Source organism: Nocardioides salsibiostraticola (assembly GCF_054783655.1).
On record NZ_BAAGQD010000004.1, the window covers coordinates 237962 to 292484 of the forward strand.

The 54523-nt window shown below is 67.1% G+C and carries 59 protein-coding genes (2 of these 59 cut by a window edge); 21 read left to right on the forward strand and 38 right to left on the reverse strand.

The genetic code is table 11. The features are described 5' to 3' along the window. Together ACYVLV_RS03900 and serB are read left to right on the forward strand one after the other, a co-directional pair. Positions 1-205, forward strand: partial view of a hypothetical protein gene (locus ACYVLV_RS03900; RefSeq protein ID WP_460807844.1) — the final stretch only. Its footprint begins 530 nt before the window's first position; the window shows 205 of its 735 coding nt (coding positions 531-735); its start codon lies off the left edge, out of view; the stop codon is at positions 203-205. 32 nt (positions 206-237) lie between these two features. After that, positions 238-1464: a phosphoserine phosphatase SerB gene (serB, locus tag ACYVLV_RS03905; RefSeq protein WP_460807846.1), complete on the forward strand. Its 1227-nt coding sequence runs from the start codon at positions 238-240 to the stop codon at positions 1462-1464. 19 nt (positions 1465-1483) lie between these two features. Here serB and ACYVLV_RS03910 read toward each other — a convergent pair whose 3' ends face one another. The 5 genes from ACYVLV_RS03910 to ACYVLV_RS03930 form a co-directional block, all read right to left on the reverse strand. Then, positions 1484-1999 carry a SixA phosphatase family protein gene (locus ACYVLV_RS03910; protein WP_460807848.1) on the reverse strand — a complete coding sequence of 172 codons (516 nt, stop codon included), beginning with the start codon at positions 1997-1999 and terminating at the stop codon, positions 1484-1486. Between the two features lie 30 nt (positions 2000-2029). After that, complete coding sequence (locus ACYVLV_RS03915; protein ID WP_460807849.1) at positions 2030-3055, reverse strand: alcohol dehydrogenase catalytic domain-containing protein; 1026 nt, start codon at positions 3053-3055, stop codon at positions 2030-2032. 19 nt (positions 3056-3074) lie between these two features. After that, positions 3075-3878, reverse strand: coding sequence for an enoyl-ACP reductase FabI (gene fabI / locus ACYVLV_RS03920; protein ID WP_460807851.1), 804 nt, complete (start codon positions 3876-3878; stop codon positions 3075-3077). A 1-nt stretch (position 3879) separates the two neighbouring features. Next, positions 3880-4617, reverse strand: a complete 738-nt coding sequence (gene fabG, locus ACYVLV_RS03925) for a 3-oxoacyl-ACP reductase FabG (RefSeq protein ID WP_460807853.1) — start codon at positions 4615-4617, stop codon at positions 3880-3882. A 64-nt stretch (positions 4618-4681) separates the two neighbouring features. Continuing rightward, positions 4682-4894, reverse strand: a complete 213-nt coding sequence (locus ACYVLV_RS03930) for a dodecin (protein ID WP_460807855.1) — start codon at positions 4892-4894, stop codon at positions 4682-4684. An 81-nt stretch (positions 4895-4975) separates the two neighbouring features. Between ACYVLV_RS03930 and ACYVLV_RS03935 the strand changes: the two genes are divergently transcribed. Both ACYVLV_RS03935 and ACYVLV_RS03940 read left to right on the forward strand, forming a co-directional pair. After that, entirely contained in the window at positions 4976-5293 is a 318-nt protein-coding gene (locus ACYVLV_RS03935; protein WP_460807857.1) for a DUF3099 domain-containing protein, read from the forward strand. Beyond that, positions 5294-5500 (forward strand): acetone carboxylase, encoded by a 207-nt coding sequence (locus ACYVLV_RS03940; RefSeq protein WP_460807859.1) that lies wholly within the window; start codon positions 5294-5296, stop codon positions 5498-5500. It abuts the gene before it with no gap. A 7-nt stretch (positions 5501-5507) separates the two neighbouring features. Here ACYVLV_RS03940 and moaA read toward each other — a convergent pair whose 3' ends face one another. Further along, positions 5508-6524, reverse strand: a complete 1017-nt coding sequence (moaA, locus tag ACYVLV_RS03945; RefSeq protein WP_460807860.1) for a GTP 3',8-cyclase MoaA — start codon at positions 6522-6524, stop codon at positions 5508-5510. A gap of 74 nt (positions 6525-6598) precedes the next feature. Here moaA and ACYVLV_RS03950 point away from each other — a divergent pair, with 74 nt between their 5' ends. After that, positions 6599-7402, forward strand: coding sequence for an SURF1 family cytochrome oxidase biogenesis protein (locus ACYVLV_RS03950; protein ID WP_460807862.1), 804 nt, complete (start codon positions 6599-6601; stop codon positions 7400-7402). Here ACYVLV_RS03950 and ACYVLV_RS03955 read toward each other — a convergent pair. Genes ACYVLV_RS03955 through ACYVLV_RS03965 form a run of 3 tightly spaced genes read right to left on the reverse strand, consistent with a single transcriptional unit; the run spans position 7369 to position 10719 of the window. Beyond that, on the reverse strand, positions 7369-9267 hold the full coding sequence (locus tag ACYVLV_RS03955; protein ID WP_460807865.1) for an ABC transporter ATP-binding protein: 1899 nt from the start codon (positions 9265-9267) through the stop codon (positions 7369-7371). The genes ACYVLV_RS03950 and ACYVLV_RS03955 overlap by 34 nt on opposite strands. Positions 9268-9288: 21 nt before the next feature. Beyond that, positions 9289-10092 (reverse strand): enoyl-CoA hydratase/isomerase family protein, encoded by an 804-nt coding sequence (locus ACYVLV_RS03960; protein ID WP_460807867.1) that lies wholly within the window; start codon positions 10090-10092, stop codon positions 9289-9291. A gap of 9 nt (positions 10093-10101) precedes the next feature. Then, positions 10102-10719, reverse strand: a complete 618-nt coding sequence (locus ACYVLV_RS03965; protein WP_460807869.1) for a TetR/AcrR family transcriptional regulator — start codon at positions 10717-10719, stop codon at positions 10102-10104. A gap of 70 nt (positions 10720-10789) precedes the next feature. Between ACYVLV_RS03965 and ACYVLV_RS03970 the strand changes: the two genes are divergently transcribed. Continuing rightward, positions 10790-11062, forward strand: coding sequence for a transporter suffix domain-containing protein (locus tag ACYVLV_RS03970; protein WP_460807870.1), 273 nt, complete (start codon positions 10790-10792; stop codon positions 11060-11062). Here ACYVLV_RS03970 and ACYVLV_RS03975 read toward each other — a convergent pair. Continuing rightward, positions 11035-12633, reverse strand: coding sequence for an ABC-F family ATP-binding cassette domain-containing protein (locus ACYVLV_RS03975; RefSeq protein ID WP_460807871.1), 1599 nt, complete (start codon positions 12631-12633; stop codon positions 11035-11037). The two genes, ACYVLV_RS03970 and ACYVLV_RS03975, sit on opposite strands and share 28 nt — an antisense overlap. A 105-nt stretch (positions 12634-12738) precedes the next feature. Here ACYVLV_RS03975 and ypfJ point away from each other — a divergent pair, with 105 nt between their 5' ends. Together ypfJ and ACYVLV_RS03985 are read left to right on the forward strand one after the other, a co-directional pair. Beyond that, positions 12739-13680, forward strand: a complete 942-nt coding sequence (ypfJ, locus tag ACYVLV_RS03980) for a KPN_02809 family neutral zinc metallopeptidase (RefSeq protein WP_460807873.1) — start codon at positions 12739-12741, stop codon at positions 13678-13680. Between the two features lie 8 nt (positions 13681-13688). Next, the gene (locus tag ACYVLV_RS03985; RefSeq protein WP_460807874.1) at positions 13689-15062 is read left to right on the forward strand and encodes a pyridoxal phosphate-dependent decarboxylase family protein; all 1374 of its coding nucleotides are present in this window, start codon (positions 13689-13691) and stop codon (positions 15060-15062) included. A 13-nt stretch (positions 15063-15075) separates the two neighbouring features. On the opposite strand, the gene ACYVLV_RS03990 is transcribed toward ACYVLV_RS03985, so the two are convergent. Both ACYVLV_RS03990 and ACYVLV_RS03995 read right to left on the reverse strand, forming a co-directional pair. Next, on the reverse strand, positions 15076-17634 hold the full coding sequence (locus ACYVLV_RS03990; RefSeq protein ID WP_460807875.1) for an ABC transporter permease: 2559 nt from the start codon (positions 17632-17634) through the stop codon (positions 15076-15078). A 4-nt stretch (positions 17635-17638) separates the two neighbouring features. Then, positions 17639-18415: an ABC transporter ATP-binding protein gene (locus ACYVLV_RS03995; RefSeq protein WP_460807876.1), complete on the reverse strand. Its 777-nt coding sequence runs from the start codon at positions 18413-18415 to the stop codon at positions 17639-17641. Between the two features lie 327 nt (positions 18416-18742). Here ACYVLV_RS03995 and ACYVLV_RS04000 point away from each other — a divergent pair, with 327 nt between their 5' ends. Together ACYVLV_RS04000 and ACYVLV_RS04005 are read left to right on the forward strand one after the other, a co-directional pair. Beyond that, entirely contained in the window at positions 18743-20023 is a 1281-nt protein-coding gene (locus tag ACYVLV_RS04000; RefSeq protein WP_460807877.1) for an HNH endonuclease signature motif containing protein, read from the forward strand. Positions 20024-20360: 337 nt separating this feature from the next. Next, entirely contained in the window at positions 20361-23273 is a 2913-nt protein-coding gene (locus ACYVLV_RS04005) for a hypothetical protein (RefSeq protein ID WP_460807878.1), read from the forward strand. Here ACYVLV_RS04005 and ACYVLV_RS04010 read toward each other — a convergent pair. Beyond that, on the reverse strand, positions 23270-23944 hold the full coding sequence (locus ACYVLV_RS04010) for a winged helix-turn-helix transcriptional regulator (RefSeq protein ID WP_460807879.1): 675 nt from the start codon (positions 23942-23944) through the stop codon (positions 23270-23272). The two genes, ACYVLV_RS04005 and ACYVLV_RS04010, sit on opposite strands and share 4 nt — an antisense overlap. A 168-nt stretch (positions 23945-24112) precedes the next feature. Here ACYVLV_RS04010 and ACYVLV_RS04015 point away from each other — a divergent pair, with 168 nt between their 5' ends. Next, a complete protein-coding gene (locus ACYVLV_RS04015; protein WP_460807880.1) occupies positions 24113-24538 on the forward strand; it encodes an ester cyclase in 426 nt (141 codons plus the stop codon). Next, positions 24538-25005 carry an ester cyclase gene (locus ACYVLV_RS04020; RefSeq protein WP_460807933.1) on the forward strand — a complete coding sequence of 156 codons (468 nt, stop codon included), beginning with the start codon at positions 24538-24540 and terminating at the stop codon, positions 25003-25005. The genes ACYVLV_RS04015 and ACYVLV_RS04020 overlap by 1 nt, the downstream gene beginning before the upstream one ends. Here the strand turns inward: ACYVLV_RS04020 and ACYVLV_RS04025 are convergent. Then, on the reverse strand, positions 24999-26630 hold the full coding sequence (locus tag ACYVLV_RS04025; RefSeq protein ID WP_460807881.1) for a bifunctional 3'-5' exonuclease/DNA polymerase: 1632 nt from the start codon (positions 26628-26630) through the stop codon (positions 24999-25001). The two genes, ACYVLV_RS04020 and ACYVLV_RS04025, sit on opposite strands and share 7 nt — an antisense overlap. Before the next feature lie 21 nt (positions 26631-26651). Next, positions 26652-27374, reverse strand: a complete 723-nt coding sequence (locus ACYVLV_RS04030; RefSeq protein WP_460807882.1) for a FadR/GntR family transcriptional regulator — start codon at positions 27372-27374, stop codon at positions 26652-26654. A 133-nt stretch (positions 27375-27507) separates the two neighbouring features. Between ACYVLV_RS04030 and eat the strand changes: the two genes are divergently transcribed. The 5 genes from eat to ACYVLV_RS04055 are packed head-to-tail and all read left to right on the forward strand — an operon-like array spanning position 27508 to position 33249. Then, a complete protein-coding gene (gene eat, locus ACYVLV_RS04035; protein WP_460807884.1) occupies positions 27508-28944 on the forward strand; it encodes an ethanolamine permease in 1437 nt (478 codons plus the stop codon). A 37-nt stretch (positions 28945-28981) separates the two neighbouring features. Beyond that, positions 28982-30352 (forward strand): glutamine synthetase family protein, encoded by a 1371-nt coding sequence (locus ACYVLV_RS04040; RefSeq protein ID WP_460807885.1) that lies wholly within the window; start codon positions 28982-28984, stop codon positions 30350-30352. Beyond that, entirely contained in the window at positions 30349-31077 is a 729-nt protein-coding gene (locus ACYVLV_RS04045; protein WP_460807886.1) for a gamma-glutamyl-gamma-aminobutyrate hydrolase family protein, read from the forward strand. The genes ACYVLV_RS04040 and ACYVLV_RS04045 overlap by 4 nt, the downstream gene beginning before the upstream one ends. Continuing rightward, entirely contained in the window at positions 31074-32426 is a 1353-nt protein-coding gene (locus tag ACYVLV_RS04050) for an aldehyde dehydrogenase family protein (RefSeq protein WP_460807887.1), read from the forward strand. Before ACYVLV_RS04045 ends, ACYVLV_RS04050 begins: the two co-directional genes overlap by 4 nt. 25 nt (positions 32427-32451) lie before the next feature. Next, the gene (locus ACYVLV_RS04055; RefSeq protein WP_460807888.1) at positions 32452-33249 is read left to right on the forward strand and encodes a 3-oxoacyl-ACP reductase; all 798 of its coding nucleotides are present in this window, start codon (positions 32452-32454) and stop codon (positions 33247-33249) included. Between the two features lie 9 nt (positions 33250-33258). Here ACYVLV_RS04055 and ACYVLV_RS04060 read toward each other — a convergent pair whose 3' ends face one another. From ACYVLV_RS04060 to ACYVLV_RS04110, 11 genes are read right to left on the reverse strand one after another with little or no spacing between them, the layout of a single operon-like run. Then, a complete protein-coding gene (locus ACYVLV_RS04060; RefSeq protein ID WP_460807890.1) occupies positions 33259-34167 on the reverse strand; it encodes a phosphotransferase in 909 nt (302 codons plus the stop codon). Positions 34168-34212: 45 nt separating this feature from the next. Further along, positions 34213-34824: an acVLRF1 family peptidyl-tRNA hydrolase gene (locus tag ACYVLV_RS04065; RefSeq protein ID WP_460807891.1), complete on the reverse strand. Its 612-nt coding sequence runs from the start codon at positions 34822-34824 to the stop codon at positions 34213-34215. 2 nt (positions 34825-34826) lie between these two features. Next, a complete protein-coding gene (locus ACYVLV_RS04070) occupies positions 34827-35315 on the reverse strand; it encodes an ASCH domain-containing protein (protein ID WP_460807892.1) in 489 nt (162 codons plus the stop codon). Between the two features lie 7 nt (positions 35316-35322). Then, positions 35323-35703, reverse strand: a complete 381-nt coding sequence (locus ACYVLV_RS04075) for a metal-sulfur cluster assembly factor (RefSeq protein ID WP_460807893.1) — start codon at positions 35701-35703, stop codon at positions 35323-35325. Continuing rightward, positions 35700-36194: a Fe-S cluster assembly sulfur transfer protein SufU gene (gene sufU / locus ACYVLV_RS04080; protein WP_460807894.1), complete on the reverse strand. Its 495-nt coding sequence runs from the start codon at positions 36192-36194 to the stop codon at positions 35700-35702. The genes ACYVLV_RS04075 and sufU overlap by 4 nt, the downstream gene beginning before the upstream one ends. A gap of 12 nt (positions 36195-36206) precedes the next feature. Beyond that, on the reverse strand, positions 36207-37466 hold the full coding sequence (locus ACYVLV_RS04085; RefSeq protein WP_460807896.1) for a cysteine desulfurase: 1260 nt from the start codon (positions 37464-37466) through the stop codon (positions 36207-36209). A gap of 42 nt (positions 37467-37508) precedes the next feature. After that, positions 37509-38297 carry a Fe-S cluster assembly ATPase SufC gene (sufC, locus tag ACYVLV_RS04090; protein WP_460807898.1) on the reverse strand — a complete coding sequence of 263 codons (789 nt, stop codon included), beginning with the start codon at positions 38295-38297 and terminating at the stop codon, positions 37509-37511. 23 nt (positions 38298-38320) lie between these two features. Further along, positions 38321-38656 carry a non-heme iron oxygenase ferredoxin subunit gene (locus ACYVLV_RS04095; RefSeq protein ID WP_460807900.1) on the reverse strand — a complete coding sequence of 112 codons (336 nt, stop codon included), beginning with the start codon at positions 38654-38656 and terminating at the stop codon, positions 38321-38323. Then, on the reverse strand, positions 38656-39849 hold the full coding sequence (sufD, locus tag ACYVLV_RS04100; protein WP_460807901.1) for a Fe-S cluster assembly protein SufD: 1194 nt from the start codon (positions 39847-39849) through the stop codon (positions 38656-38658). Before sufD ends, ACYVLV_RS04095 begins: the two co-directional genes overlap by 1 nt. Before the next feature lie 48 nt (positions 39850-39897). Continuing rightward, complete coding sequence (gene sufB / locus ACYVLV_RS04105; RefSeq protein WP_460807902.1) at positions 39898-41316, reverse strand: Fe-S cluster assembly protein SufB; 1419 nt, start codon at positions 41314-41316, stop codon at positions 39898-39900. Beyond that, complete coding sequence (locus ACYVLV_RS04110; protein ID WP_460807903.1) at positions 41313-42029, reverse strand: helix-turn-helix transcriptional regulator; 717 nt, start codon at positions 42027-42029, stop codon at positions 41313-41315. Before ACYVLV_RS04110 ends, sufB begins: the two co-directional genes overlap by 4 nt. Before the next feature lie 93 nt (positions 42030-42122). On the opposite strand from ACYVLV_RS04110, the gene ACYVLV_RS04115 reads away from it, so the two are divergent. Continuing rightward, the gene (locus tag ACYVLV_RS04115; RefSeq protein WP_460807905.1) at positions 42123-43403 is read left to right on the forward strand and encodes a hypothetical protein; all 1281 of its coding nucleotides are present in this window, start codon (positions 42123-42125) and stop codon (positions 43401-43403) included. Here the strand turns inward: ACYVLV_RS04115 and ACYVLV_RS04120 are convergent. From ACYVLV_RS04120 to ACYVLV_RS04130, 3 genes are read right to left on the reverse strand one after another with little or no spacing between them, the layout of a single operon-like run. Beyond that, on the reverse strand, positions 43393-43815 hold the full coding sequence (locus ACYVLV_RS04120; RefSeq protein ID WP_460807907.1) for a hypothetical protein: 423 nt from the start codon (positions 43813-43815) through the stop codon (positions 43393-43395). The two genes, ACYVLV_RS04115 and ACYVLV_RS04120, sit on opposite strands and share 11 nt — an antisense overlap. Next, positions 43808-44179 carry a hypothetical protein gene (locus ACYVLV_RS04125; protein ID WP_460807908.1) on the reverse strand — a complete coding sequence of 124 codons (372 nt, stop codon included), beginning with the start codon at positions 44177-44179 and terminating at the stop codon, positions 43808-43810. The genes ACYVLV_RS04120 and ACYVLV_RS04125 overlap by 8 nt, the downstream gene beginning before the upstream one ends. Before the next feature lie 34 nt (positions 44180-44213). Then, the gene (locus ACYVLV_RS04130; RefSeq protein ID WP_460807909.1) at positions 44214-44924 is read right to left on the reverse strand and encodes a hypothetical protein; all 711 of its coding nucleotides are present in this window, start codon (positions 44922-44924) and stop codon (positions 44214-44216) included. 194 nt (positions 44925-45118) lie between these two features. Between ACYVLV_RS04130 and ACYVLV_RS04135 the strand changes: the two genes are divergently transcribed. Further along, positions 45119-46306 carry a globin domain-containing protein gene (locus ACYVLV_RS04135; RefSeq protein ID WP_460807911.1) on the forward strand — a complete coding sequence of 396 codons (1188 nt, stop codon included), beginning with the start codon at positions 45119-45121 and terminating at the stop codon, positions 46304-46306. 13 nt (positions 46307-46319) lie between these two features. On the opposite strand, the gene ACYVLV_RS04140 is transcribed toward ACYVLV_RS04135, so the two are convergent. From ACYVLV_RS04140 to ACYVLV_RS04155, 4 genes are read right to left on the reverse strand one after another with little or no spacing between them, the layout of a single operon-like run. Next, on the reverse strand, positions 46320-47033 hold the full coding sequence (locus ACYVLV_RS04140; RefSeq protein WP_460807912.1) for a hypothetical protein: 714 nt from the start codon (positions 47031-47033) through the stop codon (positions 46320-46322). After that, complete coding sequence (locus ACYVLV_RS04145) at positions 47033-48154, reverse strand: hypothetical protein (protein WP_460807913.1); 1122 nt, start codon at positions 48152-48154, stop codon at positions 47033-47035. The genes ACYVLV_RS04140 and ACYVLV_RS04145 overlap by 1 nt, the downstream gene beginning before the upstream one ends. Beyond that, complete coding sequence (locus tag ACYVLV_RS04150; RefSeq protein WP_460807914.1) at positions 48151-48438, reverse strand: hypothetical protein; 288 nt, start codon at positions 48436-48438, stop codon at positions 48151-48153. Before ACYVLV_RS04150 ends, ACYVLV_RS04145 begins: the two co-directional genes overlap by 4 nt. Continuing rightward, on the reverse strand, positions 48435-48740 hold the full coding sequence (locus ACYVLV_RS04155; protein ID WP_460807915.1) for an SAV_915 family protein: 306 nt from the start codon (positions 48738-48740) through the stop codon (positions 48435-48437). The genes ACYVLV_RS04150 and ACYVLV_RS04155 overlap by 4 nt, the downstream gene beginning before the upstream one ends. Here ACYVLV_RS04155 and ACYVLV_RS04160 point away from each other — a divergent pair. Beyond that, positions 48739-49143, forward strand: a complete 405-nt coding sequence (locus ACYVLV_RS04160) for an SRPBCC family protein (protein ID WP_460807917.1) — start codon at positions 48739-48741, stop codon at positions 49141-49143. The two genes, ACYVLV_RS04155 and ACYVLV_RS04160, sit on opposite strands and share 2 nt — an antisense overlap. A gap of 18 nt (positions 49144-49161) precedes the next feature. Here the strand turns inward: ACYVLV_RS04160 and ACYVLV_RS04165 are convergent, their stop codons facing one another. Both ACYVLV_RS04165 and ACYVLV_RS04170 read right to left on the reverse strand, forming a co-directional pair. Then, positions 49162-50241, reverse strand: a complete 1080-nt coding sequence (locus ACYVLV_RS04165) for a saccharopine dehydrogenase (RefSeq protein ID WP_460807919.1) — start codon at positions 50239-50241, stop codon at positions 49162-49164. A 134-nt stretch (positions 50242-50375) separates the two neighbouring features. Next, positions 50376-50654, reverse strand: a complete 279-nt coding sequence (locus ACYVLV_RS04170) for a hypothetical protein (RefSeq protein ID WP_460807921.1) — start codon at positions 50652-50654, stop codon at positions 50376-50378. Positions 50655-50847: 193 nt separating this feature from the next. Between ACYVLV_RS04170 and ACYVLV_RS04175 the strand changes: the two genes are divergently transcribed. Further along, on the forward strand, positions 50848-51684 hold the full coding sequence (locus ACYVLV_RS04175) for a hypothetical protein (RefSeq protein WP_460807923.1): 837 nt from the start codon (positions 50848-50850) through the stop codon (positions 51682-51684). A 150-nt stretch (positions 51685-51834) separates the two neighbouring features. On the opposite strand, the gene ACYVLV_RS04180 is transcribed toward ACYVLV_RS04175, so the two are convergent. The 3 genes in view from ACYVLV_RS04180 to ACYVLV_RS04190 are tightly spaced (each overlapping or abutting the next) and all read right to left on the reverse strand, a layout consistent with a single transcriptional unit that may run on beyond the window. Then, complete coding sequence (locus ACYVLV_RS04180; protein ID WP_460807924.1) at positions 51835-53706, reverse strand: AAA family ATPase; 1872 nt, start codon at positions 53704-53706, stop codon at positions 51835-51837. After that, a complete protein-coding gene (locus ACYVLV_RS04185; protein ID WP_460807925.1) occupies positions 53703-54182 on the reverse strand; it encodes an ABC-three component system middle component 2 in 480 nt (159 codons plus the stop codon). The genes ACYVLV_RS04180 and ACYVLV_RS04185 overlap by 4 nt, the downstream gene beginning before the upstream one ends. Beyond that, positions 54166-54523, reverse strand: the 3' end of a protein-coding gene (locus ACYVLV_RS04190) for an ABC-three component system protein (protein ID WP_460807926.1). It continues 758 nt past the right edge of the window; only the last 358 of its 1116 coding nucleotides appear in the window; its start codon lies off the right edge, out of view — the gene reads right to left on this strand; it ends in the stop codon at positions 54166-54168. The genes ACYVLV_RS04185 and ACYVLV_RS04190 overlap by 17 nt, the downstream gene beginning before the upstream one ends.

Sequence of the window (54523 nt, forward strand, 5' to 3'; positions counted from 1 at the left end):
GCAGGGGGTTCCTGCTCGGTGTGTGGAACTCGCCGCCAGGGCCTGGCAGGCCATGGAGATCTGTGACCTCGCGTTGGACGACGACGGGGGTGCGGTGACCGCCGCCGAGGCCTCCTCCCGTCGCGAGGCGTTGGTGCCCTTGGACCGTGCCGGACGGCGCGCCCTGACGGCCGCCTGCTCGCCCGAGGTGTGGCCCGAGGAGTAGGAGTGGGCCCAGATCCCGATAACCTCGCTCCGATGACCGTTCACGACCCGTCCGGCACCTCGGACACGCTGCTCATCACGCTGACGGGCAAGGACCGCCCCGGCGTGACCTCCTCGGTGTTCGCGACCCTCGCCGAGGCGGGCGTCCAGGTCATCGACATCGAACAGATCCTGCTGCGTCGGAGGCTGATCCTCGGTGTCCTGGTCAGCAAGCCGCGTAGCGCCAAGCGACTGCGGGACGCGATCCAGGCCACCGCGGATGCCTTGGACATGCAGGTCGAGGTGGAGAAGGGATCCGGTGACAACCGCTCCCGGGGCGCGGGCCGCTCCCACGTGACGGTCATCGGATCGCCGCTGAAGGCCTCGGCGATGGCCGCGCTCACCGGACGCATCGCCGACTGCGGCGGCAACATCGACCGGATCGAGCGGATGGCCCGCTACCCCGTCACCGCCATCGACCTGCATGTCTCGGGCGCCGACCCGGACCGCCTGCGCGGGTTGCTGGCCACCGAGGCGGCCTCCCAGGGAGTCGACGTCGCGGTCCAACCCGCGAACCTGCTGCGTCGCGGGATGCGGCTGATCGTCCTGGATGTCGACTCGACCCTGATCCAGGGTGAGGTGATCGAGATGCTCGCCGCCCACGCCGGCTTCGAGGAGGAGGTCGCCCGCGTCACCGAACAAGCCATGGCAGGGGAGATCGACTTCGAGGGGTCCCTGCGGGCGCGGGTCCGGCTCTTGGCCGGGCTGGACGAATCCGTCCTCGACGAGGTCTACGACCAGATCGTCGTCACCCCCGGTGTCCGCACGATGGTGCGCACCCTGCGCCGCCTCGGCTACCGCTTCGCCGTCGTGTCGGGTGGCTTCAGCCAGATCACGCAACGCCTCGCCGACGACCTCGGCATCCACTACTCCCGAGCCAACGAGCTCGAGATCATCGACGGCAAGATCACCGGCCAGATCGTGGGGGACGTCGTGGACCGGGCCGGGAAGGCCACGGCACTGCGCGAGTTCGCAGAAAAAGTGGGGGTCGGGGTGGAATCGGTCATCGCCATCGGCGACGGTGCCAACGACCTCGACATGCTCAACGCGGCGGGCCTCGGTATCGCCTACAACGCCCGGCCCGTGGTGCGCGCCGCCGCGGACACCTCGGTCAATGTGCCCTACCTCGACACCATCATGTATCTGCTCGGCATCTCCCGGGAGGAGATCGAGGCCGCCGATGCGGCCGCCGGGATCGTCACTCCCTCTCCCCTGATTTGAGGGCTGGTCTGAGGGCTGGTCAGTCCGCCCGACCCACGTGGAAGTCGAGCAGTCGGGCCCTCCCGGTGTCCAGATCGGCCCAGGCACCGTCGTACCCGAAGACCGCCAGGGCGCAGGTGGGGAATCCGGTGACCATGTTCGCGGCCAGGGACGGGTCGCATTCCCCGTCGTCGAGCAGGTTCGCGAGGTAGGACATCGTCGGGTTGTGCCCGATCAGCGCCACGGTGTGCGCGGCGTCGTCCTGGAGCCGGAGCACGTCGAGCGCGGTGTCGGGCCCGGCGGTGTAGAGACCTTCGTCGGCCGTCGGCGCGAGGTTCCAACCGGCTGCGGAGGACAGGGCGTGCCAGGTCTCCCGGGTACGCCGAGCGGCTGAGATGAGTCCCACAGCGGGGTCGACGTTCTGATCGCGAAGCCAGGCACCGGCCGAAGCGGCGTCGCGTTGTCCACTGGAGGTCAGCGTCCGCTCGAAGTCCGATTCGCCGCTCTGGGCGGCTTTGGCGTGACGAACGATCACCAGGTGATGGGCGAAAGACATGACCCGATTCTAGGGGAAGTCCGGCGACGACTAGCGCATCACCAGACGCGCCTTGAGGCACTCGGCGCTCCGGCTCGCCACCGCCTCATAGGCGGCGGCCGCGTCCGCCAGGTCGAAGGTGTGGGTGAAGATGCCCTCGATGTCCAGTTCCCCGGACTGCAGCAGAGGGACCAGATCGGCCCAGGTCTGGTGCACCGGAGCGGTGGTCATCCGCAGGGTGATGCTGCGGAAGACCCCCATCAGGACGTTCAGTGGGTAGGGCTCCAGGTCGTGGATCCCCACGACCGAGACGGTGCCGCCGGCGCGCACCGAGGCGAAGGCGGCCTCGAGGGTCTGATCGTTGGCGACCGCATCGATCACCGCGTCCGCACCGCGGCCCCCGGTGGCTGAGAGGACCTCTGCCGCCACGTCGGACCCCAGCGCGGTGGCTCCGCTGGCCACGGCCTGGTCCACCCGGCCCTCCACGGGGTCGTAGACCAACACCCGCGACACCCCCAGCGCCAGGGCGCACCGCAGCGCGCACTGGCCCACGGCGCCGAGCCCGAGGATGACCAGGGTGCCGTCCGTTGGCAGATCCGCCCGGGTCACCGCGGCCCACCCTGTCCCCAGGTTGTCGGTCAGGAGCAGGGCCGCCTCGTCGCTGATGCCCTCGGGAATCCGGAGCAACTGGAAGTCCGCGGCCGGCACCGCCAGCAGTTCGCTCTGGGCGCCGCCCAGTTCACCGGAGCCGAAGACCTTGGCGCCCTGATGACAGGAGATCGGGTCCCCAGTCGCGCAGCCTGCGCACTGACCGCACCCGGCGACCGACGCCACCAGCACGCGGTCGCCGACCGCGAAGCGTTCGACCTCGGAGCCCACCTCGGTCACGGTTCCGATCGCCTCATGCCCCACCGCAATGGGGTAGAACGGCAGGTCACCGTCGTAGAAGTGCAGATCGGATCCGCAGATCGCCGAGGACTCGACCGCGACGATCGCTCCCCGAGTGTCGGGAAGAGTGGGATCGTCCACGGTGTCGATCCGGATCTGGCCTGTTCCTTCGACGATGACGGTTCGCATGTGCGGAAACTAGCGGACCTCAGGCTCCCATCGCGTGGAATCCGCCGTCGACGTGCACGATCTCCCCGGTGGTGGAGGGGAAGAAGTCCGAGAGCAGGGCGCACACGGCCCGCGCTGTGGGCTCCTGATCGGTGTTGTCCCACCCGAGGGGGGCTCGGGTTTCCCACATCGCCTCGAGATCTCCGAAGCCCGGGATCGCTTTGGCGGCCAGGGTGCGCAGCGGGCCGGCGGAGACCAGGTTGACCCGGATCCCGTCCGGACCCAGGTCGCGAGCGAGGTAGCGGGAGGTCGACTCGAGCGCCGCCTTGGAGACCCCCATCCAGTCGTAGGCCGGCCAGGCGACCGTCGCGTCGAAGGTCAGCCCCACCACGGAACCGCCCGAGGTCATCAGGGGACGGCACGCCTGCGCCAACGACTTCAGCGAGTACGCCGAGACCTGGAGCGCCTGCGCCACGTCCTCCCAGGGCCCCTCGAGGAACTTGCCACCCAGCAGGGTTTCCGGGTTGCCGTAGGCGATCGAGTGCACGACACCGTCCAGGGTGTCGGTGTGCTCGCGCACCTGGTCGGCCAGGCCGGCCAGGTGGTCGGGGTCGGTGACGTCCAACTCCAGGACTGGCGGGGTGGTGGGCAGCCGCTTCGCGATGCGTCGGGTGATCCCCAGGGCGCGGCCGAAGTTGGAGATCAGCACCGTGGCGCCCTGCTCCTGGGCCACTCGGGCGGTGGAGAAACCGATGGAGCTGTCCATGGTGACCCCGGCGACCAGGATCGTCTTGCCGGCCAGGATGCCGTTCGGGTTCGTCTGGTTGGTCGAGTTCTCGGTCATCTCAGTGCCCCATTCCCAGTCCACCGTCGACCGGGATGACGGCCCCGGTGACGTAAGCGGCTCCATCGCTGGCCAGCCAGGTGACCGCGGAGGCGATCTCGGTCGCCTGCGCCTGCCGTCGTAGGGGCACCTGATCGACGATCTGTTTCATCTGTTCCTCCGAAAGAGCTGCGGTCATGTCGGTTTCGACGTACCCCGGCGCGACGACGTTGGTGGTGATCGAACGGGAGCCGAGTTCGCGGGCCAGGGACCGTGCCATCCCGACCAGACCCGACTTGGAAGCGGCGTAGTTCACCTGTCCGGGCGAGCCGAGGAGGCCGACGACCGAGGAGATGAAGATGATCCGACCTCGGCGTTGGCGCAGCATGCCCTTCGCGGCGTGTTTGGCGATCCGGAACGTGCCGGTGAGGTTGGTTTCGATGACCGAGGACCAATCCTCCTCCGACATCCGCAGGATCAGGGTGTCGGCGGTGATCCCGGCGTTCGCGACGACCACCTCGGGTGCCCCGTGTTGGGCGGTGATCTCGGCGAACGCGGCCTCGACCGAGGCGGCGTCGGTGACATCGCACCTGATGTCGAGGGTTCCCTCGGGGGCTCCCCCGTTCCGGGTCGTCACCGCGACCTGGTCGCCGAGGTCGCGGAACGCCTCGGCGATGGCACGGCCGATGCCGCGGTTGCCGCCGGTGACGAGCACCGAACGAGGGGATGAAGCGGGCGGGGTGGAGGTGGGTTCAGTCACGTCAAACGACGCTAGCGATTACTTCTCAGTAGAGCGATCCCCCGACACCCCCGCCGGGCGATTTTCAGTCGTCTTCCATCCGGAAACCGACCTTCATGCCCACCTGGAAGTGCTCCACGGACCCGTCCTTGACCTGACCGCGGACCTGCGTGACCTCGAACCAGTCCAGGTGGCGCAGCGTGCGGCCGGCCCGCTCGATGCCGTTGCGGACGGCGTCGTCGATGCCCACGGGGGAAGTCCCGACGATCTCGGTGACGCGGTAGGTGCGGTTGGACATGGTGCCTCCTGGGTGGCGTGGGGCCTCGGGACGTGAGCGATCCCACTCGAACCGCTCATGCTAGCGACGTACCATTGAGACATGCCTCGGGACCCGAAACGAACAGACCAGGTCGTCCGGATCACGACGGCAGCGGAGAACAAGGCGGCCGATATCAGGCTGCGTCAGCGGCGCTACCTGATGTCGATGAGCCTGCGGACGATCTGCTTCGTCGGGGCGGTCATTGTGCGCGAAGGTGTCTTCATGTGGATCCTGATCACCGCCGCGATCTTCCTGCCCTACATCGCGGTGGTCATGGCCAACGCCGTCAGCACCAAGTCAGACGGTTTCGCGCTCGTCCCCGGGCAGCCGAACCGCCCCCAACTCTCGGGCCCGTCGGGCTCCGTGCGGGAGATCTGAGTGGACCCGGACACCTGCTCGGCCAAGGGATGCCCCCAGGCCGCCGAATGGCAGTTGCTGTGGAACAACCCGAAACTCCACACCCCGGATCGCCGCAAGGTCTGGTTGGCGTGCGAGGAGCACCGAGGAAGTCTGTCGGACTTCCTGGGGGCGAGGAAGTTCCTCAAGGACGTCGTCGCCCACCCCGGTGAGCCTGCCGCCCCCTAGCTGCGAACTAGCCGCCGATGGCCGACATCGGTCGGTCCGGCTGCAGGAACGTCTCGTCGTCGATGCCGTGGCCGGCGGCCTTGCCCTTCATGGCGATGACCCATCGCTCGGCCAACTCGGCGTCGGTGGCTCCCGCACGCATCGCGTCGCGCAGATCGGACTCGCTGCGGGCGAACAGACAGTTGCGGACCTGACCGTCGGCGGTCAGTCGGACCCGGTCGCAGTCCCCGCAGAAGGGTCGGGTCACCGAGGCGATGACGCCCACGGTGCCGGGGCCTCCGTCGACGGTGAATATCTCTGCCGGGGCGCTCCCCCGTGGCTCGCTGGCCGGAGTGAGCGCGAAGTCGGGGGCGAGCTGGGCGAAGATCTCCTCCGCGGTGATCATTCCCTCTCGGGTCCACCCGTGCTGGGCGTCCAGGGGCATCTGCTCGATGAACCGGAGTTCGTACCCCCGGTCCAGGCACCACCGCAGGAGTTCGCCCGCCTGATCGTCGTTGACGCCGCGTAGCAACACAGCGTTGACCTTGATCGGTCCCAACCCGGCGGCCTCCGCGGCGGCCAGGCCGGCCACGACGTCCTCGAGCCGGTCCCGACGGGTGATCTCGTGGAACGTGTCGGAGCGGACCGTGTCGAGGCTGACGTTGATGCGGTCCAGCCCGGCGTCGGCCAGAGCCTGGGCGTTGTGGGCCAAGCCGAGGGCGTTGGTGGTGATGGAGAGTTCCACGCTGGGGTCGACGACCTTCACACGGCGGATGATGTCGACGATCCCGCGCCGCACCAGCGGCTCACCCCCGGTGAAGCGGACCTCTCGGATCCCCAGGTGCTCGACACCGATGGTCACCAGGCGCACGACCTCCTCGTCGGTGAGGACCGACTGGTTGGGCAACCAGTCAAGGCCCTCGGCCGGCATGCAGTAGGAACATCTCAGGTTGCACTTGTCGGTCAGGGAGACGCGCAGGTCAGTGGCGATCCGGCCGTACTTGTCGGCCAGAGCGCGGGAGGGTGTGGCTTCGCCTTGATGCATGCTTCCGAGTCTACGACCCGACGGTCAGGGGACGGGGGAACCGACCATTGACCTGCGTTGGCTAATCTCGACACGTGCATTCCTTCCGATTTCTCCTGAGCCGACGATGGGTCCTTTTCGCCCTGGCTGTGGGGGTTCTCGGCTACGGCACCGTCTGGTTGGGGCAGTGGCAGTTCGACCGGCTCGACGACCGCAAGGCCAGCAACAACGTCGTACGCGTGAACGAGGATGTGGCGCCCGAGCCGGTGGCCAAGGTCCTCGACGTGGACCGCGAGGTCTCGGCGAACGACGAGTGGCGTCGGGTCAGCGCGACCGGCACGTACGCCGTCGAGGACACCGTGGTCATCCGCTACCGCAGCCGCGACGGAGTGCCCGGTGTGGACGCGGTCGTCCCGTTGGTCACCGCCGACGGCACCGCACTGCTCGTCGACCGCGGATTCTGGCCGACGGAGAGCCGCACGGTCGACCCGGTCGCGATCCCGGCACCACCCTCGGGAACGGTGGACGTAACCGGTTGGGTCCGCGCCGACGGCACCGGCGACAGCACCCAGGTCGACGATCAGTCGGCCCGGGCCGTCTCCAGCGTGGCCATCGGCGAGGCGCTCCAACGACCGGTGTACGCCGGGTTCGTGGAGTTGGCCTCCGAGACCCCCGGTCCGGCCGAGAGCCTGACCCCCGTCGAACTCCCCGAACTCGACAACGGTCCGCACTTCTTCTACGGGTTGCAGTGGTGGTTCTTCTCGCTGCTCGCCCTGTTCGGCTTCTTCTACCTCGCCTACGACGAGTGGAAGCGCGGCCCGCGGGGCGAGCGTCCCGACCGCCATGTTCGGTCGAAAGTGAAACCTCAGCGGGCGGGCTCCTCGGCCAACGCATCCTGAGGGCCGTCGTGGAGGAACTGGGTGCGGTAGAGGTCGGCGTACAGGCCTTCGCGCCCGAGTAGTTCGACGTGGGTGCCGCGCTCGACGATCTCGCCGTCCTGCAGGACCAGGATCTGGTCGGCGTTGCGGACCGTCGAAAGGCGGTGGGCGATGACCAGGGAGGTCCGTCCCTCCAGGGCGGCATCCAACGCGCGTTGGACGGCGGCCTCGGATTCGCTGTCGAGGTGCGCAGTCGCCTCGTCGAGGACGACGATCGCGGGCGCCTTGAGCAGGAGTCGGCCGATGGCCAGTCGCTGGCGTTCCCCGCCCGAGAGTCGGTATCCCCGATCGCCCACCACGGTGTCGAGTCCGTCGGGAAGCCCGCGCACGAGGTGGGCGATCTGAGCCGCCTCGAGGGCCGACCAGATCTGCTCGTCGTTGGCCCCGGGGCGGGCGTACTCGAGGTTGGCCCGGATGGTGTCGTGGAACATGTGGGCGTCCTGGGTGACGTACCCGACGACGTCCTCCAGTGACTGCAGGGTCACGTCTCGAACATCATGTCCACCAACGCGCACCGAACCCCTGTTCACGTCGTAGAGCCGCGTCACGAGGTTGGTGATCGTGGTCTTGCCCGCGCCGGACGGTCCGACCAGGGCGATCATCTGACCAGGCTCCGCGACGAAGTCGACGTCGCGCAGCACCTGGGTGTTCTCCCGCGACTCCTTGCGGGCCAGAGCCTCCAGGGAGCCGAGGGACACCTCGTCGGCCCGGGGATAGGTGAAGGCCACGGCCTCGAAGGCCAGACTCCCAGCGGTGGCGGGCAGAGCGACGGCGTCCGGCTTCTCGTCGATGAGCAGTGGCAGGTCGAGCACCTCGAAGACGCGGTCGAAGCTCACCAGCGCGGTCATGATGTCGATGCGCACGTTGGAGAGCCCCTGCAGGGGGCCCAGGAGCCGCAGGAGCAGGGTGGCCAGGGCGACCAGGGTGCCCAACTCGAGGGTGCTGTCGATGACGAGCCGTCCGCCGAAGCCGTAGACCAGGGCCGTGGCCAGGGCGGGCACGACCAGCATGGCGGCGGCGAAGATGCGCGTGATCAGCGTGATGCGGATGCCGAGGTCGCGCACCTTGGCGGCCTTGGTGGCGAAGAGTGCGTCCTCGTCGGCGCGACGGCCGAAGAGCTTGAGGAGCATCGCTCCCCCGACGTTGAATCGCTCGGTCATCACGTTGCCCAGGTCCGCGTTGCCGTCCATCTGTTCGCGGGTCAGGCCGGCCAGGCGGCCTCCCACCCATCGGGAGGAGAGGAACAGGATCGGGAACAGCGCCAGGCACGCCAGGGTGATCTGCCAGCTCAGGTAGAGCATCGCGATTCCGACCACGACGACAGAGATCGAGTTCGACACGGTGCTGGACAGCGTGGAGGTGAAGGCGCGCTGGGCACCGATGACGTCGTTGTTGAGGCGGGAGACCAGGGCCCCGGTCTGGGTGCGGGTGAAGAAGGCCAGGGACTGGCGTTGCACCCGCGCGAAGACCTGGGTGCGCAGATCGAAGATGAGTCCCTCCCCGATCCGGGACGAGAACCAGCCGGCCAGGACGGCGATCACCGCGCTGAGGATCGCCACTCCCGCCATCGCCAGGGCCAGCAGCGTCACCAGCCCGGAGTCGCCGGCGGTGATGCCGTCGTCGATGATCCGCTTGATCAGCAGCGGTTGCACGACCACCATGGCGGCGTCGACCACCGTCAGGGCAAGGAAGATGAAGATGATCTTCCGGTGGGGTCGGGCGAACGCGAGGATCCGGCGGAAGGTCTCGCGAGAGATCCGGTTGTCCACCACGCTGCGGTCGGTGCGAAGGCTTCGGTAGGCGGCGCCTGGGTGCATGCCGGACATGTGACTCCTGCTGGTTGTCTTCTAAGGCGTGGTGTGTGCGGCGAGCTCGCGGAAGCGGCGGGCCTGTGCCTCGCGCTCGAGGCGGCGTTGGGTGTCCAGATCGCGCTCGTCGATGTCGAGGAGCAGAGCCTTGGTCTCCCGCACTGCTCCGACCATCGGAGCGATCAGGGCGGAGACGAGGTCGGCCACGGTGTCGTCGAGCTCTGGTGCGGGCACCGAGGTGAGCGCCAACCCGATGGCCAACGCCTCTTCGGCCCCCACCATGCGGGCGGTCGCACAGATCTCCAGTGCTCGCGAATAGCCAACGCTGTCGACCAGCGGCTTTGTTCCCGTCAGGTCCGGGACGAGCCCGAGGGCGGACTCCTTCATGCAGAACTGCACGTCGTCGGCCACCACCCGCAAGTCGCAACTGAGCGCCAACTGGAAGCCGGCGCCGATGGCGTACCCCTGGACGGCGGCGATCGAGATGAACTGCGGGTTGCGCAACCAGGTGAATCCCTGCTGGTAGGCGTCGATCGTCTCGCTGATGCTCGCGTCGTCCATGGAGAGCAGTTCGGCGACCGTCTCCACGCCGTCCCCGGCGTCGGGAGCCAACATGGCCCGGTCGAGACCGGCGGAGAACGTGGCTCCGCTCCCCCGCAGCACCACGACGCGTACGTCGCCGGGCAGCCCTGCGCCGATCCTGGCCAGCATGCGCCACATGGCGGGGGTCTGGCTGTTGCGTGAAGTGGGTCGGTCCAGGGTGATCGTGGCGACGGGTCCGTCCACGTCGTAGAGCAGTCCGACCTCGGCCAAGGCTTCGGGGGTCAGTCCATCGGGAGTCATGCCCCGAGTCTAGGAGTCGGCTCCGACAGCCAGACGGGCGAGCGCCGATTCCAGCAACTGCTGTTGGCGGGCCGCGGGATAGCGCCTCGGTTCGAGGGTTGCTTGCATCAACACCCCGTCGACCAGGCAGAGCAGGAGATCGAGCTCGGCGTCGGTGTCGAGGTCCTGCCGCAGCTCCCCTGCCAGTGCAGCCTCGTCCAGCACCGCCCGGATCAGGGCCCGCCAGGACCGGTACCCGTCCCGCTGCACGGTGCGCAGCTCGGGTCGAGCCGAGGCCGCCGCCCAGAAGGCCATCCAGACCCGGGCTTCCTCGCGGCGTACGCCGTCCAGGGGCAACGCTTCGAGCAGCATGACCCGGAGGCGGTCGATGACCGACGTGTTGACGTTCTCGAAGCCGCGGGACAGTTGAGCCATCCGGGATTCGACGGCGGCGTAGGCGTCCTGGACCGCGGCAGCGATCAGCGCGTCCTTGTCCCGGAAGTAGTGGGTGACCACGGTGGTCGAGCTCCCGGCCTCGGCGGCCACCTTGCGGATGGTGGTGCCCTCGAGACCCTCGCGGGCGATCACCGAGCGGGCGGCAGAGGCGACCTCGGCTCGGCGCTCGGTGGTGTCGACGATGCGGGGCATGGTGCTACCTTAGTGCAACACGTGTTTTACAACGAGTGTTGCATCTCGACAGAGACGATGAGGGGTGACCATGAGGTTCCGGCTGGGCGTTCTGGCGATGGGGGCGTCCTTCCTCCCCTACCTGGCCCTCGCGGTGGTGCCCTTCCTGGGCATCAGCCTCGCGGGGGTCGCGGGCGTGATCGCGATCGCCCTGATCGCCGCGGAGGTGTTCTTCTGGAGCGGCCTCGTGCTGGCCGGGGTGGATGCACGCTCCGCGATCCGGGCCCACGGTTGGGCGAGCGCTCCGCGGATCCTGTGGCGGATGCTGCTGGCCGGTCAGGCCAGCGAGACCAGGTCGGCGTAGGTGTCGTTCCACAGGTCCTCGTCGCCGTCGGGGAGCAACAGCACCCGGTCGGGCTCGAGCGCGAGGACCGCGCCCTCGTCGTGGGTGACCAGGATGATCGCGCCCTCGTAGGTGCGGATCGCCGCCAGCACCTCTTCACGCGAGGCGGGGTCCAGGTTGTTGGTCGGTTCGTCGAGAAGCAGCACGTTGGCGCTGGAGACGACCAGGCTGGCCAGGGCCAGCCGCGTCTTCTCCCCACCGGAGAGGACCTTGGCCGACTTGTGGGCGTCGTCCCCGGAGAAGAGGAAGGATCCGAGCACGCTGCGCGCCTCGGTGTCGGTCAGTTGCGGCGCCGCGGACTGCATGTTCTCCAGCACCGTGCGACCGGTGTCGAGGGTTTCGTGCTCCTGGGCGTAGTAGCCGACCTTCAGTCCGTGCCCGGGGACGACTTCGCCGGTGTCCGGCTGGTCCACCCCGGCCAGGATCCGCAGCATGGTGGTCTTGCCGGCACCGTTGAACCCCAGGATGACCACCCGGGAGCCCTTGTCGATGGCCAGGTTGACGTCGGTGAAGACCTCGAGGGAGCCGTAGGACTTGGACAGTTCCTCAGCGGTGAGCGGGGTCTTGCCGCAGGGGGCGGGGGCGGGGAACTTGATCCGGGCGACCTTGTCGACCGCACGCTCACCCTCGAGGCCGGCCATCATCTTCTCGGCCCGCTTCAGCATCGACTGCGCAGCCTGGGCCTTGCTGGCCTTGGCGCGCATCCGGTTGGCCTGGTCGGTGAGGGTCTTGGCCTTGGTCTCGGTGTTGGCGCGTTCGCGCTTGCGGCGCTTCTCGTCGGTCTCACGCTGGGTGAGGTAGTTCTTCCACCCCATGTTGTAGATGTCGATCTCGCAGCGGTTCGCGTCCAGGTGGAGGACCTTGTTGACGGTCTCCGAGAGCAGGTCGTTGTCGTGACTGATCACGATGAACCCGCCGGTGTGGGCCTTGAGGAAGCTCCGCAGCCAGGTGATCGAGTCGGCGTCGAGGTGGTTGGTGGGCTCGTCGAGGATCATGATCTCAGCGCCACTGAAGAGGATGCGTGCGAGCTCGACGCGACGGCGTTGGCCACCGGACAGCGTCTTGAGGGGTTGGCCCAGGATGCGCTCGGCGATGCCCAGGCTGGCCGCGATGGTGGCTGCCTCTGACTCCGCGGCGTACCCGCCACCGGAGTGCAGGTCGGCGTCGGCGCGGGTGTAGCGCTTCATGGCGCGTTCGCGGACCCTCGCGTCGTCGCTGCCCATCTCTTCCTCGGCCTCGCGCAGCCGTCGTACGGCGTCGTCGAGTCCGCGAGCGGACAGAATCCGGTCGCGAGCGAGGACCTCGGGATCTCCTGTGCGGGGGTCCTGAGGGAGGTAGCCCACGTCTTCCGCACCAGTGATCGAGCCGGACGCGGGCAAGGCCTCGCCGGCCAGGATCTTGGTGAGGGTGGTCTTGCCTGCTCCGTTTCGACCCACGAGGCCGATCTTGTCGCCAGCGGCGACACGAAACGAGACATCCTCCATCAGCAGCCGCGCACCGGCTCGAACCTCGAGTTGGTGGGCAGTGATCATGACTGTGTCTAGTGTAGGCACGCTCGCGAGGCCGATTCGCCACTTGCGAGTGAGGTACGCCACGGCGGACACTTCTCAGCCCACCTCACGAGGGGAATGTAGGCGATGGTTCGTTTCAACCCGAAGGCCAAACTCAACACCGGACGGGTCACCGACGCCGGGCGTGGAGCGGGTCGCGGCCAGAGCACGGGCGGACGAAGCCGCGGGGGTCTACCGATCCCCGGAGGCAGCAAGGGCGGCATCGGCACCATCGTGGTGGTTCTGATCGTCTTCGCGATCTCCCAGTTCGCCGGGGTGGATATTCCCGGCACCGGCGGTTCGCCCTCTTCCGGGTTGGACGCGACCCGGCTCAACGACACGGGCCGCTACAGCTCGTGCCAGACCGGAGCCGATGCGAACAAGAGCGCCGACTGTGCCCGCGTCGCGGTGGAGAACTCGCTGGCGGACTTCTGGAGCGACGAACTCGGGTCGGACTTCCGGGTCGCCGACCGGCTGGTGACCTTCACCGGGTCGGTGTCCACCGCCTGTGGTGCGGCCACCTCCGAGGTGGGGCCTTTCTACTGCCCCGGCGACGAGCGCATCTATCTCGACTCCGGGTTCTTCGACGAGGTGCTGGAGAAGCAGCTCGGCGGCCCCGACGGCGGGTTCGTGGAGGCCTACGTCCTCGCCCACGAGTACGGCCACCACATCTCGAACATCACCGGCCAGTTCGGCAAGGTCCGCACCCAGCAGGGTCCGCAGTCGGACGCCGTCCGCCTCGAACTCCAGGCTGACTGCTACGCCGGGATGTGGGCCAGGGCCGCGACCCGCACCGAGGACGAGGACGGGAACGTGTTGTACACCGAGCTCAACCAGGAGGACATCGACCTGGCTCTTCAAGCCGCTGCCTCGGTGGGTGACGACCGCATCCAGCAGAAGACGACCGGCCAGGTGCGAGAAGAGACGTTCAGCCACGGCTCGGCCGACCAACGGCAGAAGTGGTTCAGCGTCGGGTTCGACCAGGGCTCCTTCGATGCCTGCGACACCTTCGCGGCGAGCAAGGTCTGACCGGACCGATGAGCGAGGAACCCGAAGAGGCATTGAACCGGGCGCTCGCTCATGCGCAGGCATGGCGCGCCGAGGTCGGCCAACGACACGTCGGCCCCATGGCCGGGGTCGAGGAGATGCTGGGCGCCTTCGGCGGACCGTTGCCCGAGGAGGGTCTCGACCCCGCAGCGGTCATCGACCAACTCGGGGAGGGTGCCGAACCGGGCCTGATGGCGATCCAGTCCGGGCGGTTCTACGGCTGGGTCATGGGCGGAACCCTGCCCGCGGCCCTGGGCGCCGACTGGCTGGTCAGCGCCTGGGACCAGAACGCAGGGATGCGCCACGCCACGCCCGCCGTCGCCGCGCTCGAGGAGATCGCGGCCGGCTGGTTGCTCGACCTGCTGGGCCTGCCAGCTCGGGCCGACGTGGGGTTCACCACCGGTGCGACGATGGCCAACTTCACGGGATTGGCCGCCGGGCGTGGCGCCGTACTGGCTCAGGCCGGGTGGGACGTGCACGCCGACGGGCTCACCGGAGCACCTCGGGTGCATGTGTTGGTGGGAGCGGAGCGTCACGACACCGTCGACATCGCGTTGCGCTATCTGGGTCTCGGATCACCCACGGTGGTCGCAGCCGACGAGCAGGGTCGGATCCGGACCGACGCCCTCGCGGAAATGCTGGGCGCCATCCCGGCGGGGGCGCCGATCATCGTGTGCCTCCAGGCCGGCAACCTGCACTCCGGGGCGTTCGACCCGTTCCGATCGGCCATCGAGATGGCCCACGCCCGCGGGGCCTGGGTGCACGTCGACGGCGCCTTCGGGTTGTGGGCGGCCGCCTCCCCGAGGTTGTCACCCCTGGTCGACGGGGTCGCGGATGCTGATTCCTGGGCCACCGATGCGCACAAGACCCTGAACGTCACCTACGACTGCGGGATCGCTGTGGTCCGCGACCCACAGGCCGTTCGCGTGGCGATGGGCGTCCACGCCAGCTACCTCACTCCTGAGGACTCCGGGCCCGGGAACCCGTTCGAGAAGGTTCCCGAACTGTCTCGTCGGGCCCGGGGCGTCCCGGTCTGGGCCGCGCTGCGCTCCCTGGGCCGATCCGGAGCCGCCCAGCAGGTCGACCGTCTCGCCGACAACGCCCGCCAGATCGCGGACGGCCTCGCTGGGATCTCGGGGGTGGAGGTGCTCAACGACGTGGTCTACACCCAGGTCTGTCTAGGGGTCGAGGGCGACGTCACCGACCTGCTCGACCGCCTCGTGGGGACCGGCGAGGTGTGGATGTCCGGCTCACGCTGGCGCGACCGGGCCGTCGTACGGATCTCGGTGTCGAACGCGGCCACCACGGACGACGACGTAGGCCGCACCATCGAGGCGGTTCGGGTGGCCGTGGAGCAGGGCTGACGCCCGCCGTCGGCTACTCGGTGGCGATCGCGTCCAGGACCTTCATCCGCGATGCTCTGACCGCCGGCACGATCGCGGCCAGGACGCCGAATACGACGGCGATCAGCAGGAACACCAACAGGCTGCCGAGGGGCATGCCGAGCTCGCTGAGGTCGTCCCGCAGGGAGCGCTGCAACAGGACTCCGATGATCACGCCCAGGACGAGCCCGAGCACCGCACCCATCAGCGAGATCGTCACCGACTCGAGGGTCACCATCAGGCGCAGGCGGCGCCGTGACAGCCCGATGGCCCGCAGCAGCCCGATCTCCCGGGTCCGCTCCAGGACGCTGAGGCTCAGGGTGTTGACGATGCCGATGACGGCGATGATCACCGAGAGCGCCAGCAGCCCGTAGACGATGTAGAGCAACTGATTGATCTGGCTGGTGATCGCCTCGGCGAAGTCCTGCTTGTCCTGTACGGCCACGATCGGCAGGTCCTCGACCACCCGATCGAGCTCCGCCTTCACCGCCGAGACGTCGGCCCCGTCGGTGACGTTGACGCTCAGCGCGTTGTCGATGCGCGTGATGCCGGCCTCCTCCAGGAGCGAGAGGTCGACATTGATGGGTCCGGCGACCTGGCTCTCGGCGAAGATGCCGGTGACCGTCACCGGGAGGGTCTGGTCGCCCGGGAAGCTCAGGTCGAGGGTCGAGCCCACGTCGAGGTCGTACGCCGTCGCGGTGGTGTCGTCGACCAGCACGTTGCCGGAGTCGAGTCGGTCGGTGCCCTCGAGCATCGACAGCGTGTAGACGTCACCGAACGCGGAGTCGGTGGCCATGACGAACGAGGGGTCCTGGTCGTCGGCCACCACCGCAGAGAACGCCTGCTGTCGCGAGACGACCGCGACGCCGTCGAGGGCGGCCATCTGGTCGCCGATGGCGACCGGGAAGCTGCCGAACACCGGTGACTGCACCAGGAAATCGGCCTCGAACTGCTCATCGACCAGTTTGTTGGAAGACGCGCTCAGGGAGGCGGCCAGGACCCCGACGGCGGAGACCAGGGCGAGCCCGATCATCAATGCGGAGGCGGTGGCGCCGGTGCGACGTGGGTTGCGGATGGCGTTGTCACCGGCCAGGCGACCGGTCGTACCGAAGAGGCCGGTGAACACGCTGCGGCTGGCGAGCAGAACGGGTCGCCCCAGCACCGCGGCCAGGGCGGCGACGGTGAGGACCCAGATGACCGAGCCAGCGCCGATGTACGCCGCGTCGTTGCCGGGTGCGCCCGTGACGCCGGCGGCTGCCAGACCGGCGCCGATGACCAGCGCGACGCTGCCGATCGCGGTTCGCCGTCGCAGGCTCCCCTCCCCCGCGTCGGTGTCGTCGCGCATCGCGGCGACGGGGGCGACCTTGGATGCCCGACGGGCGGGCAGATAGGCGGAGACCAGGGTGACCAGGATGCCGACGCCGTACGCCAGGGCAATGGTGGTCGGCGTGAGGTTGAGGACCGAGGCGTTGATGTCGAGCCCGACGCTGCCGAAGACCGCGGCGAGTCCTCGCGCCAGACCCAGGCCGATGAACAGCCCGAGAGTGGATCCCAGGACGGCCATCAGCGCGGCTTCGATCAGGACCGAGCGGCGTACCTGTTTGCGGCTCGCTCCCAGAGCCCGAAGGAGGGCGAGTTCGCGCACCCGTTGGGCCACGAGGATCGAGAAGGTGTTGGCGATGATGAAGCCGCCGACGATCACCGCGACCACGGCGAAGGTGCCGAGGAAGATGTTGATGAAGCCGAGGAACTCACCGATCGCGGCCTGGGACTCGTCAGCGACGGTGTCTCCCTCGACGCCCTCGAACCCGGCAGGCAGCACGGTGTCGGCTGCGGCGACGAGTGCTTCCTGGGTGACGCCGTCGGCTGCGGTGAGACTGACCGAGGTGAAGACATCGGCCCCACCGAGGAACACTTCCTGGGCGCCGCTGGTGCTGAAGACGACGAGTGTGGCCCCGGCGGTTCCCCCGCCGTTGAAGCCGGCGATCCCGACCAGCGTCAGTTGCCGGGTGATCACATCGGTCCCCGTCACGCGCGGGGGGATGACGGTGACCTGGTCGCCCACGGCGTACCCGGCGCTCTCCGCGGCCGCGGCATCCAACGCGACCTCGCCCGGCCCCTCGGGCCACTGGCCCGCGTCGAGGGTGAGAGCCGGCTCGCCCAGCAGGTTGGGGGTGTCGGTGTAGTTGAAGGAGAGGGTCGGCGCTCCCCCGGTGCCGACCAACTCGCCCTCGGGGTCGAGCAGGTAGAGCCCGAAGCCGTCGACGTTGCCGTCGGCTTGAGCCACCTCCGGCAGCGCCGCGAGCTTCTCGACGTCCGCGGGGGTGAGGGCCTGGTTGTTGCCGGCGCCTGTGGAGTCGAAGGAGTTCGTGTCGGCGGGACGCGCGATGCCGTCGGGCGTGGAGCCGGAGATGATCCCGTCGAAGGTCTTCGACAGCCCGCTGCTGAAGGTCAGGACGCCGGCGAGGAATCCGACGCCGAGGATGATCGCGAGTGCGCTCATGAACAGGCGCACCTTGCGCGCCATCAGGTTGCGCAACGTCAGACGGAACACCGGCTCATCCCGCCTTGGGTGGGACGGCTGCGCCCTGGAGGCGCCCCATCCGTTCGAGGATCGAGTCGCGGTCCGGGTTGCGCAGTTCGTCGACGATCACGCCGTCGGCGAGGAACAGCACGCGATCGGTGTACGACGCGGCCACCGGGTCGTGAGTGACCATCACGATGGTCTGGTCGAACTCATCGACGCTGCGGCGCAGGAAGCCCAGCACCTCCGCGGAGCTGGTGGAGTCGAGGTTGCCCGTGGGTTCATCCGCGAACACGATGGCCGGACGACTGACCAGCGCCCGCGCGCAGGCGACGCGCTGCTGCTGCCCACCAGACATCTCGCTCGGCCGGTGGCCAAGCCGCGGGCGCAGACCGACGGCGTCGATGACCGCGTCGAACCACTCCTGGTCGGGCTTGCGGCCGGCGAGGTCGAGGGGCAACAGGATGTTCTCCTGCGCCGTCAGGGTCGGGATCAGGTTGAAGGCCTGGAACACGAAGCCGACCCGCTCACGTCGAAGCGTGGTCAGCGCCTTGTCCTTCAGGCCCGATAAGGCGGTGCCGTCGACGATCGCCTCCCCGGAGGTGGGCGCATCGAGGGCAGCCAGACAGTGCATCAGCGTCGACTTGCCCGACCCCGACGGACCCATGATCGCGGTGAACTCCCCCTGATAGAGGTCCACGCTCACCCCGTCCAGAGCCCGCACCTGAGCCTCGTCGGCGCCGTACGCCTTCACGAGGTTCTGGGCACTCGCAGCGACGGGACGGGGCTCCGTGGGGGTGGTCTCACTCATGAGTCGAGTCTGGCAGGACTGAAGCACCCCCGCCATCGGGAATCACCCTGAGGCCGATCCAGGGGTGGTTGAGGTGCGAGGAGCGCCAGGAGCCTCACGCTGGTTGAGGTGCGAGGAGCGCCAGGGGCCTCACGCTGGTTGAGGTGCGAGGAGCGCCAGCGACGAGCCTCGAAACCCCCGCAGCCGATCCGCCCAAATCACCCAGAAGCACCCCAGAACCATCCCCGCCCACCCCCGCCAATACCGTTACCTACCCGTTACCAAACGGCCTGTGGAGAACCCCGATTTCGGGGCAGGAGTGTCGGTGCTCAGTGCTGGAATAGACACATGGCCAAAGACGAAAGCACCGAGAATCGGGGACATCCGATCAGTGCTTTCGCACGCCAGATCGAGGCCGGTCTCGAGGACCTGGTCGAGACCCAGACGTGGTCCATGGAAGACACCGACGTCGCCGACACCACCCTCCTTCTCGCCCGACTCGAGGCACAGGTCGCCGAACTCAGCCGCCGGGTCCTGGCCGAGGCCGACCGACGTGACGTCGCCGGCGACACCGGCGGGACCAGTACGGCGAACTGGTTGGCCCACACCACGAAACTCACCCGGACAGAGGCGAACCGTCGGGTCAAGCAAGCGAAAGCCCTCGACACCCACGAACAGACCCGCTGTGCGTTGGCGACCGGTGACCTTCACGTCGAACAAGCAGAAGTCATCGCCCGCGCCGTCGAGTCCTTGCCCACCGACAAGTGCCAACCCCAGACCGTGGCTGAGGTCGAGAAGGTCCTGATCGACAACGCATCCGAGTTCGACGCAAAGACGTTGAAGATCCTCGGCTGGCGGGTCTGGGAGGTCCTGGACCCCGAAGGTGCCGAAGCCTTTGAGGCAGAACAGCTCGCGAAGGAAGAAGACTCAGCCCGCGACAAGACAAAGCTCACCATGCACGACGACGGCACCGGAGCAGTACGGGGCAGGTTCGTGATCCCCTCCGCCCAAGGAGCAATGTTCCGCAAACTCCTCCTCGCGTTCGCTGCCCCGAAACACCAAGCCTCGAAGGACAAGGCCGAGGAGACCGACGACGTCGAGGAACTGACCGAACGGATCGCGACCCCGAAGCGGATGGGTGAAGCGTTCTGCGAGCTCATCGAATCCTTCCGCACCGAAGACGCACCCCGCTCCGGTGGCGTCTCGGCCACCGCGGTCATCCACCTCGATTACGACACCCTGATCGGTGGCCTGAAGCCAGCCCATCTCGACACCGGAGAACCCGTCAGCCCCGGACAGGCCCGACGCATCGCCTGTGAAGCGGGGATTCTTCCCGTCGTCCTCAACGGCACCTCCCAGGTCCTCGACCTGGGCCGCACCCGCCGCTACCACTCGAAGAGCCAACGGATCGCGGCCAGCATCGAACACCCCACCTGCCAGGCAGCGAACTGTGATTGGCCGAGCGGAATGTGCCACATGCATCACCTCGACCCCTGGCATCGGGGAGGCGGCACAGACCTCAGCAAAACAGCGGTCCTGGGCCCGCGACATCACACCCTGATCCACCACCACGACTACGCCCACGAAATCAGAGCCGACGGCACCATCACCTTCCACCGCCGCACCTGAGCGCGCCCGCGGGCCTGACACGTACGGGCCATTCCTGAATAGCTCAATTGGGTCAGGCGTGCCTGCAACTGGCGTCGTAATCTCGGAGGTCATCGATGAGAGGTCGCAGGGATGGCGCGAACCGTTCAGCCCAAGGACGGGGTTGCCTCCAAGGTCGCGAAATTTCCGCGCTGGCGTTCTGGTTCTGGGCGGCAGCCGTGATCGACGAGGTCGCTCTTATCTTCCACCTCGACACCGAACCCAAGCGTGCCTTCCTCCTGTCGTTCGCGGCGTTCGCGCTGCCCCTGCTCGATTCGATAAGTATTAGACGCAATCCCACGCCCCCGAGACGGACGACGTGACCGACTCAGGGAGCCACGAGTTCTGGCGATACCTCCTTCGAGCCCGGCGCGGGGTCACGTGGGGAAACTTTGCCTGGTTCTCCCCGAAGACCCTGTTGCTCAGCATCAACGATCAGGTGGCGAAGCGCATCGAGTCGCCGGATGGCACAGGCTCGATCGTCGACCGACGCCGGATCCGCTGGCTAGCCACCCAAGCCGCCCACCAGGTCGCTTCGCCCGATCATCCGCTCCGAGCCCCGGACTCGACGGGTGTCCTCGTACTCGGTGACCCCGGAGAGATGGATGCCTCCCAATACGTGCTCGTGCGAGACCTGGCCCGTCACCAGCGCACTCTGCGGGACAGCGGTGTCGACGTCGCGTTGTTGATGAGTGACGTCATCTACCCGGCGGGCGACATCAACGCGTGGGCAGACGCGGTGTATCTCCCCTACCTGGGCCAGCCTGGGGCTGCGTGGGGCAACGCTCTCAACGCCTGGGCTCGCCAGGCGAGCGCCGACGGCTTCTCCGCCCCACTCAAGGACTGGCATCTGCTCGCGATGCCCGGCAACCATGACTGGTATGACGGTCTCAACGGCTTCATGTTCCACGCATGCGGAGCCGAGGCACTGCCCGAGGTCGGGTACGACACGCAAAGCCTCACCTTCAGGGAACGCGTGGCCCAGTCATTGTGGCGCAAGCCTGCGCCTCCCCAACGCGAACTCCTCGACCGGATTCGACGGCGACACGCGCAAGAACCTCTCGGCATTCCTCACCTCCCCGGCCCCTACTACGCGGTGGATCTGGGGTGCTCCCGGGACGAAGATCACCAACATGACGATGAATGCCCGGCACTCCTGCGCCTGGTCATGGTCGACAACGGCGTCACAGGGTCGATAGACGTCGAACAGGCCGCGTGGCTGCGCCGCATGGTCTCTCCCGACGTATCGCTCCCCAAGATCGTGGTGACCGGGATTCCGATCGCGGTCAACAACAAGCTCAACTGGCTTCGAGTCGCCGACCCGGACCTCGATCTGGTTCACCCGACAGAGATCGTGGACAACGAGGTGTTGTCCATTCTGAAGGGCAACCCGAGCGTGGTCGCCACGTTGGCCGGCGACATCCACAACTATCAGCGCATCGATTTCACCGCCTCGACTGAAGCCAAAGGCCTGGCCGATGAAGGCGGCCCTCCGCTACAGATCGTGTCCGGTGGTGCCGGTGCCTTCCTTTCTGCCGCGCATCCCGTCAAATTCACGGAGGACCAACTCGTCCTCACTCACGAGGGCCATCGGAAGGTGTCGTCGGACGGCGCCAGAACGACTATCGCGGCGCGTGGGCATGTGCGGTTCCCGACCCGCGAGGGGTCGCTGAGCCACTACTCCTCACGGACGCGTTCCTACCTGTGGGTCCTGCTTTTCCTTCTGGTCGTCGACGTGGTGAGCCTGGTCATGGCTACCCGAAGGGTCGTCGACCTACGCGATCCGCCCTCCGAAATCAGTGAGCGCGCGCGTTCCCTCCCTGACTACGGCTGGCTGGTCGACGGCCCCTGGCTGATGCTCCTCGGTGTCGTTCTCCTGATCGTCGTGGTCGGTCTGTTGCTCGGCCGGATCCGGAAGGCTCGGCTCCCGCCTGTGATCAGCGGAGTACCAGCGCCACCGCCGGGAAGTATCTTCGTGCGCTTCGGTGACTGGATGCGCCGAACGGTCCTAGCAATCGGGGTCGTGGCCGTGGTTGCAGGGTCAGTGGCAATCGTCGCCATCAAGGATTCGGCTTCCTTCCTCAGCGCCGTTGTGGGTCTCGTGGTGATCTTGGGCCTGCTGATGGCGCAGTTCATCCCGTACCTAGTGCAATCTTTCCCCAGACTGGGCAGGTCGTGGGTCGTGCTGGCCGGCGCCGGGCTGGTCGCCTACCGGGTCGCGACCGTCGACCCGATCGGTCGCCGTCTGTTCGACCTTTTGGCTACGTCGGTCGTGATCGCCGTCGTCGTCATCATGGGCGTGCTCGTGCACAAGAAGTCCACGGCCTGGTTGACCCGGCGTAGTTTCCTATCACCCGGGAACCGCCTCGGCCTCGTGCTCATGCAACTCGTCCCATGGGGGGTTGTCGCTTTGGGCCTTTTGCTGGCGTTCGAGGGCTATCCGACCTTCCTGCTCGAAACGGTCGGCTTCGAGAACGCGGCACTGGCGGCGCAGGTCGGACGCGTCCTCTACTGGACGACTCTCGCCTTCCTCTGCACCGTCCTGGTGGGCGCCTCGACCTTGCTGCCTCTGGCCAAGGCAAGGTCAGCGATCCCTTGGCTGATGTGGGCAACTCTCGTTCTATTCACTGTGAGTGCGGGGGTGTTTTCTTGGTTACTCGTGGTCGCGAAGGCACCCGATGCCGGGGACTCGTGGCACGTCGCACTCGTCGTCCTCGCCGTCGCGGTTGCACCAGCGCTCGGGATCGTGGTGTGGCTCAGCCCGTACCTGCGAAAGCTCCCAAAACCCGATGCAGAGGAGTTGCGCTCCTACTTGGGCCGTCGTGACGGTGGCGACAGACCTGGGGCCCGCAGTAGATCCACCGTGGCCGCCGCACTGGTTGGCGCCATCCCCGGGCTGGAGTCCATGGCCGAAGCCTCGACCCCGCCCTTCGCCAAGAACGTACTGGTCGTGCAGCACGAACACGACGGAATCCACTTTCGCGCCTACGGGCTCAACAACGAGTCACCGTCGACGGCCGAGGAGCAGGCCCCGCTGCCCACGGAGCCACCACCCGACAGCGACGGGGACGGGCCGACCCACGGGTTCTTCCTTCTCGACCATGTCAAGGTCGACCCCCAGAACCGCCAGGTCGAAGTGCTGCAGACGTGGTCCGCACTGCAACACCACATCCCTCCTGAACAGCGACGTGCCGCCGACCACCAGATCGACACTGCCACCGAGACTGACTAGGGCCGAGGCACCGACGCAAACGGGGTGAGCTTCAACCACGTCGGCAGCGCCCGACAGGCGGGCGCTTCACCGTGGAGTTGCAGATCCTCGGACTGGATCGCCGCAGCCCAGGTGAGGTCTCCGCGCCAGACCAGCGTGAGCGTCCGTAGGCCCGTCCTCACCCCAACACGTACGTCGAACCCCGGGTCGGCGTTGCAGACGTCGATCCCCTCGTCGGTGACGACGATCCACCAACGGTTGGCCTCCCCAGAGATGTCGGTGAACTCGAAGTAGAGCACCGTGCGTCCTGAAGGAAGCGCCTCCACCGCGATATTGCGGTGGATGTCCCACATCAGCAGGTGCGGATCCAGGTCCTCGTCGCCCAACTCCGCTATCCAGCGGATCCCCCAGGCTCCCAGTGCTTCCACGATGGGCTGCAGCTCTCGGCCAGCTGCGCTGAGTTCGTAGCTCACCCGATTGCCTTCTTCGGTCCGCTCGACCACCCCCGCGCGCACCAGGCTGCGTAGTCGCTTGGCGAGCAACGCTGGAGACATGCGTGGAAGTCCACGGCGTAGATCGTTGAAGTGCGTGCTCCCACTCATCAACTCGCGAACAACCAGCAGCGTCCACCGCTCATCCAGCGTCTCCATCGCCTTCGCAACGGGACAGAACTGTCCGTAGCTAGCGGGCATCGCCGCCGCCTTCCTGGGAAGCACTACGACCGCCCGATCCTCGGGACGTCGATTCACACTACTCCCGGATTCGCGGCCCCGCGCTAGTACAGATCGGGACCTATGCCCCGCCCCCGGCCGACGCAACTATCGGAGGACCAACCCAACCCGACCGGACAGAGGCAGACCATGACCACCGACCACGCCACCACCATTGCGAACGCAGTGGACATGCTCAACCACGGGGACGTTCAGGGCTACGCGACGACCCTGTACTCGCCGGAGTGCAGGTTCCACGGCTTCCCCGACGCCTTCCCTCCCACCCGAGATGGGATCGTCGCCTTCTTCACGGCGCTGACCAACGCCATCCCCGACGCCACGATCACCGCCAGTGACCTGCTCAGCGACGGCGATCGGGTGGCCCTGCGCTACGTGCTCACCGGCACCCACCAGGGCACCCTGTTCGGTATGCCGGGCACCGGCCAGTCGATCGAGGTCGAAGGTATGACCGTGGTCCAGTTCGCCGATGGGCTGGTCGTCGAGCGGTGGAACCGTCTGGACGACACGACGCTGTTGCACCAGCTGGGCGCTCTTCCTGTTGCGAGCTCCGCGTGATGTCCGGCGTCGAGCAGATCGCGCCCGAAGCAACGGTTCTCGCCGAGGCGAACAAGGCGCTGGTCCGTCGCCTGTTCCGCGACATCGATGCGCTCAGTCCCACCCTGCACCGCGACTACTTCTCCGCGGACTACGTCGACCACACGCCCCTACCGATCCCCGGCCTGGCCTCCGGGATCGACGGCGCCAAGCAGGTGTACGCCGTCAACCAGGCCGCCTTCTCGGACCCCTGGCACGACATCGAGGGGCAGATCGCTGAGGGTGACCTCGTGGTCACATGGTTGACCGCAGGCGGTCGACACACCGGTGAACTGCTCGGTGTGCCGGCCACCGACAAAGACGTGACCATGCGCGGCGTCACGATCTTCGAGGTCGTCGATCAGTTGATCGTCAGCCGCTGGGGTGTCAGCGATCTGCTGAACCTCTTCGTTCAGCTGGGCGCTGTGCCACCGCCAGGAGGTCAGTGAGTCCCCGCGTCGGCGTACGACCGCACGATCGAGACATTGAGCGGGAAGTCGATGGTGAGGTCGCGGAACAGCAGGCCCGATGCCGTCGTCGCGGCTTTGCGGGCCTGCTCCGCCACGGCGTCCGCCATGGCCACCGGGGTGTGTACGACGACCTCGTCGTGGAGGAAGAACACCAGGTGCGGACGGTCGACCAGAGAGCCGGTCTCACCCAGCCGCCACAGTCGGTTGCGCAGGTCGGCGATCCAGCACAGCGCCCACTCGGCCCCGGTGCCCTGGACGACGAAGTAGCGGGTGAATCGGCCGTAGGCCCGGCGCACACCGGCTTGAGCGTCGGGGTCCGTCACCGGCTCCTCGGGGTCGCGGTCCCACAGCTCACCTGGACTGGGCGATCCACGCCCCAGCAGCGTGCGCACCACCTGGCCCCGTTCCCCTGCCCGGGCCGCGTCCTCGACCAGCCCGAAGGCGGCCGGATAGCGACGAGTCAGGCCGGCGACCATACGTCCGCTCTCGCCGCGGGTGGCGCCGTACATCGCCCCCAGGAGGCCGAGCTTGGCGTCGTTCCGACTGGCCACGGCGCCGTCGTCCACCATCCCTTGATAGAGGTCGGCCCCGCGCGCTGACTTGGCCAGGGCTCGGTCACCGCTCATCCCGGCGAGCACACGAGGCTCGAGCTGCGCCACGTCGGCCACCATGAAGGTCCAGCCGTCATCCGCCACCGCCGCCGGCCGGATCTGAGCCGGGAAGGACAGGGCTCCCCCGCCGTTCGATGACCACCGCCCGGTGACGGACCCAGCGGGTTGGTACGACGGCCGGAACCGTCCGCCGCTGACCCACTGGTCGGTCCAGGCCCACCCGTTGGTCGAGAACAGGTGCGCCAGTTGCTTGTAGCGCAGCAGCGGGGTGATGCCCGGGTGCTCGAGCGCTCGCAGTGAGGCGGCCCGCGTGTCGGTGACGTCGAGTCCGGCTCGACGCAGCGCGGCCAGGAGGTCAGGCCGTGAGTCGGGGTTGAGATGCGGGGCGTCGAACAACTCGCGCACCTGCGCCACCATCGCCTCGAGGCCTGCGGGCCGACCACCACGGGCGGGCCGTGGGCCGAGCAGGTCGTTGAGGAGCCGCTCGTGGATCTCCTCGCGCCAGGGCATCCCGGCGTGCGTCATCTCAGCCGCGACCAAGGCACCGGCCGACTCCGCCGCGAGCAACAGCCCGATCCGGACCGTCTCGGTCGAGGCCGCCACCGCGGCCATCTGTCGGGCGTCCTCGAGATCGGCCCGCAGATGCTCGGCGGTGTCGTCGAAGGACAACATCGCTTGATCGGTCTGCACGGCGGGCCCGAGCCGATCCCAGTACTCAGACTGCTCCCCCACCAGGAACGCCGGATCCACCGCAGGTGCTCGGCACAGCACCTGGTGACCCAGCCGCAGGTCGTGACAGCGCCCGATCCGGATCCCCGCGGCGAGCAACCTCGGATACCACCGTGCGGTGTCGTCCCAGACCCAGCGCGGTGCCTCCATCTCCCTGGAGCTGACGAACGCCGCCAGGTCGGCCACTGCGACCTCGTGCGCCAGGCCAGCCTCCGAGATCAACACCCCTTCACCCGGCAGGCGGGAGAGCGAGATCCGGGTCATGGCTACACCCTGACAGAGGAACTACCCGAGGAAACCTCGCAAGAGCCAGGCGGTGCCTTCGAGGTGTTGGGCCATCGCCGCCTGCGCCGCGGGACCGTCGCCGTCGCAGATCGCCGTCACGACCAGGTCGTGCTGGACGTGGGAATGCTCGAGGTTGGTGGGCAGGAGAGGGATGCATTCGAGCAACTCATTGACTCGGGCCCGGACGTCCGCGACGACCACGGCCAGGCTCGGCGAGCCACTCAACTCGACCACGCGCAGGTGAAGTTGGGCATCCAGGGGCCGGTACTGCGCAGGATCCACATCATTCAGAGCGGCTAGAGCTGAAGTGAGTCGCCCGCAGTCGGCTCGGCTGGCTCGCTCAGCAGCCAATCGGGCCGCAGCCGGCTCGACGACCGCGCGCAAGGTGAGCACGTCCTCCACCACCGATCTCTCCGGCAGCGGCTGCCTTGCCGCAGGCGAGGAGACCCAATCGGCGATGTAGGTGCCGCCGTACCGTCCCCTGCGCACCGAGACGTATCCCGCCGACTGCAGCTCCCCCAAGACCTCGCGCAAGGTGGCTCGCGAGATTCCCAACTGTTCCGCCAGCACGCGCTCGGCCGGCAGCTTTGCTCCAGGACCAAACTCTCCCAGGCGAATCGCCCGGAGCAGATGCTCCATGGTTTCTTCAAACACATTGCCCGAGCGCACCCTCGCGAGCACCGGAGGAGTGCCCAGCGACGAATCGTTCAGGGACTGCGTCATATCGCCACGGTATCCCTGAGTCGATACACGACCCATGAGGCCCTCGAACATCCCTTGACGTGAGAACCCTCACAGCGCAAGATGTCGACACGCATTCAATGGTTCATAATCAGTCCATTGTCCAGGAGGCATCATGGCCAAGTCCAGGATCGACTACCAAGCAGTCAACGACGACTATTTGAGCCGACGAAGCCTGAAGTCCGGGGCTGCCGGGTGGATTCTCTTGGCCGGGCTGGGAGTCAGTTACGTGATCTCCGGCGACTTCGCCGGATGGAACTTCGGTCTCGCCGAAGGTGGCTGGGGCGGTCTGCTGATCGCCACCGTGCTGATGGGCGTGATGTACACGTGCATGGTCTTCGGTCTCGCCGAGCTCTCCTCGACCCTGCCGACCTCTGGTGCGGGATACGGCTTCGCCCGTCGAGCTCTGGGCCCCCTGGGCGGCTTCGCCACCGGCGTCGCTGTCCTGATCGAGTACGCCGTCGCACCGGCCGCGATTGCGGTATTCATCGGTGGCTACATCGAAGCCCTCGGACTCTTCGGACTCACCAACTCCTGGTACATCTACCTGGCCGCCTACGTCGTCTTCATCGCGGTGCACATCTGGGGCGTCGGCGAGGCGCTCAAGTTGATGTTCGCGATCACCACGGTGGCTGTCGTGGCGCTCGTCGCAACCGTCGTCGGTCTGATCCCCAAGTTCTCCACCGACAACCTGTTCGACATCAAGGTCGATACCGGCGCGGCGATGTCGAGCTCCTTCCTCCCCTACGGCATCAGCGGCGCAGTCGCCGCCCTCGTCTACGGGATCTGGTTCTTCCTGGCTGTGGAGGGGGTGCCGCTCGCGGCCGAAGAAACGAGCGATCCCAAGAAGGACATGCCGCGCGGGATCATCGTGGCGATGATGATGCTGCTGGCCTTCGCGGCCCTGATGTTGGTCCTGGTCCCGGGGGCATCGGGTTCCGCGGCGATCCAGGATTCGGACAACCCGATCCCCGCGGCCATCCGGGCGGCGTACGGCGAGAATTCCACGCTGGCGAGTTTCGTCAACTACGCCGGTCTGGCCGGTTTGGTGGCGAGTTTCTTCTCCATCATCTACGCCTACTCACGACAGCTCTTCGCGCTGTCGCGGGCCGGCTACCTCCCCCGCTTCCTCTCCCTCACCGGCTCCCGGAAGACTCCCTGGGTCGCTCTCGTCGTCCCAGGAACCATCGGCTTCCTCCTGGCCGCGCTGACGAAGGACGGCGCGCTGCTGATCAACATCGCGGTCTTCGGGGCGACGGCGTCCTACGTTCTGCTCAACCTGTCGCACATCATGTTGCGCCGCCGCGAACCCGAACTCGAGCGTGGCTACCTGACTCCCGGGGGCACCAAAACCACCGGCGTAGCCCTCACGCTCTCGGTCATCGCGCTGGTCGCAACGTTCTTCGTCGACATCGTGGCCGCGGGCATCACCGCCGCGGTGTTCGTGGTCTTTGTCGCCTACTTCTGGTTCTACAGTCGCCACCACCTCGTCTCTTCGGCACCCGAGGAGGAGTTCGCTCAGATCACCGACGCCGAAGAATCCCTGCGCTGACCAGTCCCCGACCCACACCCACCCAGCAGGAGTTCTGATGACGCACCCCCGCAACGAACGCATGCTCACCACCGACGAGGTCCGACATGCGGTCGCATCCGGTCAGATAGACACCGTGATCGTCGCGTTCACCGACATGCAGGGTCGCCTGCAGGGGAAATATCTGCATGCGGCGTACTTCGTCGAGCACGCCCTCGGGCACGGTGTCGAAGGGTGCAACTACCTGCTCGCGGTCGACACCGAGATGAACACGGTGGCCGGCTACACCATCTCCTCATGGGAGTCCGGGTACGGCGACATGGTCTTCGAACTCGACGAGTCGACCTTTCGCCACGTGCCATGGCTCGAACGCACGGTCATGGTCCAGTGCGACCTCCACACCACCGACAACAAACCGGTGCCGATGTCGCCACGCTCGATGCTCCAACGTCAGATGCGCCGGGCCGCGGACCATGGGTGGAAAGCGGTGTCCGGGACCGAGTTGGAGTTCGTGGTCTACGAGAACACCTATGAGGACGCCTGGACCCGCGGATACCGCGATCTGACCCCCTCCAACCAATACAACATCGACTACTCGGTGATCGGTTCCGGACGCGTGGAGCCGTTGTTGCAGCGAATCCGCGGCGACATGTACGCCGCCGGGATGGTCGTGGAGTCAGCCAAGGGCGAATGCAACCTGGGCCAGCACGAGATCGGGTTCCTCTTCGACGACGTACTGACCACCGCGGACAATCACACGGTCTACAAGACCGGCGCCAAGATGATCGCAGCCCAGGCGGGCAAATCGCTGACGTTCATGGCGAAGCCCAACGATCGGGAAGGAAACTCCTGCCACATCCATCTCTCGCTGCGAGGAGCGGACGACTCCACGATCTTCTGGGATGCCGACAAGGGCGAGCGCACTGCGCTCTATGACCACTTCATCGCCGGAGTGCTGGCCACCATGCAGGACTTCACCCTCTTCTACGCCCCCAACATCAACTCCTACAAGCGATTTTCGGCGGGGTCCTTCGCCCCGACGGCCGTCGCCTGGGGCCAGGACAATCGGAGTTGCTCGGTGCGGGTGGTCGGCGAGGGCGCCGGCGCCCGGATGGAGAACCGCCTCCCGGGGGGCGACACCAATCCCTATCTCGCTCTGGCCGCGATGATGGCCGGAGGGCTGTACGGCATCGAGAACGAGCTCGAACTGGAGCCGATGACCACCGGGAACGCCTACGATTCCGACGCACCCCACGTCGCCCGCACCCTCTCCGCTGCGCGTGAGTGCTTCGCCAACTCCGAGATTGCTGTCGAAGCCTTCGGCCAAGAGGTGGTGGACCACTACCTCAACTTCGCCGACGTCGAGATTGCTGCCTTCGACACCGCGGTGACCGACTGGGAGCTCCGTCGTGGATTCGAGCGATTGTGAATGCCCGCCGCCCGCGGATCGGCCTCACGACGTACTTTCTCGAAGCGGCTTTCGGGGTGTGGAAGGTCCCGGCTGCCGTGGTCCCGCAGGCCTACCTGCGCTCCGTGATCAGGTCCGGGGGGACCCCTCTGCTGTTGCCGCCCATGGTCGAGGACGCCGTGCTGCACGACACTTCTGTGCTGGACGTTCTCGACGGGCTGGTGATTTTGGGCGGTCCGGACGTTGATCCAGCGATGTACGGCGAACCGCGGCACCCCGCCACGGTCTCGGACCGACTACGCGACGACCATGAAGCCGCCCTGATTCTCGCAGCCTTGGATCGCCACACGCCGCTCCTGGCCGTATGCCGAGGAGCGCAGGTGCTCAACGTGGCCCTCGGCGGCACGCTGCATCAACACCTGCCGGACACCTTGGGGCACACGGAGTATCAGCCGGGTCCGGCCGTGTTCGGCCAGGTCGACATCGCCTGCGAAGCCGGCAGCCGGATCCACCGGGTTCTCGGTGATCACTCCACGCAAGCGTGCTATCACCACCAAGCCATCGACCGGGTCGCCGACGGCCTTCGAGTCACCGCCCGTTCTGCTGACGGGCTGGTGCAAGCGGTGGAGACCACCGCTCCCGGCTGGTCGCTCGGAGTTCAGTTCCATCCCGAGGAGAGCCAGACCGACCTGCGCCTCTTCTCCAGCCTGGTCGAGCAAGCCCGACAACCGCGAGGAGCGTTATGACCATTCTCATCAACCCGGCCACCGAAGAGGTGCTCGTGGAGATCGATGAGCATGACGTCGAGGCCACCGACACAGCGATCGAGCGCGCACGTATCGCGCAACGACAGTGGGCCCAGGTCGTGCCCCGGGATCGAGCCATGCTGCTGCGCAGATTTGCGATGCAGGTCGAGGACCACCTCGAGGAGCTCGCCCTGCTCGAGGTCGCCAACGCTGGCCACCCGATCGGAAACGCACGCTGGGAAGCCGGCAATGTGCGTGACGTCCTGAACTACTACTCCGGCGCACCGGAGCGACCCCACGGCGAGACCATCCCGACCCCCGGTGGCATCGCCATGACCTTCGCCGAACCTGTCGGCGTGGTCGGGGTGATCGTGCCCTGGAACTTCCCGATGCCGATCGCAGGATGGGCCTTTGCTCCCGCGCTGGCTGCCGGCAACAGCGTCGTGCTCAAGCCGGCCGAACTCACCCCGCTGACCGCCCTGCGACTCGGAGAGCTCGCCCTCGCCGCAGGCATTCCCGAGGGGGTCCTGCAAGTTCTTCCCGGTCGCGGCTCGGTCGTCGGCGAACGCTTCGTGACCCATCCGGACGTGCGCAAAGTGGTGTTCACAGGTTCCACCGCGGTCGGAAAGCACGTGATGCGTGGCTGCGCCGACCAGGTCAAACGGGTCACCTTGGAGTTGGGCGGCAAGAACGCCGCCATCGTGTTTGCCGACGCCGACCTCGACGCCGCCGCTGCCGCGCTTCCTGGCGGATCCTTCGACAACTCCGGGCAGGATTGTTGCGCGCGCTCTCGACTCTTGGTGCAACGCGACGTCTGGGACGACTTCATGTCCGCCCTGGAACCGGTAGTCCGAGCAATCACGGTAGGCGACCCAGCCAACCCGAACACCGTGATGGGACCGATGGTCTCCGCCCACCAGCGCGACGTCGTGTCCGGGTACCTCCACAGCACTGAAGTATTGGTCGCAGGCTCCTGTCCCACCGGCGCCGGATTCTGGTCCGCCCCTACGGTGGTCCGGGCCAACGGTCCCGGGGATGCCACCTTCACCGAGGAGATCTTCGGTCCCGTCGTGAGCGTCCTGCCCTTCACCGACGAAGCCGAGGCGATCGCCCTGGCCAACGACACCGATTACGGGCTCGCGGGCTCGATCTGGTCTCGCGATGCCGCACGGGCACTGCGAGTGGCTCGCGGCGTCCGCGCAGGCAACCTGTCGGTCAATTCGAGTGCGGCGGTGCGCTACAACACCCCGTTCGGTGGGTTCGGGCAATCCGGCCTCGGCCGCGAGCTCGGCCCGCACGCACTCGAGGCATTCACCGAAACCAAAACCGTCTTTGTCTCCACCGACTAACCGACCGAACTTCGAGAGGGCTCCCATGACTGCACCACGCGAACAACCCACGTCCCGACGTCTCCCCGGTCGAGTCGCCGTCGTCACCGGCGGAGCCAGTGGCATCGGGCTGGCCAGCGCTCGGCGGTTGGCCAGCGAAGGGGCCCACGTCGTCATCGCCGATCTGTGCACCGAAGAGATCGGCGACAAGATCGCGACCGAGTTGGGCGGCCGGTTCGTCCAGACCGACGTGACCGACGTCGACCAGGTCAAGGCGATGTACGCCACCACGCACTCCGCCTACGGCTCCATCGACATCGCGCTCCACAACGCCGGGATCTCCCCGGCCGACGACGGATCCATCCTCGAAACCGGGATCGAGGCCTGGCGACGCGTGCAAGAAGTGAATCTCACGTCGGTGTACTTCTGCTGCCAGACCGTGTTGCCCTACATGGTCGAACAGCGTCGTGGCTCCATCATCAACGTCGCCTCCTTCGTGGCGGTGATGGGTGCGGCCACCTCACAGATCTCCTACTCAGCATCCAAGGGTGCGGTGCTTTCGATGACGCGAGAACTCGGCGTGCAGTTCGCCCGATCCGGCGTGCGGGTGAACGCCTTGTGTCCGGGTCCCGTGAACACCCCACTGTTGGAGGAGCTCTTCGCCTCCGATCCGGCCGCAGCAGAACGCCGACTCGTACACGTTCCGATGGGTCGTTTCGCCGAAGCCTCCGAGATGGCGGCGGCGGTGGCCTTCTTGGCCAGCGACGACTCCTCCTTCATCACCGCGAGCGAGTTCCTCGTCGACGGCGGGATCTCCTCCGCCTACGTCACGCCGCTGGCCTGACCCGACCGCTCAGGACCAGCCGAGCAGAGCCTCGATGTGTTCGAACTGCCGCTGGAGCGCTCGGATGTACGGCGCCACCGACGGATGGCGGTACTTTCCGGCGAGCGCGCCCTCTCCCCCGGCCACTCGGGACAAGGCCCACTCGGCTCGCGTGAGGGCGGTGTAGACGCTGGTGATCCGGGCACCCATCAGCACGTCCTCACGGTCCGCGATCTTCGGCGGGAGGCCCATCAGGTAGGAGTCGAGCAGCGGCTCGAAGGATTCGCGGGCCGACAGGGCGAAGTACCCCAAGTCGGAGCCGACGGCGCCGAGTCCGACGGTCGACCAGTCGATGGCCAGGACGTCATCTCCGCGGCGACCGCGAAGGTTCGGACCGGTCGGGTCACCGTGCTGTGGCACCTGCGGCAGGAGGTCCAGGGCGTCGAGGAAGGTATGCCGCCGGGTCCAGAGATGCTCGGCCACGTCCGCCACCGTCGTACGCGCCAGGGTCGGCCAACCACCTCTGTGCTCGACCTGACGGAGCCGCTCTCTGAGCTGGCCCCTCGACAACCACCGAGGTCGGGGCAGGTCCGCTCCGGCGAAGCGCCCGAGCCCCGAGCACACGAAAAGCCCACTCAGTGCGGCATCCTCCACCCACTCCGCGGTGATGGTGACGCCCCACGAGTCCTCCTCGACGGCGGCCGCCGTCGCCTGCAGACCGGGGGTGGCGGTCAACAGGCCACAGATGTGCACATCCGCTTCGCGCCGCCAGTACGTCGGGTGGGTCGGATCGCGCCACTCCGCCGGGTCGCGTTCGTCTGGGGCGGACAGGCGCTTGACCACCAACGGTTGCCCGCCATCGGCCGTACGCCACACACCGACCGTCGATGGGCCGGTGCCACCGGGAAGCGGATGCCACCCGGCCTCGGGCTGCCACATGCTGGGGACGTTAGTCCACGATTCACCTAAAACGTGGGATGTGCTTCACGCGTTCGTCACGTCCACCCGGATCGAACACGCCTCGACGACTGCGGACTCCAGCACCGAGCGTCTCGGATCCGGCACGTCCAGCCACGGCTCGACCACGCGGAGTTTCGCCAGTCTCGCGTCGCCCAACACCTCATCCACCGCGCTGCGGTCTCCGCCGACGACCACCGTCAGTTCACTGCGATCACCCAGGATGCGTACGGCGTGACCGGCCGCCGCCTCATAGGCCTGGCGAGCCTGGTTGTCGCGTCGACGGGAGAAGCGTTGTTGGCTCTGACCTCCAGCCTTCGTGCGTCCCTGCACGTGACGCTGACCGGTCTTCGACTCCCCCATCGCCGCGCCGCTCATCCGGGCGATCGCGAACCCGCCCTTGCGGACGAGGAGCACGCCCCAGTCCTGCGGGGGTTTCGCCAGATCGAGGAACTCAGCGACATCGGCGGGGCCGGCGTACGGGAGGTCGAAGGGAAGCGTTGCGGCGAAACGCGAACCGTCCTCGGCCTCCCCGACCAGTCCGCCGTCACCAACGACGATCTGGGTGGCTCCGTGCCGCCCCTCGAAGTTCGACACCCACTTCGTGAGCCGTTCGGGAGGAACACCGACGAGGGTCACGGTCAGTCGCCGACGTACACGATCCGGAAACGCTCGAGAACCACCTGCGTCGAGGGTTCCACCGGCTTTCCGTCGGTCGAGAAGAACTCCTCGTGGATCTCCCGCCAGGTCGACAGCGAGAGGTCGCCCTCGCCTTCGAGGCGGGCGTGCTCCTCATCGACCTCACTGAACGAGACCACCGATACGTCGGTGGTCTCGATGAGCACCCGAGGATGCCCTGACCCGTCCAGCAGGATCCCGAGAGCGTTCGCCTCCGGGAGTGGCTCGTTCTCGGATTCGTACTCCGCCAGGGCACTCGACGTGGCGGTCTTGGTGCCGTCGAGCACCAGGGCCAGCAGTTCGTCGGCCACTTCCGGCGACGAGCCGAACGACCACGCCGGGGGCGGGACGACCTCGAGTGTGGTCGGCCCGAAGTACGACGGCGCCGTGTTCAACTTGGCGTGAAAACGCGCCAGGTTCCAGAAGGTGCCGACCGGGTCGGGCTCGTTCATCAGCGCCTCAGACGTTGAAGCCGAGGGCGCGCAGCTGCTCGCGGCCGTCGGGGGTGATCTTGTCGGGGCCCCACGGCGGCATCCAGACCCAGTTCACGGCCACGTCGGCGACCATGCCTTCGAGGGCGGCCTCGGTCTGGTCGATGATCACGTCGGTCAGCGGGCAGGCCGCGGACGTCAGGGTCATGTCGAGAACGCAGTTGTACTTCTCGTCGAGGTGGACGTCATAGACGAGGCCGAGGTCCACGACGTTGATCCCGAGCTCGGGGTCGACGACGTCCTTCATGGCTTCGGTGACGTCCTCGACGGTCACAGCGGCAACCGCGGTTCCACCGCCGCCGTGCGGGGCGGCTTCGGGGACCTCGGGGAGGTCGGAGTGGTCGGTCATGATGGCTCCTTGATCGGTTCGGTCTGGGTTGCGGACTCGGACTGCGCGCCGGTGGACTGGCTCTGCACGGTGGCGTCCTTCCAGGCCATCCACGACAGTAGCGCGCACTTCACCCGCGCCGGGAACTTCGCCACGCCGGCGAAGGCGATGCCGTCCTCCAGCACGTCCTCGTCGGGTACGACGTTGCCCTTGCCCTGCATGAGCTTGAGGAAGTCCTCGTGGATCGTCATGGCTTGCTCGACGGTCTTGCCGATGACCAGGTCGGCCATCACCGAGCAGGACGCCTGGGAGATCGAGCATCCCTCGGCGTTGTAGGACACGTCGGCGACGACACCGTCGTCGAGGCGGACGCGCATGGTGATCTCGTCACCGCACGTCGGGTTCACGTGGTGCACTTCGGCGCCGTACGGCTCGCGAAGTCCGGCGTGCAGCGGGTTCTTGTAGTGGTCGAGAATGATCTCTTGGTAGAGAGTGTCGAGTTCCTGGCTCATCTGCGCTCCTCCTCAGGTCAACTTGAAGTAGGACCGGGTGTATTCCAACGATTCGACGAGCGCGTCGATCTCGGCGGGGGTCGTGTAGAGATACGACGACATCCGGGTCGTGCTCTGTACGCCGAAGCGTGCGTGGGCGGGCTTCGCACAGTGGTGGCCGGCCCGGACCGCGACCCCGCGGCTGTCGAGCACCTGCGCGATGTCGTGGGGGTGGACTCCGTCGATCTCGAAGGAGATCGCTCCCCCGCGCTGGGTGGCATCGAGGGGTCCGAGGACCTTCAGTCCGGGGATGGTGGCCAGACCGGTCAGGGCGTAGTCGGTGATGGCCTGCTCGTGCGCGTGCACGGCCTCCATCCCGATCTCCCCGAGGTAACGGACAGCCGCACCGAGCCCGACCGCCTCCACGATGGGAGGGGTGCCGGCCTCGAACTTGTGCGGGATCCCGGCGTACGTCGAGCGCTCCATCTTGACCGTCTCGATCATCTCGCCCCCGCCGAGGAACGGCGGCAGCGCGTCGAGCACCTCGCGGCGACCCCACAGCACACCGATCCCCGTGGGACCGACGACCTTGTGACCGGTGAAGGCCACCAGGTCCGCGCCGAGGGCCTGCACATCGACCGGCATCTGCGGCACCGACTGCGAGGCGTCGACGACCACCAGGGCGCCGACCGCCTTGGCTCGGCGGGCGATCTCGGCGATGGGGTTGATCGTGCCCAACATGTTGGACACGTGGGTCAGCGAGACGACCTTGGTGCGTTCGGTGATCAACTCATCGATGTTCGACAGGTCCAGCAGACCGTCGTCGGTCAGACCGAACCAGCGCAGGGTCGCGCCCTTGCGCTGGGTCAGCATCTGCCACGGGACGATGTTGGAGTGGTGCTCCATCTCGGAGATGACCACCTCATCGCCCGGTCCGATCGACAGGTCCCCGGTCGCCCAGGCCAGCGAATTCGCCACCAGGTTCAACGCCTCGGAGGCGTTCTTGGTGAAGATGACCTCGTCACGTGACGGCGCGTTGATGAACGCCGCCACATCGTCGCGGGCACCCTCGAAGGCCTCCGTGGACTCCGCACCCAACTGGTGCATCGCCCGCGAGATGTTCGCGTTGTGCCGCTCGAGGTGGTCGACCATCGCGTCGATCACGATCTGCGGCTTCTGTGAGGTGTTGGCGCTGTCGAGGTAGACCAGCGGCTGCCCACCCTCCATGGTCCGCGAAAGGATCGGGAAGTCCTTGCGGATCACATCCAGGTCGGGAAGAAGACCTTCGATCATCTCGAAACCTTTCACGTTGTAGCGAGAAGTGGTGCTGGGCGACTACGCAGACGCTGCGGCGGCGGCGTTGGCGTCGGCGTTGGCCTGGAGGTACTTGTCGTAGCCCTCGGCCTCGAGAGCATCGGCGAGCTCGGGTCCACCCTGCTCGGCGATCTTGCCGTCGACGAACACGTGGACGTAGTCGGGCTCGATGTAGCGCAGGATGCGGGTGTAGTGGGTGATCAGCAGAACACCCTTGCCCTCCTGGGCCCGGAAGCGGTTGACGCCCTCGGAGACGATCTTGAGCGCGTCGATGTCGAGGCCGGAGTCGGTCTCGTCGAGGATCGCCATCTTCGGGTTCAACAGCTCGAGCTGAGCGATCTCGTGGCGCTTCTTCTCGCCACCGGAGAAGCCCTCGTTGACCGAGCGGGTGCCGAAGGTCGGGTCGAGGTTGAGGCGCTCCAGACCGGCGTTGACGTCCTTGACCCAGTGGCGCAGCTTGGGGGCCTCGCCGTCGATCGCGGTCTTGGCGGTGCGCAGGAAGTTCGACACCGAGACGCCGGGGACCTCGACGGGGTACTGCATGGCGAGGAAGACGCCCGCGCGGGCGCGCTCGTCGACCGTCATGGCCAGCACGTCCTCACCGTCGAGGGTGACGGTGCCGCCGGTGATGTCGTACTTCGGGTGGCCGGCGATGGAGTAGGCCAGCGTCGACTTGCCGGAGCCGTTGGGCCCCATGATCGCGTGGGTCTCGCCGGACTTGATGGTCAGCGTGACGCCCTTGAGGATCTGCTTGGGGCCGTCGTCGGTCTTGACCGAGACCTGCAGGTCGTTGATCTCCAGTGTGCTCATGTTCGTTCTCCTTCTGTGAAAGTTCAGGTGGGGCGTACGCCGTTGAGCGTGGTCGCGGTGTCGATGTAGATGCCGTCCTCGCGGACCTCGACCGGGAAGGTCGCAACGGGCTCGATGGCGGGAAGGCCACTGGGCTTGCCGGTGCGGAGGTCGAAGGTCGAGCCGTGCAGCCAGCACTCCAGTGCGCAGTTCTCGACGTCGCCCTCGGTCAGGGCGACCGCGGCGTGCGAGCAGAGGTCCTGTAAGGCGAAGAACTCGTCGTCACAGCGTGCGATGGCGACGTCGTAGGAGCCGATCGTGACGCCGAGCGCCTCGTCGGTGGGCACATCGGTGGGAGCGCAGGCGAGCTCGAAGGCCATCAGCCGACCTCGCCCTGCGACACGTTCTTGGCGAGTTCTTCCTCGACCGTCGCGGTCAGGCGCTCCTCGAGGGTCGGGATGCCGACCTTCTTGATGAGGTCCTGGAAGAAGCCGTGTAGCACCAGGCGGCGGGCCTCCTTCTCGGAGACACCGCGCGAGCGGAGGTAGAAGAGCTGCTCGTCGTCGAAGCGGGCGGTCGCCGAGGCGTGGCCTGCTCCTTCGATCTCGCCGGTCTCGATCTCCAGGTTCGGCACGGAGTCGGCCTGGCAGCCGTCGGTGAGAACCAGGTTGCGGTTCTCCTCGTAGGTCTCGATGCCTTCGGCGACCTTGCGGATCAGGACGTTGCCGATCCACACGGTGTGCGCACCCTGGCCCTGCAGCGCGCCCTTGTAGAGGACGTTGCTCTTGGTCTTGGGCTGGTTGTGGTCGGCGAAGAGACGGTGCTCGAGGTGCTGACCCTCGTCGGCGAAGTAGAGGCCGAACAGTTCAGCCTCACCGCCCGGGCCGGCGTACTCGACGTTGGCGTGCATGCGCACGACATCACCACCGAAGCTGACCGAGGTGTGCCGCACCGAGGCGTCGCGGCCCACGAGGATCGCGTCGCGCCCGAGGTGTACGGCGTCCCCGGCCCAGTCCTGGACCGAGACCACGTTGACCTGGGCACCGTCGCCGACCAGCACCGAGGTGGTGGCGGCGTACCGGGCGGACCCGGAGTGCACCAGCACGATGGTGGCCTTGGAGAACTTGCCGATCCGCAGGACCAGGTGGCCCCAGACGAGGTCGTCGACGGACTCACCGGTCAGGTTGATGACGATGGGTTCGGTGACCTCGAGCTCGGCGGGGACGTCGAGCAGGGTCGCTCCCCCGGCGTTGGCCACGGCCAGGGCCGAGGGCCGGTCGTTCGGGGCGAGCTCGCCCATCTCGCGGGCCTCGGTGGTGCTGATCTGGGTGAGCGTCACGCCCTCGGGCAGGGTGCTCTCCATGGTCAGGGAGGCATCGGAGGCCTCCCCGTCCAGGATTCCACGCAGCCGCTTGAGGGGGGTGAACCGCCAGATCTCCTCGCGCCCGTGGGGCACGGGGTAGTCCGCGAGGTCGTAGGACGGCGGTGGGTTCAAGTGGGACACGATGAGGTGTCCCTGCTCGGATTCCATTGCGGAGCGCACGCTTTTACGTGCGGTGTCAGTGAGAGTCACTAAAGGCGTCTTTCTGGTCTGAGTTGAACGGTGGTGGGTGGGTCGGGGTCAGCCGACCGCGCCCTCCATCTGCAGTTCGATGAGGCGGTTGAGCTCGAGGGCGTACTCCATCGGGAGCTCCTTGGCGATCGGCTCGACGAAGCCACGCACGATCATGGCCATCGCCTCGTCCTCGGCCATGCCGCGGGACATGAGGTAGAAGAGCTGGTCGTCGGAGACCTTGGAGACGGACGCCTCGTGTCCCATGGACACGTCGTCCTCGCGGATGTCGACGTAGGGGTAGGTGTCCGACCGGCTGATCTGGTCGACCAGGAGCGCGTCACACAGCACGTTGGACTTCGAGCCGTGGGCACCCTCGTTGATCTGGATCAGACCGCGGTAGGAGGTGCGTCCGCCGCCTCGGGCCACGGACTTGCTCAGGATCGAGGAGGACGTGTTCGGAGCCGCGTGCACCATCTTGGCGCCGGCGTCCTGGTGCTGGCCCTCGCCGGCGAAGGCGATGGACAGGGTCTCGCCCTTGGCGTGCTCACCCATGAGGTAGATCGCGGGGTACTTCATGGTGACCTTGGAGCCGATGTTGCCGTCGACCCATTCCATGGTCGCGCCGGCCTCGCACGTCGCGCGCTTGGTGACGAGGTTGTAGACGTTGTTCGACCAGTTCTGGATGGTCGTGTAGCGGCAGCGTCCACCCTTCTTCACGATGATCTCGACCACGGCGCTGTGCAGCGAGTCCGAGGAGTAGATCGGGGCGGTGCAGCCCTCGACGTAGTGCACGTAGGCGCCCTCGTCGACGATGATCAGGGTGCGCTCGAACTGACCCATGTTCTCGGTGTTGATCCGGAAGTAGGCCTGCAGCGGGATGTCCACGTGGACGCCGGGCGGCACGTAGACGAAGGAGCCACCGGACCACACCGAGGTGTTGAGTGCGGCGAACTTGTTGTCACCGACGGGGATGACGGTGCCGAAGTACTCCTGGAAGAGTTCCGGCTGCTCCTTCAGAGCGGTGTCGGTGTCGAGGAACAGGACACCCTGCTCCTCGAGGTCCTCACGGATCGAGTGGTAGACGACCTCGGACTCGTACTGCGCCGCGACACCGGAGACCAGACGCTGCTTCTCCGCCTCGGGGATGCCGAGCTTGTCGTAGGTGTTCTTGATGTCCTCGGGCAGGTCGTCCCAGGTGGTGGCCTGCTTCTCGGAGGAGCGCACGAAGTATTTGATGTTGTCGAAGTGGATCCCCGACAGGTCCGAGCCCCAGTTGGGCATGGGCTTGCGGTCGAAGAGCTTCAGGCCCTTCAGGCGCAGGTCGAGCATCCACTGCGGCTCGCTCTTGAGCGAGGAGATGTTGCGCACGACCTCTTCACTCAGGCCACGCTGGGCGTTGGCGCCAGCGTCGTTGGCGTCGGACCAACCGAATTCGTAGCTTCCGATGCCCTGTAGTGACGGGTTGAGTTCTTCGATGGAGGTCATGAGCGGACACTCTCCTTCTGGTTGGGCTGCTCGGCTGATCGCTTGGTCGGTAGGTTCGGGACGTTCGGGATGCTGGTGGTGCAGACACCGTCGCCGTGGGCGATGGTGGCAAGACGCTGGACGTGGCGTTCGAGAACGCGACCGATGGCCTCGGTCTCTGCCTCGCACAGTTGGGGAAACTCATGGGCGACGTGGGAGACCGGGCAGTGCTGCTGGCACAACTGCTCCCCCATCGGTAGGTCGCGGACCGCGGCGGCGTACCCCTCGGCGGTGAAGATCTCGGCGAGCACCTCGGCCGGGCTGGCCTCGGGACGGTCGGCCTGCACCGCGTCGAACCGCTCCTCTACAAAAGCCACGCGACGCTCGGCGAATTCCCGAACGGCGGCGTCGCCTCCGGTTTCGGCGAGGAATCGTAGGGCCTGGACGGCCAGGTCGTCGTACTGCTGGTCGAACCCCTCGCGTCCGTGCTCGGTGAGCGCGAACATCTTGGCGGGACGGCCACGACCCCGGGACGCGACGGTGCGCGGCTCGCGGGCCTCCACCTCACCCTCGTCACACAGGTGATCGAGGTGGCGGCGTACGGCGGCGGGGGTCAGATCGAGACGCTCGGCCAGGGCCACTGCGGTCGAGGGACCCTCGACGAGGATCGACTGCACCACGCGCTGGCGCGTCGGCTGGTCGTGACCCCTGGGGGCCTCCTCGATGAATTCCACAACACTAGTGTGCCGTTAATGCATAGTGCGGTTCAAGTAAGGTCAACCTCACTCGTGCCGCGGCCCCTGCCGCGACCTGCCACCATGTGACCCGTGCCACGACCCGACCTCGTCCCGATGCCGCCGCTAGCGACCGGGGTGGGCCTTCCCTGGGATCGGGCCGTGGACGATGCGGTGTCCAAGATCGGGGCCGCACGGGCCGAGCACGGAGACACGTTCGCCCTGGACAGTGGCCGCGATCGGTATCTGTTCACGTTCTCCCCCACCGGTGTCGAGTCGTTCTACGCCTTGCCCGAAGAGGCCGCGTCCAAGGGCGTGGCGGACTACCAGATGCTGCGGCGCAAACTGCCGGACGCCATCTTCGAGGGGCGTCGCACCATGCCAGGTGGTCTGTTCCGGCGGGGCGACGTGGCGACGTACCTCCGCAACCTCGACGAGGCCCTGGTCACGACGGTCGAGGAGTTGGGTGGGTCGGGGTCCGTCGACCTGTTCGCGATGACGCGGCGCCTGGGTCACCGCATGGGGTTGGCGTCGTGGGCGGGTCCGGGCGCCGCCCGAGGGTCGGACTTCGAGCAGTTGGTCAGGGCCTTCGACGCCTTGGATGGGTCGGACGCGTTCGTGCACCCCGATGCGATGGCGGCCGTGGCCGCGTCGGGCAAAGCGGAAGAGATCGCTGCGCTCGACATGGTCGTCGAGATCGTGGGTGCCGCGATAGATCGAGACCTACGGGGCCACGACCTGTTCGCCCGCATCGTCGAGTCGTGGGAGGACGAGGCTGCGGAGGTACGCCGCCGCGGCGTCGGCCTGGACGTCGCACTGATCCACATCGCATCGATGTCCAATCTGCATGCAGCCCTCGGGTGGGCGATGGTCGATCTGATCGGACACCCGGACGAGTGCACGGCGGTCGTCGCCGGCGACACGGAGTTGGCCTCGCGGTGCGCACTGGAGTCGACCCGGTTGGCCCAGCGCTCGATCATGGCTCGGGCGGTGCTGCAACCGGTGCGATTCGACGACGGGGAGACGACGTACGACGTGCCCCCCGGGTGGACGATCGCCACTCTGTTGCCCTTGCTCAACCGAACCGCCGGTCCGGGTCTGGCGGACTGGGATCCGGGCCGGTGGGAGCGGCACCGGTTGGCGGACACCTCAGGGCTGGCGTCGACGCAGTTGGTGACGGCGTTCGGGCACGGCAAGCACACGTGCCCGGCCCAACCGTTCTCGTTGTCGGCGATGACGGCCGCGGTGACCCACCTGTTCGCGGCGTACGACTTCACGCCCCGGTGGGGCACCTTCCCGGCGCCTGTCGCGGCGCAGATCGGTGGGGTCGCGCGGGCGGCTGGGCCGTGCCCGGTGGACTACATCAGTCGCTGAGCGTGTGGGTGCGGGTGTGTCGCAGCCACGCCAGACCCGCGATCGGCAGCAGGAGCGGGACGTAGCCGTAGCCCTGACCGAAGTAGGACCAGACGGTCTTGTCGGGGAACAGCGCGTCGTCGAGGTAGCTCAGCGACCCGATCACCAGGACGCCCAGCAGTTCGATCGTTACGGCGGCTCCGGCGAGTCGCCACCCCCGGTCTCCGCCCATGATGAGCGCGCCGGTCGCCACGAAGTAGAGGACCGCGGCCACGACCGAGAGGGAGTAGGCGAACGGCGCGTTGGAGGCTTCGGTGGCCAGTTGGAGGACCGAGCGTCCGGTCGCGGCGACGGCGAAGAGGCCGTAGACGAAGATCAGGGCCCTCCCCCACCCGGAGGCCAGGTCGCCGTGCCGGTTCAGTTGCTCAGCCAAGGAGAGGACCTGCCGCCCAGATGGTCCCTAGCCGGACCTCGAGGAACAGGGCGGTCACCACGGCGAGAAGCAGTACGCCGGTGCCGGCGCGGCTGCGTTCGGCGAGGGCCCAGAAGGCTCCGATCGGCAGGACGAACAGGTTGCCGGCGAGGTAGCTGATGAACAGCGCCCCCTCCACGTCGCGGTCGGTGCCGGCCAGCGCCACGCTGCCGACGACGAGTTGGACGATCAGGGCGATCTCGGTCAGACCGAGCAGGACGTACTCCCGGTCCCCGACGATCTCGTCCTTGATGAGCAGGAGGATCAGGAACAGGGCGGTGACCCCGCCGAGCAGCACGATGGCCGCGGTCACGATGTCGTTCACGGGCCAAAGGTACTCAGCCCGCCGTGGGGGTCGGTCAGTGGTGGAAGGTGTCGCCGTGATGCCCGGTGCCGAAGTGGTCCCCGTGATGGCCGCCGAAGCTGCTGGAGCGGGTGACGATGCCGCTGCTGAAGGACAACGCCTCGGCGAAGCTGCGGTACAGATCGTCCTCCAGCTCGGCGAGGTCCTCGGGAGACCTCTCCCCCGGTGTGGGCGGCGTACGGGTCAGGCGGCGCCCCTTGACGTAGGCCGCGATCTTCGAGACCACCCGGATCAGGGACGCCAGCAGCGCGGCGGCGCCCAGGGCGAGGAACAGGTACAACACGATCCCCACGAATTCCGGGACCTCGTTCACGTCGAACCCGAAGTCGTCACCGAACCCGGGGTCCTCCGCGAACCCGAGAAAGGGGTCGGGCTCGGAGGAGGAGGAGGCGCTGGCGGCGTCGTTGCCCGTGATGCTGTCCACGGTGCGACCCACGAAGGTCGTGGAGTCCTGGGCCAGGATCACGGCCGGGATGGCCACGAACACGCAGGTGATGAGGACTGCCGCCAGTGAGCCGAGGAGGCCGGGACGTAGCCGCCGGTCGTCGTCGGGGTGGCGCAGACCGTGCAGTGCGTCGGACATCAGCAGCCGCCCGACAATGCGTTGGCGGGGTGCGTCGGCGTTGTCGCCGAGCAGGCCGCGGGCGGCGCGGATGGGTCCGGTCTTGTGGAACCTGGTCCGGCGGCGTGGCGTCGAGGAACTCACGAGTGCTCCATTGCGGGTGTGTGCGGGCTGGGTGATGTGGGCTAGCCCACTCTGCGGCCTGATGCAGCTGCTGCGGCGTGCGACCCGCCGAGGGACCTATCTCGGTTCCACTCGGGACGTTCGGCTCTGCTCCCCCGGCGCGGCTGGTGGTCGAGTGGGGACAACCCCGCAACCCCAATACGTCTCGGAGTCTCATGCTGTCCACGAAGTCCGCCCAGGTCGTCACGGCCACCCTGCCCGTCATCGGTGCCGCCATAGGCGACATCACCCCGATTTTCTACAAGCGGATGTTCGCCGCGCACCCGGAGTTGGAGCGCGACCTGTTCAACCGGGGCAACCAGGCGCAGGGTGATCAGCAGAGCGCACTCGCCGGGGCGATCGCCGCCTACGCCACGCTCCTGGTGGCGAAGGACGGACGCAACCCGCTCGACGTACTGTCTCGGATCGCCCACAAGCACGCCTCGCTCGGCATCACCGAGGACCAGTACCCGATCGTCCACGAGCACCTGTTCGCCGCCATCGTGGAGGTACTCGGCGACGCCGTCACGCCCGAGGTGGCCGCCGCCTGGGACGAGGTCTACTGGCACCTGGCCAACGCGCTGGTCACGATCGAGAAGCGGTTGTACGCCGAGACCGGCGTGGCCGACGGTGACGTCTGGCGCACGCTGGTCCTGCGCCGCCGCCTCCAGGAGTCGCCCGACACCGTGTCGTTCGTGCTCGGCACAGCCGACGGCAGCCCGCTGCCGAAGTCGCTGCCGGGTCAGTACATCTCGGTGCAGGTGCCGTTGCCCGACGGTGCCCGCCAGATCCGGCAGTACAGCCTCACCTACGCGCCGGAGGCCAGCGAGTGGGGTATCTCGGTCAAGGCGGTCGAGAACGGTGAGGTGTCGAACTTCCTGCACCAGGAACTCTTCGAGGGTGACGAGCTGAGGGTCTCGGCCCCGTTCGGCGAACTGGTCCTCGAGGACTCCGAGGACCCGCTGGTGCTCATTTCGGCCGGCATCGGCATCACCCCGATCATCGGGATCCTCTACTACCTGGCCGGCATCGGATCGACGCGCGAGGTGCAAGTGCTGCACGCGGATCGTTCACCGGCGCGGCACGCCCACCGCCAGGAGCTCAAGGACCTGGTGGCTGCACTGCCGTCGGCGACCCTGCAGCGGTGGTACGAGGACCTGGGCACCCGACCGGCGCGTGACGTCCTCCAGGCCGGACGGGTCGACCTCGACCTGGTGACCATTCCGACGAACGCGCAGGTCTTCCTGTGCGGTCCGCTGCCCTTCATGGAGTCCGTACGCCGCACCCTGATCGAGCAGAGCGTCCCCGAGGCCGACATCCACTACGAGGTCTTCGGGCCAGACAAATGGTTGGCATCGGCCTGAGGTCGCCAGACCGTCAGGTGGCGTGCACGGACTCGACCGCTGCGGCCGAGGTGAGATCGCTGCGTTGGGCCGGATGGTCCACGTAGTGCTCGATCACCCGGGCGAGGGCCTCGGGTGTCCACCCCTGGGCCAGGACCTTGACCAGGCCGGGTGGCGACCGGTCGTCCTTGGGGATGACCACCAGCACCGGTTGCCACCTCGGCACGGTCTGAGCGCCCTCGATCTCGCGCCAGGAGAAGCGGCGTACGGTTCCCCATCCCGAGGGAAGCATCAGCCCATCGGGGGTCAGCCGGATGCGGAGGTTGTCCGCGCCGCGGAGCAGCAACCAGCCAGCCGCGACCACGCCGGCGGCCAACGCGACTGAACCGACGACCACCATGGGGCCGTTGTCGTCCTGGAGGGCCACGGGAAGCAGCACCGAACCCAGGGTCACCATCATCAGGGCCTGCCGCGGCACGTGGCCGCGGCGCAGCGGCAGGGCCACTCCGCCGTCGACTTCCTCGACCGGACCGGGGGCACTTCGACCGCGGAGCATTCCGGTGACGCCCAGGATGCCCAGGACCGTGAGTTGCAGCCCGAGCAGGGCAGGGAACCAGCTCTCGCTCTCGCCGACGGCGAGAGCGACCAGCCCCGCGATCAGGAAGATCAGGCCCACGACGGCCAGCAGCCCGATCAGGCCGGCCACCAGCAGCCGGGTGGGTGCGGCGTACGCCGGGTCCTGACTCATCACAACCATCCCGTCACGGCGCCCCAGCCGTCTGACAAGGCGCCCTTTGTGTCGTCCCACCGGTCACCGACCCACTCGTCGACCGGTTCGGTGAAGTCGTCGGGTAGTGCGTCCCAGCCCTCGGTGACGGCCCAGGTGACTCCGGCTCCGACGACCACCGCGCCGCCCACGACGACCACGGTTGGCACGCTGACGGGTGCTGTGGCGATCACCAGGGCGGTGGCTCCGGCTCCCGCTGCTACTGCCAGGAGACCTCCGCCGGGCGACTCACCCTCGAGAGCCTGATAGGTGTCCCAAGCGGCCCCGACGGGACCCAGGATCCTGCCGCCGCGGCCGGCCCAGTCGGCGTACCGGTTGAGATCCTTGATCCGGCCGGGGGCTTCCGGTGCGTTGCCCCTCGCCTGCCGAGCCGGATTGCCCGACCGCCTGGCATCCCGGAGCTCCTTGGCCTCGGCACGCAGGGCCTCTGTCTTGTTCAACAGACTGCGCTCCCCCAGGGTCAGGCCGAAGGCGATGCCCAGGTTGCCGACGTTCTCACGGACGAAGGTGGCGAGCTTGTCGACCTCCGGCGCCTCGAGAGCCTTGGGCGCCGGCTTGAGGTTCGCGTCGATCCACTCCAGGAAGTTCGACCACTCGAGTTCCACGTCGCCGAGGATGCGGTTGTAGAGCTCAATCTTCTCCACCTTCGCCTGAAAGGCACCCATGTCGTCGGTGAAACGTGTCCTGTCCGCGTCGGGCGCGTCCAGGGCAGGTGGGGTCGGAGCGACGGCGTCAGGAGGAGTCTGGATGACCGTGCCGACGACGCCGAGGCCGCCGGCTCGGGCCTCGACGCGCAGGGCCTTCATCCGCTCCTGAGCCTGCTTGAGCCGGGCGCTGTACGCCTCGATCTCACCAGCCGCGGTCTCGATGCGATCGACGTGCGCGTCGGACACCTGGATGATGTCTTTGACGTAGCCGACGTAGGCCCTGCCGGAGCTTCCCTCCCAATGCCGCTCGGCCTTCCGCTTGGCGGCGAGAACATCCTCACTGGCGTTGTCGACTTGGGTCTTCAGCGAGTCGCGCAGCCATGTCGCAGCACTGTCAACGCTCGTCGTGCTGCCCTTCACCTCTGTCTCGATCACTCGACCGTCACCTCCATGGCGTCAAAGCCGGAAGCGACCTGGTCGTCGGTGGAACCCAACTCCTGGCCGACGGCCCGGACCTGGGCGGCGGCAGCCTCGTTGATCAAAGCGATGTCGTCTGCGGTGGCTACGACGGCAGCGATGATCGCCAGCACATCGGCGGTGCCGTGCCCACCGTCCACGGTCGTGGGCACGCCGGTAGCCAGTCCGGTGATGCCCTTCGCCGCATCTTCGTGCAACTTGGCCAGCTCTCTCTCGGTGGCCTCACTCAGCTGAATCGTCACGCAGTCGTCTCCTGGATGCGGAGAGCGGCCGGCATCGGGATGTCGAGATAGGCGACGTCGAAGTGCTTGAGGGCCCGGAGCGACTCGATTTCCTCGGTCTTCCAGAGCACCCACGGGTGACCCTGTCCACAGGACGCGAGGAAACGGTCCAGGGCCGTGTAGCCCATGAGGGCGACCCTGCCGTCCTCGAGCTGGGCCATCATCACCTCGACAACCTGTCCCTCATCATCGAGGCGGCACGGGAGGTAGGCGACCGGAGGCTGCAGCGCGGCCGGATGGGGCGTGGTGTTGACGTCGGTCATGGGCTTGTTCTACCCCGTCCGGGTTTCTGCAAACCAAACCCGGGTCCTGCTGCTCTACAGCAGCAACATCATCGAGTACGAGATGGTCTCGGGCGAGAGAAACGAGGTCGGCCGGATATGTCGGGGCGCGGTGAAGGTCGCTGGCAGACGCCTCGAGCTGACCGACGAGTTGGTGGAGGTCGACCCCGGGCGGATGGGCAAGCTCGTGTCCGAGGACGCCACCATCCCCTACGCGCTCACCGTTCGCTACGAGGACGAGGGCGCGGGCACCAAGGTGGCCTGGCACCAGGAGTCGGAGTCGCTCAAGGGCATCTTCAAGTTCGCCGACGGGATCGTCATGAAGCTCTACTCGCGTGACGTGCGGTCGAACCTGGAGAAGGCCAAGATGATTCTGGAGTCGTGACGCGGGCGCGGCGCCGAGCTAGGAGCCCGGTGCGTCCAGCTTCTCGATCGCTTGGTCGAAGGCGCGGCCAGCCGCCCGCCACGGTGCAGACGGACCACCGTCGTCGGCCAGTCCGAGGAGATGCGGGGTCAGGTCAGCACTGAAGCCTTCGCTGGCCTCGCGCGGGAGAAGCGAGGGCAGGTTGTCGACGGCGATCACCTCGAGCGGCGCACTCTCGTGCTCCGGGTTGCCGGGGTGCAGCCGACGAACCGGTTCTTCCCACGTCGTGATCTGCGTGTTCACCGGGAGCATGTTGGTCGGGCCGGTGACATCGCAGGTCACGTCCGCGAGCAGCCGTAGCCGGCGCTCGTGCTCCAGGTCCGCCTGCTCCACGAACGGAGTCGTCGGGGTGTGCGTGACCACGCAGTTCACCAGCAAGTCGTGGCCGAGTAGCGCCTGCTTGTGCAGGTCCTGGGTCTCCTGGCGATCCCACAGGGTTGTCGGCACCCCGGCAGCCGCGAGCGCTGCCTGCGCACCGCGGCCGGACCGCCCGCGAGCGCCGGTCACCAGCGCCAGCATCTGGTCGACCCCTGCCTTCCCGGCCCGCTCCAGCTCCGCGTCGAGCTCGTGCTTGGCCATGGGGGTGAGCGGCTCGTCCAGCGCTCCCGCTAGACGCAGCACTCCGAGGGCGGCACCCATGTAGCCGGCCCAGTAACCGAACGCGACGACCCGGTGGCCGCTTTCGCCGGTGAGGTATTCGATGTCGAACAGTCGGCCCCCACCGCGGCGGAACCGCTCGAGGGTCTCCCGAGCGTCCTCCTGCCCCTTGAACGAGTGCGCGAAGTAGATGTGGCGGTGGCGTAACGACTCGGGCTCTTCGGGGAGCTCCTTGATGCCGAGGATGTAGGCGTCGTCGGGCGCGTTGGTCCAGGCGCCTTCGCCCGCGACGTTTGCCCCGGCCGCGGCGTACTCCTCGATGGGGAACACGCGCTGAGGCGACTCCTCGACGGTCACCTCGACCCCGGCATCCAGCAACAGCGGAACGTCAGCGGGTACGACAGGCACACGCCGCTCAGTACTCCGCGACTCGGACCGAATCCACACGTGAACAGGCTGCATGCGCTCAGGATCTCACCGGTGCGTCCGACGGAGTGACGCGACCCTGGTTGGTCGATTGGTGCGTCCGCCCCGCAGGTACAAGAAGCTCGCATGACACACGACGGATGACTACATTGACGACTCTGAAGCAGCTTTCAGCCGAGGGGACCTGTGTGTACGCGCCAGTCCGCTCCGAGTTCGACCTGTAGGCGATCGACGAGCTGGGGTGCCTGCTCGTCATAGAGTTCGCGCATCGCCTCGCTGGTCCAGCCGCGGCGGTGGTCGTGGTGCCGCTCCCAAAGCAAGTTCCAGCGCTCCAAATCTGCGGCCAGTTCGGGAGACACCTGGGGCCAGTCCCCGCGGGTGGTTCCGCCCTCATGCCACAGCGGCCAGTCGGCGTCGTAGTCGCTCATCAGCCGGACGGTCTGTGTCATGGGTCGAGTATGCGCACGCGCTGATGCACGATCCGCGGCTAATCGCCAACGGTGCGAGGTCAACATGCAGCGACCGGAGGCGGGGCGCAAACGGTTCCCGACGCACATAGGCGGCGGAAAGACGCGGCGAGGCTGAGCGGAACTTGAGGGGCGAAGTAGCTCGGAACTCGTCGCCGTGTGGAAGGGTCTCGACGTGACGTTTGCCTTAAGCCTGGTCAGCCAAAAGACGATCTGGCTCGTTGTTGACCGCCGCATCTCCTGGGACGCAGGGCCGCCGAAGGACATCGGTGTGAAGGCCATGACCGTTGAAGCGTCCGACGGAGTGGTGATGCTCGGATATGCCGGCCTAGGCCTGACCGCTGGTGGCACCCAACCATCGAGTTGGATGTGCAATGTGCTGCGAGGCCGCAACCTCTCGGTGGAGGGATGCCTGTTTGCGCTCGCGCACGAGATGCAGCAACACCTCCGGCCGCACGTTGCTAGCAGGTGGAACCAGATCGTCGCAGCGCCGGCAATCGTCGACGGCGAGTGCCGTTCGTACGTAATTGGGTTGAGCGACAACGGACGTGTGGCGTTTCAGCGGTTGCACGTGAGGGGCCTGGGCCGTCGAGATCGACTCGCAAGGGTTTCGCCTAGGGCGGTGTATACGGGCACCGGCGGAGGCTGGCTATCGAAGCAACGGTCCAGAAGAGTGATGCTGCGTGAGTTGTATTCGCTCGCCGGGAAGCACGACCTTGGGAAGGCGTCGCACTTTGTGGTAGCTGACCGCCTGGCCATTTTCAACTCACTCGCATCCGAGAAGGAGCCCGCCACCGTGGGTCCTACTTGCTATGTCCTTTGGCGGCGCATGTCAGACACGTCAGGCTGGGAACAGCAGAACTATCGCGGGACCGACCGCGTGCACGTAGGAGCGTTCACGTCGGTTCCCCACGTCAGCACTCATGGACACGAGGACCGTGGCTTCGACTTCCCGGGAATCGAATACGAGGGTGACGAGCCGCAGGACCGCCCCGACTTCCGGCTTCGGTGACTGCATCGGGCGCTGACTTGTGCACGGCGCTGCACACCCCTCTCAACGCGGATCTAGGTCGAGCCCGCTAACTGCACGGAGGGCGACTTGACCTGCCCCGAAGCGGAACGAGCGACTGAGAAGGCAGGTGAGTGCGGGTTTGCTAGGCGATCACGGGTAGAAGCCGGACCTACCCATCGCAGGATTGCCGGTGAAGTACTCAACCGTGCAATCGGCGTGGTCTATCACGGGCGGCGTCTGGTTCTCTAACACGATGGCCTGCCCGGGATGGTCACTGCTCAAGTAGGCGTAAAACGCCCGCGCCACGGACCCACTAAGGAGCTCGTCGTCGCCTTCAACCGATCTCGCAGCGACCTCCGAGGCATCGGGGCGGATGGAGTGTGGTCCGGCGGAATCTGCGTCACGGTATGTCAGGACCGGCGTGTCGAGTGCGACGAAACCGGGGTGGGGCAGACCGCGGCTAGTGCAAAACTCGCTCAGTGCCACACTGAAGCCAGCATGCAGGATTGAGCGCATCCCTTTGCCGCGATCTTCGCGTCTTCGTTGCTGCACCTTGATCTGCGGCGCGCCGTCGAAGTTGAAGACTGTCTCATTAGCGCCGGGGACCTCCCATTGGATTAGCAGATCGCGAAGCGCGCGCGAGAAGTCCTGCTGTGAGGCAAGGGTGATGCCGTGTGTGACCGGATCGACCGGCGTGGCCCGTTCTTGGGCGACATCCGCACGCAATTCCTCGAGCTCGTCGACTCTCGCCCATCGCTCGATCCAACGCTCGACCTGCGAATGACGTCCGATGAGCGCGTCGAGGTCGGACTGGACGGGTTGCAAGGTGCTGTCCACCTGGGCAAGTTCGACATCGACCGCTCGAGTCGCTTCATCGATCTCGTCAAGGAGGTCGCTTCGACGGTCCAACTCGGCCTGCACCGAGCCGAGCGTGAGGGTGAGGTCACCTCGGAGAGCCCGAGTTTTGGTGACCTCGGCGTCTACCGACTCCGCAAGTTGGACGGTCTCGTAGACGGCGTGCTCCCGCTGCTGGTGAGCCGCGTCGGCCCCGCAGAAAACGCATGCTGTGGTGTCGAAGTAGCCGAGCAGCGTGCCAGCCTCCTTGACTAGCGCCAGCCGTTCGAGATCGGCGGCGTACTGGGCGTCAAGCAAGGTAAACCGATCGACCAAGGTGCTGATCTCGCCAGTCTGTCGGACGCCCAGATGACGCTGTTCCTGGAGCCGGGTTCGCTCGTTCACCAGGAGGTCCCGGGCGACTAGCTGCGCGCCTATCGAACTCGAGGTCAGTCGGATCGCAGCGTTGACCCGCGCTAAGACGTCGAGGCACTCTTCCCGCTCGGGAGCCTCGACCATCTGTGAGCGCACTTGCTGAATCGCCCGGTCGAGTACCTCAACCTGACCTTGGTTGACCTGCCGGAAGGCGGCCGCGTCGTCGGCCTCGGTGAGGTCTGAGTCGTCCTCACCCTCCAACAGCAGCTTGAACGCAGAGCGCTCCGCAGTCCTAGAGGTCGGATTGCCGCTCTCGACTGGCGTAGAGCGCGACTGCATCCGCTCCTCGTCGACCAACACCAGGTGCGCGATGTTGCGCAGACTCATCGACTGGACCTGGTTCCGGACGTTCTTGCGCAGCTTGGCATCCGCAATCCCCAGCTCGTCGAGGAAAAAGTGGGAGATCGTGTCGGGGTTGTCCTTCTGGTGCTGGCCAAGCAGGTCGCGATCAGGGAGGCGACTGGGCAGGGTCCGCAGATCTTCATCGAACACCGAGACACGGCCGCCGCGTAGGTCCCGCGCCAGCGTGAGCACCTGACCGTCGTCCAGCTCCACGCCCAGCAGCATCAGCCGATAGCCCGCCGCCTCAGGCACCTCGCGCAGTTCGCGTCCCCCAAGCATGAAGTCCAAGGCATCGATTACGTAGGTCTTCCCAGTTTCGGAGGCTCCATAAATGACCGTGAGGCGCGGCGCGAACTCCACGCTGGCGGGTGGGAGGCTGTCGCCAACGGCGGTCAGGTGAATGAGCCTCATCGGAGCATCCCTTCCTCGTCAGTCGGCTCCCAGACGAACTCGGTTGCCCAGCCCTCGGAAACGGCACGGAGCCGGTCCCGAACCTGATCCGTGTTGAGGTCACCGAACTCGTCGACTGCCCACGTCACGACTTCTCCGAGTGCACCCAGAAGTGGCGAGTCGAGCAACCGAAGGAACGGCGCGGCTGCCTCGCCCGCGCGATAGGTCATACCCTCCGCCGTGGTCACCAAGTCCACCATGCCCGCTCGTGCCATCAGCTGGACGCCGTGGTCGAGGACTGTGCGCTTGAGGCCGAGCTCGCCGCTTCGGTTTGGGACTGCAGGCAGCACACTCGGCGGTCCCTCGAGGTCGGCGCTATGCAGGAGGCAGTAGTCAAGGAGAACGAGGCGGTCGAGGTCGAAAGTCCGCGGGAACGCCTCCGTCAGCACGACCAAGGTCCGCAGTCCCAGCTCAAGCGGACTATTCAGAGGCTGCATGACACCACCGCAACTTGTCCTCATTCGCGAGTTGGTGGCAGATGCCGGTGCGATCTCGGACGGCGAGAACCGGAAGCAGCCCGTTTGAGGTAATCGCCAAGCCCCGGGCCGCCTTCGTGATCTCGGCGAGTCGCTGCAGGCCGTCTACGTGGCCGAAGTCGTGCGTGTCGATTACTCCGTCGAATATGTCTTGCTGGAGAGCTGCGAAGGTGCCCTCCGGTACCGAGTCGCGGGCGAAGACACGGAGAGCCTCGGCGCTGTAGAACGCGACGCGCTGCCGCACGAAGTGGGCACCGACGTGCTCATGCTCGGTCGCCTCTGGTGCTGTGAAAGTCCCGCTG

What these genes read in the sequence shown, in the direction of transcription:
- sufB (WP_460807902.1), bottom strand. Translation starts at nt 41,316, where the DNA reads ATGACCTCCATCGAAGAACTCAACCCGTCACTACAGGGCATCGGAAGC.
- ACYVLV_RS04140 (WP_460807912.1), bottom strand. Translation starts at nt 47,033, where the DNA reads ATGAGTCAGGACCCGGCGTACGCCGCACCCACCCGGCTGCTGGTGGCC.
- ACYVLV_RS03995 (WP_460807876.1), bottom strand. Translation starts at nt 18,415, where the DNA reads ATGAGTGAGACCACCCCCACGGAGCCCCGTCCCGTCGCTGCGAGTGCC.
- ACYVLV_RS04060 (WP_460807890.1), bottom strand. Translation starts at nt 34,167, where the DNA reads ATGTGGCAGCCCGAGGCCGGGTGGCATCCGCTTCCCGGTGGCACCGGC.
- ACYVLV_RS04095 (WP_460807900.1), bottom strand. Translation starts at nt 38,656, where the DNA reads ATGGCCTTCGAGCTCGCCTGCGCTCCCACCGATGTGCCCACCGACGAG.
- ACYVLV_RS04050 (WP_460807887.1), top strand. Translation starts at nt 31,074, where the DNA reads ATGACCATTCTCATCAACCCGGCCACCGAAGAGGTGCTCGTGGAGATC.
- ACYVLV_RS04135 (WP_460807911.1), top strand. Translation starts at nt 45,119, where the DNA reads ATGCTGTCCACGAAGTCCGCCCAGGTCGTCACGGCCACCCTGCCCGTC.
- sufU (WP_460807894.1), bottom strand. Translation starts at nt 36,194, where the DNA reads ATGAGCCAGGAACTCGACACTCTCTACCAAGAGATCATTCTCGACCAC.
- ACYVLV_RS04010 (WP_460807879.1), bottom strand. Translation starts at nt 23,944, where the DNA reads ATGCCCGCTAGCTACGGACAGTTCTGTCCCGTTGCGAAGGCGATGGAG.
- ACYVLV_RS04180 (WP_460807924.1), bottom strand. Translation starts at nt 53,706, where the DNA reads ATGAGGCTCATTCACCTGACCGCCGTTGGCGACAGCCTCCCACCCGCC.
- ACYVLV_RS03915 (WP_460807849.1), bottom strand. Translation starts at nt 3,055, where the DNA reads ATGCGAACCGTCATCGTCGAAGGAACAGGCCAGATCCGGATCGACACC.
- ACYVLV_RS04165 (WP_460807919.1), bottom strand. Translation starts at nt 50,241, where the DNA reads ATGCAGCCTGTTCACGTGTGGATTCGGTCCGAGTCGCGGAGTACTGAG.
- ACYVLV_RS04040 (WP_460807885.1), top strand. Translation starts at nt 28,982, where the DNA reads ATGACGCACCCCCGCAACGAACGCATGCTCACCACCGACGAGGTCCGA.
- ACYVLV_RS04075 (WP_460807893.1), bottom strand. Translation starts at nt 35,703, where the DNA reads ATGACCGACCACTCCGACCTCCCCGAGGTCCCCGAAGCCGCCCCGCAC.
- ACYVLV_RS04015 (WP_460807880.1), top strand. Translation starts at nt 24,113, where the DNA reads ATGACCACCGACCACGCCACCACCATTGCGAACGCAGTGGACATGCTC.
- sufC (WP_460807898.1), bottom strand. Translation starts at nt 38,297, where the DNA reads ATGAGCACACTGGAGATCAACGACCTGCAGGTCTCGGTCAAGACCGAC.
- ACYVLV_RS03910 (WP_460807848.1), bottom strand. Translation starts at nt 1,999, where the DNA reads ATGTCTTTCGCCCATCACCTGGTGATCGTTCGTCACGCCAAAGCCGCC.
- ACYVLV_RS04020 (WP_460807933.1), top strand. Translation starts at nt 24,538, where the DNA reads ATGTCCGGCGTCGAGCAGATCGCGCCCGAAGCAACGGTTCTCGCCGAG.
- ACYVLV_RS04185 (WP_460807925.1), bottom strand. Translation starts at nt 54,182, where the DNA reads ATGCAGCCTCTGAATAGTCCGCTTGAGCTGGGACTGCGGACCTTGGTC.
- ACYVLV_RS03970 (WP_460807870.1), top strand. Translation starts at nt 10,790, where the DNA reads ATGAGGTTCCGGCTGGGCGTTCTGGCGATGGGGGCGTCCTTCCTCCCC.
- ACYVLV_RS04170 (WP_460807921.1), bottom strand. Translation starts at nt 50,654, where the DNA reads ATGACACAGACCGTCCGGCTGATGAGCGACTACGACGCCGACTGGCCG.
- moaA (WP_460807860.1), bottom strand. Translation starts at nt 6,524, where the DNA reads ATGCATCAAGGCGAAGCCACACCCTCCCGCGCTCTGGCCGACAAGTAC.
- ACYVLV_RS03975 (WP_460807871.1), bottom strand. Translation starts at nt 12,633, where the DNA reads ATGATCACTGCCCACCAACTCGAGGTTCGAGCCGGTGCGCGGCTGCTG.
- ACYVLV_RS04000 (WP_460807877.1), top strand. Translation starts at nt 18,743, where the DNA reads ATGGCCAAAGACGAAAGCACCGAGAATCGGGGACATCCGATCAGTGCT.
- fabI (WP_460807851.1), bottom strand. Translation starts at nt 3,878, where the DNA reads ATGACCGAGAACTCGACCAACCAGACGAACCCGAACGGCATCCTGGCC.
- ACYVLV_RS03985 (WP_460807874.1), top strand. Translation starts at nt 13,689, where the DNA reads ATGAGCGAGGAACCCGAAGAGGCATTGAACCGGGCGCTCGCTCATGCG.
- ACYVLV_RS03960 (WP_460807867.1), bottom strand. Translation starts at nt 10,092, where the DNA reads ATGACTCCCGATGGACTGACCCCCGAAGCCTTGGCCGAGGTCGGACTG.
- ACYVLV_RS04160 (WP_460807917.1), top strand. Translation starts at nt 48,739, where the DNA reads ATGGGCTTGTTCTACCCCGTCCGGGTTTCTGCAAACCAAACCCGGGTC.
- ypfJ (WP_460807873.1), top strand. Translation starts at nt 12,739, where the DNA reads ATGGTTCGTTTCAACCCGAAGGCCAAACTCAACACCGGACGGGTCACC.
- ACYVLV_RS03935 (WP_460807857.1), top strand. Translation starts at nt 4,976, where the DNA reads ATGCCTCGGGACCCGAAACGAACAGACCAGGTCGTCCGGATCACGACG.
- serB (WP_460807846.1), top strand. Translation starts at nt 238, where the DNA reads ATGACCGTTCACGACCCGTCCGGCACCTCGGACACGCTGCTCATCACG.
- ACYVLV_RS04030 (WP_460807882.1), bottom strand. Translation starts at nt 27,374, where the DNA reads ATGACGCAGTCCCTGAACGATTCGTCGCTGGGCACTCCTCCGGTGCTC.
- ACYVLV_RS04155 (WP_460807915.1), bottom strand. Translation starts at nt 48,740, where the DNA reads ATGACCGACGTCAACACCACGCCCCATCCGGCCGCGCTGCAGCCTCCG.
- eat (WP_460807884.1), top strand. Translation starts at nt 27,508, where the DNA reads ATGGCCAAGTCCAGGATCGACTACCAAGCAGTCAACGACGACTATTTG.
- ACYVLV_RS03965 (WP_460807869.1), bottom strand. Translation starts at nt 10,719, where the DNA reads ATGCCCCGCATCGTCGACACCACCGAGCGCCGAGCCGAGGTCGCCTCT.
- ACYVLV_RS04025 (WP_460807881.1), bottom strand. Translation starts at nt 26,630, where the DNA reads ATGACCCGGATCTCGCTCTCCCGCCTGCCGGGTGAAGGGGTGTTGATC.
- ACYVLV_RS04085 (WP_460807896.1), bottom strand. Translation starts at nt 37,466, where the DNA reads ATGATCGAAGGTCTTCTTCCCGACCTGGATGTGATCCGCAAGGACTTC.
- ACYVLV_RS03930 (WP_460807855.1), bottom strand. Translation starts at nt 4,894, where the DNA reads ATGTCCAACCGCACCTACCGCGTCACCGAGATCGTCGGGACTTCCCCC.
- ACYVLV_RS04070 (WP_460807892.1), bottom strand. Translation starts at nt 35,315, where the DNA reads ATGAACGAGCCCGACCCGGTCGGCACCTTCTGGAACCTGGCGCGTTTT.
- ACYVLV_RS04055 (WP_460807888.1), top strand. Translation starts at nt 32,452, where the DNA reads ATGACTGCACCACGCGAACAACCCACGTCCCGACGTCTCCCCGGTCGA.
- ACYVLV_RS03955 (WP_460807865.1), bottom strand. Translation starts at nt 9,267, where the DNA reads ATGTCCGGCATGCACCCAGGCGCCGCCTACCGAAGCCTTCGCACCGAC.